Below are 57,643 nucleotides of genomic sequence, written 5' to 3' on the forward strand. Positions count from 1 at the left end.
AGGAGGAAATAAGCATAAATTGGGAGGCGCTTCCAGAGGATGGTTTCGCCGTTTCGCCTTCCGCCTTGCACAATAACGGTATGATCGCAGAAGTTTGCTATTCCCTTGCGTCGGCAGGGCGGGCATAATGCGGGTAAGCCGCTGCAAGGCAGGGCATGCCGCCACGGCTCGAGTCGCGTCCAGTCGAAGGCGTGCTGAGTACCGGCACATACCGGCACAGCTCGAGTCGACAGCACGACGCCCACTGGACCACGGCGGCATAGTAGGTCGAGTCGATAGCGGATCGCGCGATAGACATGCCGACATGGGTCGAGTCGATACCGGATCGCGCATTAGACGTTCCGGGACTGGCGAGTCGGATGCGACGCGTACCGTGACCAGCCAGCAGTACGACTCGATGCCGCATGCCACGATTGAAGGCAAGGGGGAATGCAAGATGTACAGCAGACAAGAAATCTACGAGGCGTTGCCGATGACGCCGACACGACCGACAATGGTGGCGCGGCCGCCGGCCTTCCCGTACGGCGCGCCGCTGACGCGCGAGCGCCTGGCGGAGTTGAAGGACGCGGAGCATTTGCAGCCACTGCTGACGGAGATTCGCGTCGCCGCGCAGCAGGCGTCGCGCGCTGCGGTACCCGCGCTGCCGTATCGCCTGTTCCGCCTGTTCGAGCAGCAGGGGACACGGGCGGAATACGAGGCGCCGTACTTCGAGCGGCGCGGGCAGTTGCTGGTCTTGACGCTGCAGCTACTGCTTGAGCAAGACTGCGCGGCAGACAGTTACTCTCATGACGCCAACTTGGGCATGACCTATGCCGCTGCGCCAACGCCAGAGGCTCACACAAGTGCGGCAAGCTCTGATGCGCCATCGCCAGAGACGCACACAAGCGCGGCAAGCTCTGAGGCGCCAACGCCAGAGGCTCACACAAGTGCGGCAAGCTCTGATGCGCCATCGCCAGAGACGCACACAAGCGCGGCAAGCTCTGAGGCGCCATCGCCAGAGGCGCACACAAGCGCGGCAAGCTCTGAGGCGCCAACGCCAGAGACCGCAAGCGCGACGCCCCCGCCCACGTCTGCGTCGGCGGAGGCGCGCCAGCCATTGGAGGCGCTGGAGGATCTGCTCTGGGAGATCTGCAACGAATATACGTGGTGTCTGCCCGCCTGCCTGCCGGGCGATCTGGCGGCTTGCCTCGCCCACGAAGCGCCGCCGGAGCAAATGGTCGACCTTTTTGCAGCCGAGACGGCGCACGCGCTGGCCGAGACGCTGTGGCTGATCGGCGATCGCTTGTCTCCCTGGATCGTGCATCGGGTGCGCGGCGCGATCGAAGCGCGCGTCTTCCATCCGCTTTTCGAGCGGAAGGTGCGCTTCGCCTGGCGCACGCGCCGGGACAATTGGGCCGCCGTATGCGGCGGCGCCGTCGGCATGACGCTGCTGTTGCTGGAGCAGGACCGCGAACGGCTGGCCGACCGGATCGCCGATATGCTGGAGCCGCTGGCTTGCTTTTTGGAGGGCTACGGCGCAGACGGCGGCTGCGGCGAGGGCGTATCGTACTGGCAATACGGCTTTGGCTACTACGTCTACTTTGCCGATATGCTGGCCCAGCTCACCGCCGGCCGGCTCGATTTGCTGCGCCAAGGGGACCCGGCGCACCGCGACAAGATTCGGCGCATCGCAGCGTATCCGGCCGCGTCACAGTTCTCGGCGGGGCAATTCGTGCTGTACGCCGACGCCTGGCAGCTGTTGCTGCACCCCGGCTTGCTGTCGCGTCTCAAGGCCCGGCTCGGCACGGACGTCCCTTATCTGGCCGAAGTGCCGGACCTGCGGGCCGAGGATTGCTACCGCTGGCCGCATGTGACGCGCAATCTGCTGTGGACGGACCCTGGCTTGCTGGGCCGGCCGGTCCGGGACGGTCAATTTTATTTCGCGGACCTCGGCTATCTCGTGGCCAGGCGAGGCGGGCTCGCCTTCTCGGCCAAGGGCGGGCACAATGCGGAGCCGCATAATCACAACGACCTCGGCCAATTCATCCTGCACGTCGGCGGCGAGAGCCTGCTCGCCGATCCGGGCGGCGGCCCGTATACCCGCAACTACTTCGGTCCGGCGCGCTACACGCTGCTGCATCCCTCCTCCGAAGGACACTCGGTGCCGCTTGTCAACGGGCTGGCACAGCAGGACGGCCGCAGACACGCGGCTCGCGTGCTGCATCATATGCGACGAGCCGACGGCACACGATTCCAGCTCGAGCTTGCTTCAGCCTATGCAGACGATACACTGCGCAGCCTGGAGCGGGACTTCGTCTGGACATGGAGCGAGACCGGCGGCGCGACGCTCGTGCTGACCGACCGCTTCCGGTTCTCCAAGCATCCTCGCGAGCTCGAGGAACGCTTGATCAGTCTGCATGAGCCGCTCGGCGAGCCGGGCCATGTGACATGGCGGGGACGACGCGGCGAGGTCGCGTTGCATTATGACGCGCGGCAATTGGACCTGCAGACCGAAGCCGTGCAGACCGCCGACCATTCGGGCGCTCCGCTGACCGTCTACCGGACCCGATTGGCGGTCCGCCCCGAGGCGCTGGCGCGAGAGTTGACCTGCCGACTGTCGTTTCATTGCGCATTGCAGGCCCAAGGCGAAACGGCTGCCGCCGCCCTTTGACGGCGGCGCACGTATTCAAAAAACCAGTCGTAGCGCGGCTTTGCAAAATATCGGTACGTGTGCAGCATCGTGATATTTTGCAAAAAGCGGGCCTGATCAAAAAAATGGTACGTTCAGAAGTTTTTGCGGATTGTGGATTTGAAGCCGGCGCATTACGATAAGATCACTCGCCGGATTTGTAAACGCTATCAAGGGTGGCTGCGGTCGACAGGCCGGCGTGATACGGCTTGAAACAGAAAGGAGAGTGCGGCGTGAAGCATTCCATCTGGAAAGACTACGCCTCCCATAAGTACATGTTTTTGATGTTGCTTCCCGTCCTCGTCTATTTTGCGATTTTTCATTACGGACCGATGTACGGGGTCATCATCGCCTTCAAAGACTACAAAATTCTCGAAGGCACGCTCGGCAGTCCGTGGGCCGGACTGGACAATTTCAGAGAGCTGTTCGGCGGCTATGCGTTCGGCACGGTGCTGCGCAATACGCTGATTATCAACTTCTACAAGCTCGTATTCGGATTCTCGGCGCCGATCGTGCTGGCGCTGCTCATCAACGAGGTGTCGGTCGGCTGGTTCAAAAAGTCGGTGCAGACGATCAGCTATCTGCCCCATTTTTTGTCCTGGGTCGTGCTGGCGGGACTGGTCATCGAGTTCCTCTCGCCGAGCCGCGGCGCGGTCAACATGGCGCTGGCCTGGTTCGGCATCGATCCGATCTACTTCATCACCGAGCCGGGCTGGTTCCGCGCGATTCTCGTCAGTACGGATATCTGGCAGACCGTCGGCTTCTCGGCGATCATCTATCTGGCGGCGATCGCCGGCATCAACCCGGAGATGTACGAGGCGGCCGAGGTCGACGGCATCAGCCGGGTGCAGAAGATCTGGTATATCACGTTGCCGTCGATGGCGCCGGTCATCGTCATCATGCTGATTCTCAATTCCGGCGCGATCATCAACGACGACTTCGAGCAGGTGTTCAATTTGCTCAACGCCAAGGTAATGGAGGTCGGCGACGTGCTGTCCACCTACACCTACACGGAAGGGCTGCTGAAGATGAACTACAGCTATGCCGCGGCGGTCGGTCTGTTCAAAAACGTGGTGGCGCTCATTCTCGTGCTGACGGCCAATTATTTGGCCAGCAAGTTCAGCGACGAGACGATTTTTTGACGAAGGGGGTGCGACAATGGCTACCAAAATGAACTTCGGGGACCGGCTGTTCCTGATCGGCGTCTACGCGGCGCTGCTCGTGCTCGTCCTCTCGATGATGCTGCCGCTGCTGCAGGTGGTAACGATCTCGCTCAGTCCGCCCAAGGTTGTCAACAGCTACGGCTTCCACCTCTTCCCGACGGTGCTGGACTTCAGCGGCTATGCCAAGGTGCTGCGCTATGACGCGATCTGGACGGCCTACGGCAATACGGTGCTACGTACGCTGCTCGGCACGGCCATCACGCTGCTGCTGACCTTCCTCGGCGCGTATCCGCTGTCCAAGAAGCGGCTGCCGCATCGCAAGTTCTGGACCGGATTCGTCGTGCTGACGATGTTCTTCTCCGGCGGGATGATCCCGACCTACCTGCTCGTCAAGGGGCTCGGGCTGATGAATACGATCTGGGCGCTCGTGCTGCCGAGCGCGATCAGCGTGTTCCTGCTGCTCATCGTCCGCAACTTCATGATCGCGCTGCCGGAGAGTCTGGAGGAATCGGCCAAGATCGACGGTGCCAACGATGTGTTCATCTTGTTCCGCATCGTGCTGCCGCTGTCGCTGCCGATCATCGCCACGGTCGGCCTCTATACGGCGGTCTGGCACTGGAACGCGTGGTTCGACAGCATGATCTACATTCAGGAGGAGAGCAAGCAGGTACTGCAGCTGATTTTGCGCCGCATCCTGCTGGAAGGCCAGGACGTGTCGGTGGAGACGAGCGCCAGCATGCAGGCGGCGGTCAGCACCGAGACGGTCAAGATGGCGGCGCTCGTCGTCTCCGTGCTGCCGATCATGTGCGTCTATCCGTTCCTGCAGAAGTATTTCGTCAAGGGTACGCTGATCGGCTCGGTCAAGGGCTGATTGCGGCAATGCGCTTTCCCTGGGCGGGTATCCCGCCGCAGGATCATATATAATAGTTGGACAACGATGGAGGGGTAAACAAGATGAAAACGACGACGAAACGAATGGCCGCGCTGCTGGCCTGCATCATGCTGGTGACGCTGCTGGCCGCTTGCGCCGGCAACAATAATGCGCCCGAGAGCGGCAATGCCGGGAACACGGACGGCGCCGCCGGACAGACGAATAATGGCGACAATGCAGCCGTAGAAGAGCCGGAGGAGCCGGTCGTGCTCGAGTGGCTCGGCTACGATTCCTACGCGGAGCCGGATGCGGATTCGGCGGTCGTGCAGATGGTCGAGGAGAAGTTCAACGCCGAATTCGACTTCTGGTACGTCGACGCGCAGAAGTGGGACGACAACCTGAACGTCAAGCTGGCAGCCGGCGAAATGCCCGACGTGCTCAAAATTCCGAACCGGCAAAACATTGCCAAATATGTCGATCAGGGCATTCTCGCCCCGATTCCGAAGGAGAAGTTCGAAGAGCTGGCGCCGACCTATACGGCCTTCATCGACGAGAACTACCCCGAGGCGTGGGACGGCGTCATGTTCAACGGCGAAATCTACGCCATCCCGACGACGAATCTGAACGGCAGCTACCCGACCGTCGTCATCTGGCGGCAGGATTGGCTGGACAACGTCGGCATCGCCAAGGTGCCGGAGACCCTGGAAGAGTATGAGGAAGCGCTATATAAATTCCGCAACGACGATCCGGACGGCAACGGCCAGAAGGATACGTACGGGCTGTCCGACTTCGCGCTGCCGAACATTCTCGGCGCCTTCGGCTATCCGGGCATCTCGGACTTCAAGCAGGCGGCCAAGGGCGACCCGAGCAAGTCGCTGCAATTCACGGAAAAGGACGGTCAGCTCGTATTCGCCGCGGTCCAGCCAGAGATGAAGGAAGCGCTCGCGGTGCTGCAGCAATGGTACGCCGACGGCATCATCGATCCGGAATTCCTGACCTCGGAGAACACGACCGGCTACTGGGCGGATTCGCAAGCGTTCTATAATGGCAAAATCGGCCTCACCGGGATGGGCATGTTCTACCATTGGCGCCACGAGCTCGATCCGAGTCTGCCGGACGATGTCGGCGGCGGCCAATACAAGGCGTTCATGGACGCGCAGCCGGACGGCGAGCTCGCATTCGGCGTGCCCGCGGTCGGACCGGAAGGCAAATCCGGCACCCCGCAATGGGACACGACAAGCCATCCGGTGGCGATCACGACCAAGGCGGCGGAGGACCCGCGCAAGCTCGACACGGTGCTGCAGATGGTCGAAGCGGCGGTCACGGATTATGAATACTACCTGAGCGTCACCTCCGGCGAAGAGGGTGTGGACTGGAAGCTCGACGGCGATACCTTCGTCAATCTGAGCGCGGCCGATTCCGTAGCGGATCAGAACAAGAAGGGCAAAAACGTGCTCAGCGTCAAGGTATCCTACGATGAGTACTTGAAAAAGAAAGACCCGTTCATCTACGCATTCGGCGACAAGTATGCCAACATCAACGGCTACACGTCGATGTTCGTGCCGACGGTCGAGGTATTCGAAAAGAACTCTTCGGCGCTCAATAAGCTGACCATCGAGACGTACCTGAAGATCATCACGGGCGAATCGCCGGTCGATGCCTTCGACGCGTATACCGAGCAATTCATGCGCATCGGCGGCACCGAGGTGGAGGAAGCGGTCAACGCGGCGTACGACGAGCTGATGGGACGTTAACAGTGGTATAATCAGGTCCGGAACATAAAAAGGGGGGGCCTCGATTGAACTGGACGGGCGAGACGGGAAACCGGATATTCCGGCGGCTGCTGATCTTCAACCTGATCACGGTAATCGTCATTACCACCGTGCCGCTGCTGGTCTCCTACCGATACTTCAAGACGGCGTATGAAAGCGAAATCAACGGGCTGAACATGCAGACGGTCCGTCAGTTCCGTCAGGCGATCGACGAGCAGGTGCTGAAGACGATCGTCAACGTGCCCAATGTGTATCTCTCCGAGCTGGAGAGCAACGAGGCGCTGACGGTGCCGCTGACGCGGGACATCAGCCGCCAGTCCGCGGCCATCCTGCGGGTCAGCCGACGCATCGACGATATCAAAAACAGCATGCCGTTCGTCCATTCGATCGACCTGTATTATACGCGCAGCAATCTGCTGTTCCGCGATACCAACGTCTGCATGCTGAGCGAATCGGCCTGCGATCTGGGCGCCAGCGGCGATTGGCTGGAGCGCTTCCGGACCTCGGATCTGAATATTGAATGGCTCGGCGCGCGCCGGGCCGGCACGTACGATGCGGCCATAGTCGCATCGTACGTTCGCAGCATTCCCTACTTCGTGCCGCGCGACAAGCGACAGGCCGTCGTCGCGGTCAATGTCGACGTCAGTGCGCTCGGCGAGCTGCTGCGCGCGGTCAAGACGCCGGAGGAAGGTACGCTGCTGATCGTCGACGCCCGCGGCCGCGTCATTGCCGACAATCGGCTTGGCAATGGCGAAGCGGCAGGACAGACGCCGTCCTTTGCGCCGCAGCTGCCGCAAGCGGAGCAGGGCGAGACGGGGATGATCTACGACAAGCTGGACGGCCGCTCGCATGTCATCTCCTACGCGGCCTCGCAGTACAATAGCTGGCGCTATGTGTCGGTGACGTCGGTGGAGCATTTCTATGAGAAATCGAGGCAGCTCACGAGCTGGCTGGCCGCCATCGGCGCCGCCTTCCTGGGCGTCAATCTGCTCATCACGCTGCTGCTGACGCGGCAAGCGCACAAGCCGATCTCGTCGCGCATGGCCACCCTGCAGCAAAGCCTGGCGCGCCACCAGCCGATCGTCCGGCACAATGCCATCCTGGGCATGCTCAGCGGGGCCGCGATGGAAGGGCAGACGCCGGAGGGCGGCGATTCGGCGCAGGCGATCCGCTTCACGCATGAGCGGGTGCGCGCCTTCGTCGTGCAGCTGCGGCCCAGCTCGGGCGAGCGTCTGACGGAGGAGGAGCTGGCGGCTTGCTTCCACCTCATCGAGCAGCTCGAGGCGGGGCTCCCGGAGGCGGCGATCCATGCGATCAAGGACGAGCGGCACCGGATCCTCGGTATCCTCCATTATGACCCGGGGACGCCGCTGGAGCGGCTCACCGCAGCGCTCGACCGGCTCGTGCAGTCCAATCTGCCGCCCGGCAGCGTGCTCAGCCTCGGCGGCAGTCAGGACGCGGCCGCGGCCGGGGTGGCCGCCTCGTACCGCGAGGCGCGCCAGGCGCGGAGCTATGCGTTCCTCTATCCGGAGGCGACGGTGCTCGTGCATGAGGCGCTGCACGTCGAGACGCGCAGCGACAGCGGCAGCGCGGTCAAGGTGCTGGACGACATCGCCGCCTCGCTGCGCTCCGGAGACGGCGCGCGGCTGCGCGGGCTGATCGGCAGCGTGCTGGACGAGGCGCGCAGCGGCGCATACACGGTGCAATATTGCCGCAACATGCTGATGGACGTCGTCTCGACGATCCGCCGCACCGTCAAGAGCCTCGGCTTCAGCTCGAGCGAGCTGTTCGGCGGCGACATTCGGGAGCAGTTCAAGAGCATCCCGCACATCGACGCCTTCGAGCAATGGATCGAGGCGCAGACGGACCGGGTGCTGGACAGTCTGGAGGCGCGCAAGCAGCAGCTCGACCAAGCGTTCGCGGAGCGAGTGCTGACGTTCATCGGGGACAATCTGTTCAACCAGCTGTCGCTGGATCTGGTCGCCGATTACGCCAATGTCAGCCCGACGTATCTGAGCAAGATGTTCAAGGTGATGACCGGCAGCAACTTCTCTGAATACGTCACCGCGCTCAAGCTGGAGCAGGCGGCGCTGCTGCTGCGCGAGAAGCGGCTGTCGGTCCAGGATATCTCGGCCAAGATCGGCTACAATTCGACGCATCACTTCATTCGGCTCTTCAAGGAAAAGTACGGCAGCACGCCCAAGCAATATCAGAAGGCGCTGCCCGACCCGGAGACGCCGGAGGGCGAGGAGGATGCGGAGTAAGCGGCTCTAGAATAAGAAAACGCAGATCTCCTGCGACCAGGGAGGAATGAGTATGAGCAAGCTGCGCATCGTGACGGGCACGCTGATGCACGAGACGAATACGTTCAACCGCACGCCGACCACCTACGCCGACTTCCGCGCGATCGAGGGCGAGCGGCTGCTGGAGGAGACCTTCTGGGCGGACGGCAGCGAGGCGACGGGCGGCATCATCCATACGCTGCAGGCGGAGGGCGCGGAGATCGTGCCGACGCTACACGCACGGCCGTTCATCTCCGGCATCATCGCAGACGAGGCCTACGCGCAGGCGCGCGCGATCATCCTGGAGGCGGTCCGCGCAGCGGGTCCGGTGGACGGGGTGTGCCTGTGTCTGCACGGCTCGATGTATACCGAGGCGGTCCCGGATCCGGAGGGCGATCTGATGCACGAGGTGCGCGCGATCGTCGGCCCCGGCGTGCCGATCGTCTGCGCGCTCGACATGCACGCGACGGTGACGGAGGCGCTGCTGGCGAGCGTCAACGCCTTCACGCTGTTCCGCACGGCGCCGCATACGGACAACTACGACACCGGCGTGCGGGCCGCCGATCTGCTGCTCAAGATCATCCGGCAGCGGCTCGACGTCGTCACGGTATCGGCCAAGCTGCCGATGCTGGTCGGCGGCGAGCATTCGATGACGACGGTCTCGCCGATGAAGGACATGATCGCCGGCGTCTACGCAGCCTGCCGCAAGCCCGAGGTGCTGAATGCGGACTACGCGCTCGGCTTCCCGTGGGCGGATACGCCGCACCACAGCATCCGCACGCTCGTCAGCGGGGAGCGGCGGCATCTGGAGACGCTGACCGAGACCGCGCTCGAGCTGGCGGAGGCGTGGTGGCTCCGGCGGGCCGAGTTCGTCTATTCCGTGGAGGCGTATCCGCTCGATGAGGCGCTGGACGTCGCCTATGCCGCCGAGTCCGCCGCAGCGTCCGGTCCGGTCGTCGTCTCCGACACCGGGGACAATCCGACCGCCGGTGCGGCCTGCGACGCGACGCTCGTGCTGGAGCGGCTGCTGGGGCGCGGCGCCGGCGCCGCCCTGGTAGCGGTCGTCGCCGACCGCCGCGCCTATGCCGCGTGTCTAGCCGCCGGCGCCGGCGCGTCGATCGAGCTGGAGCTGGGGCGCAGCGGATCGGAAGACGAGCGCGGACCGGGGACGGGGGCTAATCGCGGTGCGGATGCACGGGAGGCGGAGCCGGCTCGCAACGGTCGAGATCGCGAACGGAACGTAGCGCAAGTGAACCGTGACGCCGGAGACGGCGCGGAGGACGCTGCAGCGGGTCGTCCGCTGCGCGTGACGGGGACGGTGCTCGCCGTGCGGGACGATCTGCAGGCGGCCGGTCGCGCTAGATCCGGCAGCAATGCGGCCGTGCTGCGAATCGGCAGCGTCGACGTCGTCATAGCGCAGGAGCGTATGGCCGTGACCGACCCTGCGTATCTCGTCCGGCTCGGCCTGCAGCCCGCCGATTATCGCGTGATCGTCGTCAAGAGCGGCTACCAGAGCCCGGCCTATCAGGAGCTGGCCTCGCGCAGCCTGTTCGCGCTCACGCCCGGTCAGACGCGCATCACGCTGACGGACATCGCGTACCGTCGTGCGCCGCGGCCGATCTATCCGCTCGATGCCGACACGTCGTGGCGGCGCGAGGACGAGCGCGCGCGGCTGAGACAGGCGCACGGGATCGGGCATGCCTGATCGGGGATGCTAGATCGGGAATGTCTGATCGGGAATGCCTTAGCCTTATCGGGGATGCCAGATCGGAATGCCTGATCAGGAACGCCTTATCGGGGATGTCAGATCGGGAATGTCTGATCAGGAACGCCTTATCGGGGATGCCTGACGCTTGAAGTTCTCTAACGGTCATGAGCGACGCTTAGCGATGTAAATGCGACAAAGTGAGCGGCTAACGGTCATGAGCGCCTCTTAGCGCACCAAAAACGCGATGGGATCCGGGTTTACCCTCGCTAAACGCTCCTGGTGTCCGTTAGCGCGGCAGAGTGCACGAAAAATGGCTGTAAGCGCCTGTGGTGTCCGTTAGAGCGTCACTGCTGTTAGAGCGTCGCTGCTGTTAGAGCGTCGCTGCTGTTAGAGCGTCGCTGCTGTTAGAGTGTCACTGCCATTAGAGTGTCGCTGCTCTGGTTGGTGCTTGTCCGTTCCGTTCAGATGTACGATACTCCAATTTGCAAGAAAAGAGGGATCACGATGGACAAATGCTTTTCCATTCCGCTGAAGCCGGCGGATTACAAAAGCTATGGCGCGTTGGTGACGCGGCGTACGCTGTCGCAGCTCAAGGCGCTGTACGTGGATCAGGCAGCTGTGGAGCGACTGCTCGAGGACGGCGATCCGACGGTGTACGAGGTGTACGAGCTGCCGTATCCGAACGACGAGACCGACTTGCTCGCCAACATTACGGTATTGCACCCGGGCCAGGTCGGGGACGAATTTTTTATGACCAAGGGCCATTTTCACGGCGAGCCGGATACGGCGGAGGCGGTCATCGGCATCGCCGGACGCGGCGAAATGCTGATCCAGCATCGCGGCGGCGAGCTGCGCAGCCTGCTCGTGGCGGAAGGCTACATCAGCTATTCGCCCGGCGGCTGGGGGCATCGGGTCATCAATTCAGGCGACGAGGAGCTGGTCTTTTTCGCAGTGAGCGGGGCCAACATTCGGCATGATTACGAGACGGCCGCGCGGCTGAACTTCAAGGCGCCGGAGCAAGCATAGCATTTCCTGTTCTAATGAAACGACTGTGGTGAAACTGGGCTGAAATTGGGCTGGAACTGTGGGACGGTTAGCTCGCACAAGTGGTCCGGCTCCCCCTCCTAGGTGCTCCGGCTCCCCCTCATTGTGTTACACGAAAGCGGAAACCAAACAATGTGGCGTGTGGCTGGGTTTGATCATCTTGTACATTCTTTACGGACTGCTCGGACTGTTCGGACTAGAGGCACTGTGGCTAATCCTTTATACCGCGGTGCTTCTTTTTTATAGCTAGAATCCGCTCCAAAGGCACAATCTAAGAAGGATAGACCACTGCCTATTCGACCAAGGACGTTCACAAGATTTTCTACTAGACTTTCCAGCGTGGTTGCAGGTATTCTTATCCTCGAGCAGGGTTCCTTTTTGGTAAAGTTGCCATCCCGAGAGTCTTATCTTGTTGTCTTTTGGATACTTCCAAACTAGGGTACATCATCGTCCTGGCAAGCTGACCTGCAAAAGTACAGTTCATTGAGCCGTGTTGAGGTTGGAGATCGGGATGAAATGTAAAAGTACAGTTATTTTAGCGAAAATCGGGGGCGTTTTGGCCCGCAGGGCGTATTTTAACTGTATTTTTGCAGTTCGGAGGCGAAAAAGCGGGCTTTTACGTTTTTTTAACTGCACGTTTACAGTTGGGCTTATGTGGTTCAGGTAGTGTCAGTGGTTCACGCTCGAAGGCTCGTGCATGCGACGCACTTGGTCCGTTACTGTTTAGCAGCCAATGGCAGCTGCGATTCTAGCGAGTGGCAGCTGCGATTTTAAAGTACACTTGAAGGGGTAAAATAAGAGGAGGTGTCCCGCGCGCAGGGTCCGGCGACATGACGGCGGTCGGATGACCACAACCGCGGCTGCAATGAGCATAGGCGAACTGACAATGCATAAACCAGACCTTGCATAAACCTGACAATGCTTGAAGAGGGGACGACATGATGGATAACCAACGAAGGAACCGAATCTTGCCGATAACGGTTACGCTCCTGCTGCTGACCATTCTCCAGCTCCTGACCGGCTGCAGCGGCTCGAAAGCAAGCGGGCCGGGCAATGGAGGCGCCGGGCAATCGCAGGCTGTGCCGCAGCCGACGGAGATGAGCCGGGTGATCGATTCCGTATATACGACCGAGCGCGCGCTGGCGCTGACCTTCAATGGCATGGGCGACGAGGAGCGGATGGATCGGCTGCTGCAAAAGCTCGACGACTACGGCATCAAGGCGAGCTTCTTCTTGCCGGGGATGCGCGTGGCGGAGGAGCCGGATATTGCGCGGCGCATCGCCGCGCACGGCCACGAGCTGGAGGCCGGCACGCTCAATCGGGAGGCGATCGAAGGCCTGAATTACGAGCAACTGGAGCGCGAGGTGCGGCTCGATCTGCAGGTGCTGCGCGAGCATACGGAGGCCGATCCGCGCTACGTCCGTTCGAGCTGGGGCGAGGTGTCGGACGCGCTGCGCTACGCCGCCGAGGCTGGCGGGCTGCGGGCGGTCGTCGGCCAGACGCTATTCTTGCACAACTGGCAGGAGGAGACGGAGGAGGAGCGGCGGACGCTCATTCGCAATTACGTCCAGCGCGGCGCCATCCTGGCGCTGGATACGGAGGAGAACGAGGACCTGCTCGCCAATGTCAAGCGGATCGCGGAAGCGGCAGAGGCAGTCGGTTATGCCTTCGTCACGCTCGAGGAACTGGACGCGAAGGGCGGCGCGCGCCTGGCAGGAGACGAGGTGCCGGGATACGACGCGGCGTTGCTTGATTCGGACGCTGGCGCGGGAGCGGACTATCGGCTGTGGCGGGGCGCAGCGCAGTCAGGCGACGACGCGGCGGAAATGACAAGCAGACATGCGACGGGACAGGCAGACGAGCAGGCAGAGAAGCAGGCAATAGCGCAAGCAGATGAACAAGCAGGGGGACGCGCAACGGACAATGCCGGCGCGGGTTCGGCCGCAGACCGCAGCGAGAATGGCGGAGCAAGCCGCGCGGTTGCGCTGACCTTCGACGATTGGGGCAGCGACGCGGCCATTACGCCGATCCTCGACGTGCTGGCGGAGTATGAGGTGCGGGCCTCCTTCTTCCTGCGCGCGGACGGCGTAGTGCGCAATCCGAATCTGGCGCGCGCGATCGCCGAGGCCGGGCACGATGTCGGCAATCACACCTACAGCCACCCGGTCATCACGGAGCTGACGACCCAGCAGCTGCAGCAGGAGATCGTGCAGGCGCACCGGATCATCGCCGAGGCGATCCAGCAGCCGCCGGCGATGCTGTTCCGCCCGCCTACGGGCGCGTTCGAGCCGGAGGACCTGGCCGCGATTGCCGCGACGGGCTATCGGGACATCGTCCTGTTCGACGTCGACCCGGAGGACTACAAGCGCGAGCGCACGGCGCAGCAGATTGTCGACGCTACGCTTGCCCAGGCCCAAGGCGGCAGTCTCGTGCTGCTGCATCTGCTGGACGGCACGCATACGGCCGATGCGCTGCCCGGCATCATCGAAGGGCTGCGCGCCCGCGGGTATGCGATCGAGCCGGTGTCGGCGCTGCTGGAAGGATATACGGACTAGACGTCGCAGCAGGCGTTGCATGAGAAGTGCGGTGAAAAAGTGCCAGAGTGGCCGAAAATGGGTTGGAGAAAAGCGTTGCTCGGCGATAGTCGCCGGGCAGCGCCTGTTGGCGCGCTCAGCCGCTTGAAGCGGACAGCCTTTACAAGACCTTCACGATACGTTGACATTCGCTTAATGCTGGCCTTCTACACTGAGACAGGGACAAGTACTGTCATCTGTAGGAGGGGAATCGATTGGACAAGATGAAGAAGCTGACGGGGGTACTCGCGCTGTCGATGGGACTGACGGCCTTGACGCCGCTGGCCGGGACTGCGGTAGCCGAGCCTGGGGACAACGCGTATGCCGGTACGGAGGAGCTGACGGTCACGAAGATCGCCGGATACGACACGGGCGCCGGTCTGGAGGAGTCGGGGGCGGAGATCGTCACGTACGATGCGGCGACAGGCAAGGTGTATCTGATCAACGGCGCGACCGCTTCAATCGAGATCGTCGATCTGGCCGGGCTGCAGCATGCCGTGCAGGGACAAGAGCTGAGCGTAGCCGAGTCGAATAAAATATCGATTGCCGCGCACAGCCCGGAGGAGCGGCCGGAGCTGTTCGGCGATGTGACGAGCGTCGTCGTGCATCCGACCGCGGACCTGATGGCCGCCGCGGTGCCGAATTCGGAGAAAACGGACAATGGCAGCGTCGTCTTCTTTACGAAGTCGGGCGAATTCCTCGATTACGTCGAGGTGGGCGCGCTGCCGGACATGATCACGCTGACGCCGGACGGCCGCACGTTCCTCGTCGCCAACGAGGGCGAGCCGAATGCCGACTATACGGTCGATCCGGAAGGCTCGGTCTCGATGATTACGTGGAGCGAGGCGGCGGGCGCATACAGCTTCGCGGCCAGCACGGCGAGCTTCGACGATCCGTCGATCGTGATCGATGACAATGTCCGGTACGCCTCGCTGCTCACCGGTTATGTCGAAGAGCCGACACCCGCGCAGTGGGCGGCCGACTTCGAACCGGAATTCATCGTTGTCGCAGAGAACGGCGCCAAGGCGTATGTCGCGCTGCAGGAATCCAACGCGATCGCCGTGCTCGATGTGGCGGAGGGCAGGTTCACGAATGTCCACGGGCTCGGGTACAAAAACCATATGCTGCCGGGGAATGGCCTGGATCCCTCCGACCGCGATCCCGAGGACGATCCGCAGATCAACATCGCCAATTATCCGGTGCTCGGCATGTACATGCCGGACGGCATCGCGCTGAAGACGATCAACGGCCGCGCGTACCTGTTCACGGCCAACGAAGGCGACTCGCGCGCCTACGGCCCGGACGAGGAGATCGCAGACGAGCTGCGCTTCAAGGACATGATGAGCGACGAAGGACCGGAGGACGGCTTCGTGATCGCGCTGGATGCGGCCAACTACCCGGGTACGACGCAGGAAGAGCTGGACGCACTTGATCTGGCCGCACTGTCCGAGGACGAGTACCTCGGGCGGCTGACGATCACCAATTCCGTATCGGACAGCGTGTATACCGAGGGCGGCACGACCTATGTGAGCGGCTTGTACGCCTATGGCGCTCGGTCGTTCTCGATCTGGGACGTCGAGCAGCTCGGGACGGATCAGCAGCAGGTGTATGACAGCGGCGACGGCTTCGAGCAGATTGTCGCGCAAGTGATGCCGGACCTGTTCAACAGCGACCATGCCGAGAATGAAAAGGACAATCGCAGCGACAACAAAGGACCGGAGCCGGAATATGTCGAGCTGGGCGAAATCGACGGGGAGCTCTATGCATTCGTCGGGCTGGAGCGCCAGAGCGGCATCATGGTCTACAATGTCACGAATCCGGAGGCGCCGGCGTTCGTGACATACTACAATCTGCGTGACGTGAACGAAAGCGGCGCAGGCGATCTCGGCCCGGAAGGACTGGACTTCATCCCGGCCGAGCAGAGCCCGACCGGCGAAGCGCTGCTGCTGGCCGGCAATGAGGTGTCCGGCACACTGGCCGTGATGGAGATCGTCAAGGATGCGCCGTCCTTCGCGGTGACGGGCATCGCCGATGAAGCCCACTATGCCGTGACGCGCGAGCAGGGCAAGGTGCAGATGACGGTCAACGAAGACGTGAGCGGTCTGGTGACGTTCGGCGCATCGGTATCGGCGATCGCCGGACATGAAGGCAACGAGACGGTCGTCTTCACGCTGCGGCGCGGCGGCGAGCAGCTCGCATTGAGCGCGGTGCGCGGCGATCTGGACAGCGGCACGCTGACGCCGCAGGCGCAGTTCAACGTGCAAGCGGGCGATGTCGTCGAGGTGTATGTCGTGGACGAGCTGACGAATGATCCGGAGCGTCAGCCGGTCGTACTGCAATAATGGCGGACGGGGTGGTAACGATGAAAAAATGGATGGCAGGCATGACGGCAGCGGTCGTACTGGCCGCTGCCCCCGCCGCCGGAGCGGTATGGAGCGGTCCGGCAGGCACGCTGTCCGCGGCTGCAATGCACACGCTGGCGCTCGATCGCAGCGCGGTGGAGCACGGCGATGAGGTGACGGCAACCGGACAGTTCGCGGCGGGCGAGTGGGTCTCGCTGCGCGTCATTGACAGCGCGGGGGCGGTCGTCGTGTTCGACGGCGTGCGCGCGGACGCGGATGGTATGTACAGCTTCGCCTTCGTCGTGCCGGAAACGGCGGCGGACGGCGAGCTGACGGTGTATACCGGCTCGGGTGAGCAATCGGAGAGCGCGGCGCTGGAGCTGGAGGAGGATGCAGGCAGCGGCGGCGGTGATGACGATGAGGATGACGAAGGCAATGGCGGCAGTGGAAATGACGATGAAGACGACGAAGGCAGTGGCGGCAGTGGCGGATACGTGCCGCCTGCTACTGGCGGAAGCACAATCGGAGCCGGTGCGATTAGGGTGCGACCGATTGTAAGCGCGGATGCGGACGGACGACAACAGGCGACCGCGCGCATTACGACCGCCCAGATCCGACAAGCGCTGCGGGAACATCAAGGCACGCTGAAGATCACGGTCGACGCCGGAGATGCAGAGGCGGTCACAGTCGATCTGGAGCCGGCCGCGCTGCGCGAGCTGCTGGCAGCCGAAGGCGTCGAGCGGCTGGAGATCGTCACGGCGCTTGGCAGCTATCGGCTGCCGCTGGAGCTGGCCGGACAGCTGGAATCGGAGCAGGACGCCGCGCTCGTCATGACGATCGGGCTGACGGACGAAGAGACGGCCAAGGACGCACAGGCTGCGGCAGCAGCTCAGGAGCTGGAGCTGATTGGGCAGCCGGTTGAGTTCGAGGTATACGGCGAAGCCGGCGATGAGCGCATCATGCTGGACTATGGCAATACGTATGTCGAGCGTGCGTTGCCGACGACGGGTATCGACGGCGCTGCGTCGTCCGTGATGACGGGGGAACTGACGGGTGTGCTGTACGATCCGGCTACGGGCGAGCTTCGCTTCGTGCCGTCGCTGTTCGAGGCCGAGGAAGGGATGGCGCTGCTGAAGCGCAACGGCAACAGCGTCTACGCGGTGATCGGCCATGCGGAGTCGTTCGCCGATCTCGCTCCGGGCTACTGGGCCAAGGCGGATGTCGAACTGCTCGCTTCGAAGCTGGTCGTGAACGGTGTGGCCGAGCATCGCTTCGCGCCGGGGGCCGACGTGACGCGTGCGGAATTCGCCGCACTGGCGGTGCGCGCGCTCGCGCTGGCAGAAGAAGGTCCGGCAGCATTCGACGACGTCGCGGCTGACCGCTGGTACTCGGATGTCGTGAGTGCCGCAGCCGAGGCCGGTCTGGTCGAGGGCTACGGCGACGGCCTGTTCGGCCCCGAGCGGCCGGTGACGCGCCAGGAGCTGGCAGTCATGATGGACCGGGCGCTGGACTATGCGGGCGCTGGCGCGGATGAAGCGGAGATTCATGCCCATGCAGCCGAAGACGCAACCGACAACATTACGGATAAGGCAACCGAAGCAACTGCGGCCGCGAGCTTGGCGGCGCATTCGCTAGGCGGCTTCGCCGATGCCGGGACGATTCCGGGATGGGCGCAGGAGGCGGTCGCCGACATGGCGGCGCGCGGCATCATCGAAGGCCGTCCGGACGGCCGCTTCGACGGCGCGGCGCAAGCGACCCGCGCCGAGGCGGCGGTCATGCTGAAGCGTCTGCTGGAGGAAGCGGGGTTCATCGATCCGAGTTGACGACGGCCTTCGGCGCAGGCTCTCGGAACGATCGAAATATGAATAGGCAGCATCTAGGATAACGGTGCCGGGGATTCTTATCCCAGCACCGTTATTTGCGTGCAATACGTTTAACAAACGGCGAAGGGAATAGCAAGGTTCCATGCTTGCGAAAATATGAACCCTCCGCTGCTACGGTCTGCCGTGAGGCGAGAAATCGGAATGTCTATTATAATGACATTTAAAAGAACAGCGAGAGGGTTGGGGAGATGACGCAATCGGCGCCGCAAGCAAGCAAGCAACGTATTAATGTATTCGGGCAGTTTTTCGCCAGTTTCCTGGGGCTGATCATGCTGCCGTCCATATTGGCCAGCTCATTTACGTATTTTTACGTGGTGGGACTCGTGGAGCGGGAAATGGAGCAGGCCAGCGACACGGTCGTCGGACATTTTGCCGCTCGGACGGACGAATTGATGGAAGCGCTTCAAAATCATATGATTGCGCAGCTTGGAAAATCCGAGCTGCCCCGGTTGCTGCTCGATTTGGAGGGGCAAGGCGACCCCGAGAACCGCATTGACTTGCTCAAGTCGCTGACCGATCAGGTATCGGAGAGCGCGCCTTATCAGTCCTTGGCCAAGGACGCCTATCTTTATTTGGCCAACCACGACATAGTAATCAGCAGTGCCGGCCACTTTAGCAAAGCGGTATTTTTTAATTATTTCAATGATATTGAAGGCTATTCGGCGGAAACGATCGATGCCTTGTTCAACGGAAAAAAAATGATGGCGTTGTCGAATCCGCAAACGATTTCGCTGAGGGATTTATATACGGGCGCAGAACGGAGCGCGGGCCGCTACATCAGCGCCACAATCAGCTACCCGTTCAATTCACGGAAGCCCGAAGCGTACCTGGTCATGAATATCGACGCGGAGCAACTGCGTCAGCAGATTCATATCGATGCCAGCAATAACGCCTTCGAGGCGGCGCTGGTGAATTACGCCGGGCAAGTGCTGGCCTATACCGGTCAAGGGGAAATCGACGGACAAGTTTTGCTTCGGGCGACGAATTCGGAGGAGTCGGAGCAGCCGCGGATTGCAGCCGGTCATCGCAATTGGCGGATGCTCAGCTATTACTCGGGTCAGTTCGACTGGGTGTATGTCGGCTTGGCCGACGAGAGGGAATTGCTGCGTCCGGGAATCTTGATTCAGCGGGCCAGTGCGCTGCTGCTGGGCTTCTTGCTGCTAGTCGGCGTCGGCTTGTCCTATTTGCTCAGCAAAAAGCTGTATCGCCCGATTCGCGACATCAAGCGTCAACTGGAGCCGCGCGCCAAGCCAAGGCGGGAAGCCGCAGGCAATGAATTCGACCTGATCAAAGAATGGTCGCGGACGCTTGTAACGGAGCATCGGGAGATGGCCGAGCTGATTGAAGGCATCTCGCCGGTCATGCACGAGTATTTTCTAAGCAAGGTGCTGCTCGGCGAGTTTCGAGATGGACTGTCGGTCGAATATTACGCAAGGGAGGTTGGCTTCGATACGGCGTTTGCGGATACATTGGCTGTACTGTGCATCGAGCTCCGCTACCGGGGCGATCCCGAGCGTCCTTTGACGGAGACGGATAAAACCTTTTTGATGACCGAGCTCAAGCATCGTATCGAACGGCGACTCGAAGGGCAAGTGTGGTTATGCGAAATTCGCAAGGAGCTGCTCGCTTGCGTAATCGCCTTGCCGCAGGAGATGGAGACGGTGGCAGTCGATGTGAGGGTAGGCGCCGTGATGGATATTCTCTCGCAACAACGCGCCAATTATCGTGCTGCTGCCGCACTGGGCTGCTCCGTAGCGGCTGTCTCCGAACTGCACCGTTCCTATCGGCACGCGCTCAGCAAGTTAAAGTATCAGCGTTTTGACGAAGCGGTGCAGCTCTGCGAGGAACTGGACGAACCGCGCGGCATCGACGGTTTTTTGCCAGCCGGGCAAGTCAAGCAATTTTTGAACCTGTACAAATCGGGGAGCTTCCAGAGCATGGTCGACCATGTGAACGAATGGCTGGACGAGGCCAGGGCGGGCGGCGCTACGGCCGATATCGTGCGTCAACGAAGCACGGATATTCTGAACACCTGGTTGCGAGCGGTGTCCGCCGATGGCAACCACGAATTCAGCATCGAGCAGTACGCTTCCCTGTTCCGCCGTCTTCATGACAGTGCGACGTGGGACGAGCTGCGCCTTTTTTTCCGGGATGCGGCGGCAGAGCTGTTCAAGCGGGAGCATCTGGAGGACAAGCACGGCCGATTCGATCAAGTAGCCGACTACATTCGCACGCATTACGGATCGGATCTGACGATCGAACAATTGGCTGGACAGATGGGCATGTCGATCGGCCATTTCAGCCGCAGCTTCAAAGAAGAGATGGGGGAGAAATACATTGATTACGTGACCCGGTGCCGAATTGAGGCCGCTAAGCAACTATTACTGGAGACGGATATGAAGCTTGACGAGATTGCGGTGAGGATTGGGTATTGGGGACGGAATCCGTTTATCAAGATGTTTCGAAAATATGCGGGCGTCACGCCCGGCAAGTATCGGGAGGCGCATAAGTCGAGCTGAGCAAAAAAAAGCCCGCATCCCCCGCTGCTCACAGCTTTGCACGATCGCAAGCACCGATTCTTGTTGTTGTCCGTTCATCAAAATACGATGCTTTACCTCCGCCGAACCGCCGAGTACGATAGAACGGCAGCGCGGAACCGCAGGAGCGTAAAGCCCCGCGCCTGCAATACAAGAGAAAGGGGGAACCTGCTGTGCCTGTACAATTATTCGAGCGCCTGCGCAAGTTCAAGGTCTATTATCTGCTGCTGCTGCCCGGCATCGTTTACTACATTGTGTTTAAGTATGTGCCGATGTACGGCGTGCTCATCGGCTTTCAGAACTACTCGCCGGCCAGGGGCATTTGGGGCAGCGACTGGGTGGGACTCAAGCATTTTATCACGTTCTTCTACGAAACGCCGGATTCATGGAAGTTAATCCGAAATACGTTGTTGCTGAACGTTTACGAGATGCTGTTTTATTTTCCCGCGCCGATTGTGCTGGCCATTTTGCTCCATGAGCTGAAGCATGTCCTGTTCCGCAGGGTCGTTCAAACGATCAGCTATATGCCTCATTTTTTGTCTACGGTCGTCATCGTCGGCATGACGGTCACATTTTTGTCGCCGCAATCGGGCATCGTCAACCACTTGCTGGATGCGCTCGGCTTTGATCGGATCATGTTCCTGGGCGATCCCGGCTGGTTTCGAACCATTTATGTCGGCTCGGAAATTTGGCAAAAACTAGGATGGGGAACAATTCTTTATTTGGCGGCGATTGCCGGCGTCGACCCGACCTTGTACGAGGCGGCGCGGATCGATGGCGCCAACCGCTTCCAGCAGATTCGGCATGTGACCCTTGTCGGCATGGTGCCGGTCATCATCATTTTGTTTGTGCTGAACCTGGGCAGTATGATGGAAGTGGGTTACCAGAAAATTATTTTGCTGTACAATCCGTTTATTTATGAGACGGCTGACGTCATCAATACGTTCGTATACCGGCGAGGCATTCTTGGCGCGAATTTCAGCTTTGCTGCCGCCGTCGGGCTGTTTCAATCCTTGTTCGGCTTTGTGCTCGTCTTGTTGGCGAACCGGGCGGCGCGCAAATATTCGGACACCAGTCTGTGGTAGAAAGGAACCCGATTCTATGAAAACGAGCATGGGCTCCCGCCTGTTCGACATTGGCAACGTGCTGCTGATGCTTGTTCTAATCGCGGTCACGTTGTACCCGATGCTGTATGTATTCTCGGCCTCGGTCAGCAATCCCGGCCTCGTCTCCAGCGGCCAGGTCAAGCTGCTGCCGCAGGGCTGGACCTGGATCGCCTACGACCGTATTCTGAGCCGGTCCGATCTGTGGATCAGCTATTGGAATACAATCCGGTACACGGCGCTGCAGACGGCGTTGACGCTGACCGCGACTTGCATGATGGCTTATCCGCTGGCGAAGCGGGAGCTGCCGGGGCGACGCTTTATTTTAATGGCGACGGCCTTCACGCTGCTGTTCAGCGGCGGACTGATCCCGACCTTCCTGGTCGTGGAGCAGCTCGGCATGCTCAATACGGTCTGGTCGATGGTGCTGCCGTCGCTGATCAGTACCTGGTACCTGTTTATTATGCGCACCTTCTTCGAGGCGCTTCCCAGAGAGCTCGAGGATGCCGCTACGATGGACGGCTGCGGCCCGCTGGGCATATTATTCCGAATCGTGCTGCCGTTGTCGTTGCCGGTGATGATGACGATCGGCTTGTTTACGGCCGTCACCCAATGGAATTCGTTTTTTGACGCGGTGCTGTATTTGCGTGAGCGAGAGATGTATCCGCTTCAAATATTGCTTCGAACCATTGTCATTTCCGATTCGACGGCCGATACGTACGTCGAGGACGGGGGTACCTTTGTGGAGACGGTCAAATACGCCGTCATCGTGATTGCGACGCTGCCGATTTTATGCGTCTATCCGTTTATCCAGAAATATTTTGTCCAGGGCAGCATGATTGGCGGAATCAAAGGATAGACGCTGCCGAAGATATTCAAATCAGGGGGATGGATCACATGAAAAACGGAAAACGGCCGGCGCTCGCCGGCATCCTGGCATTGACAGGCCTGCTGGCGCTGGGCGCGTGCAGCGGCAACACGGAGAATCAGCCTAGTTCGGGCGCGGGCTCGTCAGAGACGAGTACCGCCGGAAGCGAAGCGCAGACAGGGCAAGGGCGGGTATCCGACGAGCCGCTTACCTTCAAGTGGCTGGCCTACGACCGCAGGGAGGCGCCGATCAAGGAGGACTGGCCTGTATTCGAGGCAATCCGCGACCAGACGAATGTGACGGTCGAGTTCGAACTGGCTCCGGGCGGACTTGCGGAAAAACGGCAAATCATGATTGCGACCAATTCCGTGACGGATTTCATTCCGGTTCCGCACAGCGACGCCCGCACCTACGGACCGGATGGCGTGTTTTTGAATCTGGCCGATTACATGGACGAGTACGCCCCGAATTTGAAGCAGTTCTTCGCGGAATACCCGGAAGCGGAGGCGCTGGTCACCGGGGAGGACGGGGGGATCTATGCAGTGCCTACGCTGGAAGGCGTCGGCTTCAATTACGCCTGGATCGTCAGAGCCGATCTGATGGACGAATACGGGCTGGACAATCCGACCTCGCCGGACGAGTTTTACACGCTTCTGAAAACGCTTAAGCAACACCATCCCGACACCTATCCGCTGGTGCCGGAGCGAGGCAATCATAATGGGCCGGCTACCTTGTTCACGCCGATATTGCGCGCGTTCAGCGGACTTGAGGGGTACATTCCGATGGATCCGGAGTCGGACGAGTATGTGTTCGCCGGCGATCATCCGGGCTTCCGCGAGGCGCTCGAATTCATGCACAAGCTGCATGAAGAGGAACTGCTCGACCCTGAATTCGCGATCCTGAAGCCGGCACAGTGGGAGGAGCGCATGCTCTCCGGCAAAGGTCTGGTGACATGGTTCTGGAAAACGCGGGTGGCCTCCTTCAATAGTGCTGCCGATGAGGCAGCGCTCATTCCCGGCTTCCAGATGAGCGCGATGCCGCAATTCGCTGCGGAAGGCGTAACCGACTATCAATATTCCCGGGATTACATCGGTGTCAACGGCATTGCGATCTCGGGACAGATCAAGGAGAAGGAAGCCGCGGTCCGGTTTTTGGACTACTTGGTAGGAGAAGAAGGGGCGAACTACTTGGCATACGGCATCGAGGGGACGACCTATGAATTCGTCGATGGCGAGGCGAAATTCCTGGAATCGCTCGGACCGGCGCCGTACGCACTGCTGCGCGGCGAATACGGCGTGTGGTATCCGGAGATTAATCTCAACAACGGCAAGTCGCGCGCAGCCGAGCGGCTGAGCGAGGAAGCGCAGGCGATCGAAGATATGTATAGCCCGATCGTGCGTCAGGCGCCGAAGCCGCTGGTGCTGACCGCCGAGGAGACAGAGCTTCAGATCGCCAAGCAGAGTAATCTGAACACGTATATGGATCAGAAAATATCGGAGTTCATCGCAGGGCGGATTGCCATTACGGACGAGAGCATCGCCGATTTCATCGCGCAATGCCGCAAGCTGGGCGCTTATGAGCTGCGCGATATGTATAATGCGGCCTACGAGCGGGTCTATGAGTGAGCAAAGCTAGGGTCCAGGGAGCTTGCGGCGGCGCCGCAGGCTTCCCGGATCGCGTTAAAAGCGAAGAGGGAGGCAATCATGCGATGGATGCAATGAGACGAGCGGTCTTGCGCGCAGCGGGAACGCTGCTCCTGACGGTCTGCGCAGGCTGCTTGCTGCCGACGTCCGGTGCGGCCGAGGAGGCGCCGGTCTATCTGGGGAGCAGTGGCGAGTTGGTGTATAACGATTATGCGAACGTGCTTTTTTCGGCGCTGTTCGACACCGAGGAGACCGGGTTGGCGCCCGGCGGCTGGACCGTGACAGAGACGGGCAGCGGCAGTATGGCTCGCGTAGCCGATTATCCGGATAATCGCAACAAGAGCTTGCAACTGTATGTCCCGACATCCTCCGACGCGGTCGAGGCGGTTCGCGGCTTTCGGGCGCAGGATGGAGCGGTCAGGGCAGTCTGGCGGTTATACGATGCGGGAGCCGGCGGAGCGAGCATCCGGCTCGGGGACGGCGCCGCCGATGCAGTGGCGCTCTCACTCTTGCCGGGCGGCGGGACGCCGAGCATCGCGTATGAGACGGACGCCGGCTGGCAGACGCTTCAGTCGTATAGCCGCGATGCCTGGCTGACGGTCGAGCTGGTGGCGGATACGGGATCGGGCACCTTCGACCTCGCGATTGACGGGGTGACGGCAGGGACGGGTCTTCCGATGCTGCATACGGTATCGGAGTTGACGCAGATTCAATTTGCGCTCGCGCAAACGAACGGCGGGGACGTGTACGTGGACGATCTGCGGGTCGACGAGGCCTACGCCGGGAATCGCCTCATCGACTATTCCCATGCCGGCTACGGCGGCGGCGGGACCGCGATCCCGGATATCGCCGTCATGCAGCAATTGGAGCCCGCTCCGGGCGACAATGCGGCGCGCATCCAGGAGGCGATCGACGACGTGTCCGCGCTCGCGCCGGATGGCAACGGCTTTCGCGGCGCGGTGCTGTTGAAGCGCGGGGTGTACGAGGTCAGCCGCTCGCTGCATCTGCATACGGACGGCGTGGTGTTGCGCGGCGAAGGACAAGGATCGGACGGCACAGTCCTCCGGTTCACATCGGAGCGGCAGCAAAATCTGATCGTGGCCGACGCAGAGGACGCGCCCGAGGTACAGGCCGCGGCGCTCCTGGATTCCTCCGGTGCGGAGCCGAGTCTGGACGAGACGCGTACCTACTACAGGATGCAGGACTTGCGCGACGGCGACTGGCTGCAGGTGTATGCGCACAACCGGCTCGACGATAAATCGTTCCTCCAATTGCGCTATGCCTCGGACACGGCGGCGACTGACGGCGTCATCGAGGTGCGGCGAGACAGTCCGACCGGCACGGTGATCGGCTCGGCGGATCTTGCGCCCACCGGCGCCTGGGATCGGTGGGTCAGTCTGAACATTCCATTGACGGCTGCGACCGGAAATGCGGATGTGTACGTCACTTTTGCGTCCGGCTCCAATGAGGAGCTGGCCAATGTTCGCTCGCTTCGGCTGCTTCGGGATACGATTCGGCGCGAGGCGGAGCAGTTCGACGCGCAGTCGGGTACCGCGATCAGTCAAGGGGGCAGCGGCTCGTATGTGTCCGGCATTGCCGACGGGAACTGGCTTGCCTATGAAGATGTGGATATGACAGGGCGGGTCAATGCGAATCTGACCTTTCAATCCACAGGCAGTCCGGATGAAGTCCGGGTGGAGATCCGCAAGGACAGTCCGACCGGGGAGGTGCTGGGACAGGGGCTGACGAGCGGCCAATCTGCGAACTGGCGGAACGTCATCATCCCGCTCAAGAGCACGGCGGGCGTCCATGATCTGTATCTGGTCTTTCACAGCGAAGCGACGGCGACCGATCTGCTCGGTCTGGATTATTTTTCGCTGGGAGGGAGTGTGTACGGAGAGCTGCCGGGGACGCGGCAGCCGCTGATCGAGTCGTACGTGCCAACAGGCGCCGTTGCATTTGACGTGCAGGACGGATCGGGCTATCAGGTTGGCGATGCCGTCGTGGTACTGCAGCAATTCAACGAGGCCTGGGCCGATGATCTGGGCATGGGGAGCGATGCGGAGGACACCTGGGACGGCAATTACTACGTGTACGAATTCGCGCGGAAGATCGTGGGCGTCTCGGGTAATCGCATTACCGTGGATTTGCCCTTGATTCACCCGATTCAGGCGGCGCATAGCGCGGGCTATCTGTACAAGCGCGACAGCACCGGGCTGGCTCGGGTCGGGGTGGAGCGGCTGCGGCTCGTATCGAGCTTTGAGGGCGCGACCGACGAGAATCACGGATTTTACGGCATTGCGTACAAGGGCGTGGTGCACGGATGGATTCGCAATGTAACCGCGAAGTATTTTGTCAAGGGGTTGGCGAGCCTGACCGATACGAGCTATGTCACCGTGCAGGACAGCGCCGATCTGGCGCCGCGCTCCATTGTGGTGGGCGGGCGCCGCTATCCGTTCTTCCTCTACGGCAAGTCTGCCTATAACCTGGTGCAGCGCGCCTATGCCGAGGACGGCCGACATTCCTTCGGCACCAGCGCAAGAGTAACGGGGCCCAATGTGTTCCTGGACAGCGTGGCGGTGCAGTCGAGAGAGGACAGCGGGCCGCACAACAACTATGCGATCGGCACCCTGTACGACAATGTGACGGGGGGCACGCTGCGCGTATGGAAGCGTCCGAGCGAGCACGGCTGGTCCGGCGCCCAGCACGTGCTGTGGAATGTGACAGGAGCAGGCGGCGTATCCTGGCTCGGACGGCCGGGGGAGATCAAGCTGGATAGCGCGCCGGGCAGCAAAAGCTTCGCCATCGGCGCCATCGGCGAGCTGAACGGACCTGGGCCTTGGGTCAGTCCTGGCCAGCCGGTGTTGCCCCGCAGCCTCTACCTGCAGCAGCTGAAGGAGCGGCTCGGGCAATCCGCCGTCGAGGCCGTGACCGCACACGGCCAAGCAGATGGCAGTATTCACGAATGGCTGATGGCATGGAGGGGCGGTCTGGACGCCGACTATCCGGAGATCGCGGATGGGGAAGTGGAAGAGCACTTCGAGGGGCTGCCTGTCGGCGCGCTGCCGCCGGACTGGGGCTGGGGCGGCACGGCGCCCGTCATCGAACAGGCGCCTTCGCCTGGCAGCCGTAGTCTGCGCATCGGCACCGGCGACCGGCAATTCTCGCTCTCGCGGCTATTCGCGCCGCAGGCCGGGCGCATGACGGCGGAGTGGCGAATGATGCTGCCGTCGGCCGATCGCTATATGTTCATTCATGTGGGCAATGCCAACTTCGAGCATGCGCTGACGTTGACGCTGGGCAGCAATTATCTCTCGTACACGACGCTCGAGGGCACGAGCCAGCGCCTCCAGAATATCGAGTCGAACCGTTGGTATTCAATCCGGCTGGAGATTGACGTATTGTCGCAGCTCTACCATATCTACGTGGACGATATGCTGCTGATTGCCGATATTCCGTTCCTCTCCCCGCTGCGGGAGCTGGACAGCATCGTGTACCAGGCATCGTCGGGATCGCCGGACGTCCTGTATCTGGACGATGTCCAGATCGCGGCTTCATCGCTTCGCTTTCGCAGCGCGATGGACGGGGAGACGATTGGCGCCCAGCCGCAGGGCTGGAGCATCGTCGAGCAGCCGGATACGTCCGGACGTATCGCGCCTGTGCCGTATGTCCATGATGCCAGTCTGCTGTTCGCAGATGACAACGACAATGGGGCCGTGAGCGCGGTAGTCGATCTGGCGCCGTTGACCGGCCGATTCGGGACGAAATGGCGATTCATGGATGCGGACGGCGGCAAGTGGTTTTACTTCCGGCTGCGCAGCGGCGTGACCGAGGCTGTGACGATCACGACCCAGCTGGTCGGCGGCGAGCCTGCTCTGATGGTGCAGGATGCGGCGGGCGCGTGGCAACTGATCGATGCGTATGAGCCCGGTCGCTGGTACGAGCTGCGGATTGTCGGCGACCCCGCCGTCGGGACGTTCGACGTGTATGTGGACGGCGAGCGCAAGATCGACGGCATGGCCTTCCGCAATCCGATCGCCTCATGGGATAATCTGTACTTCAAGTCCTCACATTCCTTTGCGGGGACGACGCTATACGTCGATTCGGTGCAAGTGGACGATGCTCCCCGCTCGGTGGTGACGACGCTGGTGAACAGCGATTTCGACGATGAAGCGCTCGATACTGTACCCAGAGGCTGGGCCGTCTCGGCCACTGGAGGGGCATCCGGTATGGTGAAGCCGGTCCCGGACGCTTCGGATCGCAGCGTCGCGTTATCCGATTATACGTCTTCCGGCGATGTCAGGCTCAGCCGGGCATTCGGTCCGCAGGAAGGCGACCTCACGGCAGAGTGGTCTTTCATGGACGCGGACACCGGAAAGTTCACCTATATGCAGCTGAACAGCGGCACGACAGCAGGCATTCGGCTGCACACGCGGACTAACGGGTCGACGTACGACCTGGTATATGTTGATTCGGACGGCGTGCAACAATGGGTTCAGAGCTATAATCTGAATACGTGGTATACGGTCAAGCTGGTCGTGCGGCCGTTCGCCCAAGCGTATGATTTGTATGTGGACGGGCAACTGAAGGCTGCCGATGTACCCTTTACGAACACAAGCGTGACTACGGTCGACAATGTGTATGTCAAAACGGCGACGACCGGCGGAAATACTACCGTGTATATCGACAATGTCCGTATCGAGCGAGGGAACTGACGACGGTTGCCTGGCGATTAGGAAGAGACTCGGCGACCTGGGAGCGCGGGGACCGATAGGCGACTTGCACTGCCCGCACAATTGTGCGGGCAGTTTTTGGTCGTCCGGACGTAGCCCGTCCAGACATTATGCGTCCGGGCATTGCGCGTGCGGACGATCGTGCTTATCCCGCTCCGAGGAGGTCTGTATGAAGCCGAGTGCCTCGCCGCCTGAACGGGCATCCGCCGTCCTGTTGTGGGGAAGGTGCCGGCCAAGGCTGATCTTGATCGTCGGCAGAAGTCGTCCCACCGGTAGGGCGCTTCAGGCGAGCGCGTCGGGCTGTCCTTTTGGTGTTGACCCGTCCTTGGGCAGGTGATAAGATAAAAACAGTTTTTGTTTAAACTACGTTCGCTATATTAAACCGATTCGCGAGGCAGGCATCCGGCCCGACATCCGGCCTGTCCCGGCAGAGGACTGCGGGAGGCGTCATGGAGAAGAAGTACTGGGTACCGGCACTGGAGAAGGCGACGCGCGTGATCGAATTGATCGCGGCCCATCCGAACCAGCTCAAGCTGATCGATCTGTCGCGGCGGCTCGAGATCAACAAGAGCTCGATGTTTTCGCTGCTGCACACGATGGAGGAGCTGCGCTGGGTCGTCAAGGACAAGGGCGACACCTATACGCTGAGCTCGTTTTTCGGCCAGATCGGCAGTACATACTTCCGTCAGTACGATCTGACGGCGCTGTTCCATCAGGAGGCCGGCGCGGCCAAGCTGCGGATCGGCGAGACGATCCAGCTCGCCAAGCTGGAGGGCGATCAGGTGCTGTATCTGGCCAAGGAGGAGGTGCCGTCGCCGGTGCGGCTGGCCTCCGATCCGGGTATGAAGCTGCCGGCGCACAGCACCGCGCTCGGCAAGGCGCTGCTCGCCGCATGCGCGGACGCGGAGCTGGAGGCGCTGTATCCGCAGGAGGAGCTGGCGCCGTGCGGCACGCCGTACACGATTGCCTCGCGGGCGGAGCTGCTGCGTCAGCTCATACGCATTCGCGAGGAAGGGGCCGCCTTCGATCTGCAGGAGGCGGTGGTCGGCTTCAGCTGCGTGGCGGCGCCGGTATTCGGCGTGCACGGCGAGACGCTGGCCGCGGTCAGTTGCTCGATGCCGCAGCATCACTGGGAGCGCAAGGCCGAGCTGGCGGAGCGCGAGATTCGGCTGCTGGCGCAGCAGCTCTCGCAGGGCGCGCAGCCGCAGAGCGGCGGGCGCGGCAGCGAGGCGCCGTAGCAGGGAGCGCGCGCTTGGCGGATGGTCGGGCCGGGTCCCAGGCCGGACAGCGAGCAAGCCGGAGCTTCGGCGACGGGCAGAAGCGGCGAGCACGACTTCGGTTGCGGCAAGCAGGATTTCGTATGTGGTAAGCAGGTCGAAGGTAGACAGGCTAGACGTATTAGTTAAGGAAAAGGGAGCGTGCACAGATGAGATTGCAAGGCAAAGTCGTGCTGATCACGGGCTCGGGCTCGGGCATCGGCAAAAGCACCGCGCTGCTGTTCGCGGCGGAGGGCGCGTCGGTGATCGTCAACGATCTCGACGAGGCGAAGGGCAATGAGACGGTCGGCGAGATTAAGGAAAAGGGCGGCGAGGCCTTCTTCATCCGCGCCGACGTGACCGATCCGGCGAGCGTGGAGGCGATGGTCAACGAGGCGCTGGGGCAATACGGGCAGATCGACGTGCTGTTCAACAACGCCGGCATCAGCGGCGTCGGCATGCTGCACGAGATCGAGCCGGACGCCTGGGACAAGGTGATGAGCATCAACATTCGCGGCGTCTACATGGCCAGCAAGTACGTGCTGCCGCATATGATGGAGCGCAAGGCGGGCAATATCATCAACATGTCCTCGTGCATCGCCGAGATCGGCCTGGCCCGCCGGGCCTCGTATTCGGCCACCAAGGGCGCGGTGCTGGCGCTGACCAAGTCGATGCAGGTCGACTATGCGCCGTACAACATTCGCGTCAACGCGCTCTTGCCGGGCACGATTCTGACGCCGTTCGTGGAGAAGTACCTCAAGGAATCGTATGACGATCCCGAGGCGGCGATCGCGGCGATCAAGACGCGTCAGCTGAGCGGCGAGCTCGGTCGGCCGGAGGATGTCGCGCAGGCGGCGCTGTTCCTGGCGTCCGACGAATCGAAGTTCATGATGGGCTCACCGCTATACATCGACGGCGGCGTGGTATTCGGCAAGAATGCGTAACGGCTGGCCGGACTAGCCGCAAGGTGCCGATCGATAATCGGGAATGCGTTAGTTAACTAACGTCGGCTGACCTTGTCCGGTGGCGCGGACGACGAACGGGCGGTGCCGGAGCGCGGGCGGAGCTGCTTGCCAGCCTTGACCACACACGGTTCCGACCGAATCGAATGTCTGAATCCGCCAATTGAATGTCTGACGATTCACTAATCGAATGTCTGGCGATCCGCAAATTGAATGTCTGGCAATCCACGATATGCAATTCTGGAATGACGCAATCCTACATCTGTGTAAAAGGAAGGGACGATAATTCATGAAATTGCTGACCTATTACGACAATGGACAAGAGCGATTGGGCATCAAAACGGAGCAGGGCATCGTCGCGGTAAGCGCGGCTGCGGCCAAGCTGGGTCTGACAGACGTACCGCAGGACGTGCACGCCGTCATCGCGGGAGGCAATGCGGCAGTTGCACAACTGCAGGCGCTGGCCGAGCAGGCCGTCCAGGCAGGCGGCGCCGAGCTGCTGCTGGACGAAGCGAGCCTGACGCTCGGTCCGTGCGTGACGCGCCCCGGCAAGATCATCTGCGTCGGACTCAATTATCGCAAGCACGCCGAGGAGACGAATGCGCCGATTCCGGAGTATCCGATCCTGTTCAACAAGTTCGACAACACGCTGACCGGCCACGGCCACGACGTGGCGCTGCCCAAGGCGTCGACCAAGGTCGACTACGAAGCCGAGCTCGTCATCGTCATCGGCAAGGAGACGAAGTATGTGGCGAAGGACGAGGCGCTCGCGCATGTATTCGGCTATTGCGCCGTCAACGATCTGTCCGCACGCGATCTGCAGCTGCGCACGCCGCAGTGGATGCTCGGCAAGATCTGCGACGACTTTTCCCCGCTCGGCCCGTATCTGGCGACGGCGGACGAGATCGGCGACCCGAACGCGCTCGGCATCAAGTGTCTCGTCAACGGCGAGGTGCGCCAGAATTCCAACACGTCGGACATGATCTTCAAATGCGACGAGATCGTCAGCTACATCTCGCAGCATCTGACGCTCTCGCCCGGCGACATCATCCTCACCGGCACGCCGGAGGGCGTCGTGCTCGGCTATCCCGAGGCGGAACAAGTATACCTCAAGGACGGCGATATCGTCACGATCGAGATCGAGAAGCTGGGCAGCCTGACGAACCGTATGGTGGCGGAGGCGTAAGGTAAGAAGGCATACGCGGACGTACGCAAACGAACGCAAACGAACGCAAAAGAACGCAGACGTGGGACATGCGCAGGCATACGCTGATACATCCGGACGTGCGAAGAGGTGCGAAGAGGTGGCTAGACGCGTGCAGATATGTCCACATACCCAGCCGTGCGAAGACGTGCGCAGATGTGCGCGGACATACGCGAACCTGCGAAGAGGTGCTTAGACGTGCGCAGACGTGGCTTAGACGCGCGCAGACGACGCAGACGAATGCAGGCGCTAGCTGGTTGGAGTCTGGCTGAAAGCGGGGCGCCAGTCAGACGCGGCCTGGATGTGGCTTGAAGGCTAGGCGGTGTGTTCAAAAGTGGAAGCCGGCGTGTTCAGAAGTGGAAGCGGTGTGGCCGGGTGGGCCTGAGTGAACTGCAATAGTGCAGTTCACTCAGGAGAATCCCGATCGAATGGCTTTCTCAACTGTAAAAGTGCAGTTTAATATGGTGAATTGACGTGAGTAAACGGCTTTTGCCTTGAAATAACTGCACTTTTGCAGTTGAGAGGCCTTTATGAGCCGATTTCGGCGAAAATAACTGCACTTTTACAGTTCGCCAAGCGGGCCGCCTCCCGGGGGGGCCTGTATCAGCGATAGCAGGCATCTATCAGGAGTCCTTGCATTTGCGACAACAGGCTCCTATCAGGGTTTCCTGCATCTGCGCAATTGGCGACCTTTTGGACGGCCCTTTCACCCGCGACAGCGGACCGCCTTGTCGAAGAGCTGTACAGTTCGCGGCACATGTTGTCGCATTCCCTGAGCGGGTGGCGCTTCGTCGCGCTCGTTATCAGGACGGGCTTGCGAATGGGATTATGAATGGGTGAATGGTGGCGCGGGGCGCTGGCGATTCTATTCGTGCGGTAGTGACGAAGGAGAAGGCAGACGGAAGAGACGAAGGAGAATCGAGGGACGTAGGATGGATACGAAATGGCTGGACCTGGATTACAAGCCGGCGCTGCCGGAGGACAAGAGCCGGGGGATCGCGATCGTCGGCGCGGGCGAGATCGTCGAGTCTTGCCATCTGCCGGCGTACCGGATGGCCGGCCTTCGCGTGGTCGGATTGTACGATCTGAATGCGGATCGGGCGCGCGAGCTGGCGGACAAGTTCGAGATCGGGCGCGTGTACGGGACGATGGAGGAACTGCTCGCCGATGAGGACGTCCAGGTCGTCGACCTGGCGGTGCCGGCGAAGGTGCAGCCCACGATCGTGGAGCAGGTGGCGGCGGCGGGCAAGCATATGCTGTGCCAAAAGCCGCTGGCCGAGAGCTACGAGGAAGCGCTGCGCATCGTGCGCACCTGTGAGGCGGCAGGTGTGAAGGCGGCGGTCAATCAGCAGATGCGCTGGTCGCCCGGCATTCGCGCCAGCCACACGATTATCCGGCGCGGCTGGCTCGGCGAGCTGCTGCAGGCGAACATCGCGGTCAACGTCAAGCAGGAATTCGCCAACTGGAAGTGGCTGCGCGAGATCGAGACGCTCGAATTCATGTATCATAGCATTCATTATATGGATACGATCCGCTACTTGTATGGCGAGCCGGAATACATCTATGCCGACGGCGCACGCTTCCCCGGGCAGCAGTGCAAGGGCGAGACGCGGACGCTGCTGCATATTCGCTTCCCTGGCGAGGCGCGCGGGCTGATCCATGACAATCACAATCACATCGGCAGCGAGGACGACTGGTACGCCACGTTCCGTTTCGAGGGCACAGAGGGCATCATCAAGGGCACGAACGGCTCACTGTACAACTACCCGGTCGGGCGTGAGGATACGCTCAGCTACTATTCCAAGCGCATCGACGCGAGCCAGTGGTTCACGCCGCAGTTGGAGGGCAAGTGGTTCCCGCATGCATTCATGGGCACGATGGGCGAGCTGATGCTGGCGATCGAGCAGGACCGCGAGCCGGCCAACAGCGTACGCGACAATCTCGGCACGATGAAGATGGTGTTCGGCGCCTACGCCTCGATGACAGACAATCGTCCGGTATACATGTCGGAGATGGAAGAGGCGTAGGCATTGTCGGGCAAGCCGCTATGGACCGTTATCTGATTCATTCTGGGAAGCGATTTTGAGAATTGCTTTTGAAAGAAAGACTTCGGGTCATCGTGAGATGGGCCGAAGTCTTTCGTTTTTGCCTGCCATTGCGTCTAATTGCAGAACTTTTTGTAAATACAGTGTTCGAAACCTTCCAACGACGAGGTATGAGGTATATGATTAAAAAAAGTGGTTAGCCGCGCGTAAGCACGGATTGTGTGTGCGCGCCGGTGCCATTTGGATCCAACAGAAAGTGGGGTGTTAAATATGGTTCCTGTATCGATTGAAAAGTTCGCAACGTTGCATATGAAGCACAATCCAAAAGAGAGCAAAAAGAATCTTATCGAAAGCCTTGAAGCAGCCGTTTCCGCTAAAGAAAACGGAGCTTGCTGCGGTCAATGCGGGCAACCGATTTGGGCGGTGGGCACCGCTATTGCAGGATGGAATTCCTGTTTTACTTGTTTGACGGGCGAGGCTGACCATTCTGATGATTATGAAATCGATCAGGTTTGTTGAAATAAATCCTGCGATTTGAACAACATTCGTTTTACGAAGGTGGTAACGCTTTTCGCGAAAGTATAGAAAGCATATGCTCTCGCGTATACTTGTCTAACTTTCTCGGAACGAAACACTCATGATTTCCAAATCGCAAACCGCCAGAAGGCGGCTTGCCCGTTTCGCCTTGGAAAAGGCGAAAAATCTGGCTTCGGTTCAGGAAGTGGTCCTGTGCGGGTCAATGGGTGCAGGCGATCCCGATCCCGGTGATATTGATCTGGTGGTCGTGCTGTCAAACCTGGACGAGCTTCCGCAGCTTGCACGCTACTGTCGGCAAATTTCATCTATTACGCATGCTTGGTCCAGCCATATGGAGGGCGGCTTTGAAGGAGATGCCGATGATGATGTCTAATCAGACTGATATGGATAATGCCCGCCCTTGTTCGACAAGACATGGGAATGCCTGAAAAAGGCCGAATATATGCGGTTGAGGACAACGAATAAAGAAATCAAAAAGGGAGGATGAAAGATGAGCATCGTCAGGGCAAAAGATGAGGCGCGGGAAGAGAAAATTATGATGGAGATTATCGTAGATGCCTATGACGGCGAGGAGCAAGCAATGGGCTGGTACAATTATTTGGGTGAACAGCTGCAGTTTCCCTTCTCCGCCCGTTGCAAGCATGTGGAAGCGAAATCGCCGTTGCAGGAGGGAGAAGAGGTGGTTGTGTTAGACATGTCTCCTGAGAGTGAATATAAGGACAGCATGTGGGTGCAAATCGAATGGCAAGGTCGCAAATTTGCAGTGCCGCTAGCCCAATTGCAATCGCTCCAGGCAGATGAGTCAACGCAATTGGCCGTGGAAGATTGGCATTATTGGGTTGAACGTGGGTATTTTTTTTAACGGGAGCAAGGTTGACGCTGCCGCGGCGGGCTGGATGTGATCTTATGATTCCCACCCAAGAAGCATACAGAAGATAATCCACATAACGGTCGCGCAAATGCTAAACCAGATCTCAATTTGGTTGAGCCACGAGCAGTGCCTCGGTGTATAACCAATCCGAATGCGGTGGGCGGGATCGGCCAAGAAGGCCGCTCGACTCGGTTGAGTCGCCAGCACGCCCGACTTTCCTTTTTGACCCAGGAATTTGTCCAACCGACAGTAGTCGGCGACCAGTCGAACCAGGCTTTCCGACTGATGCGTGTTTAATCCGTCCGCGACGGTAAATTCAATGGATTGAATAAACAGTTAGGCACATAGTGAGGGGAAGCATCAGACCTTGCGAGGTGCATTTTTTTCACAGACCGAGGACGGGAAGGACCAAAGATTGACGTAAAGCTGGAAAACGGAACCGTTTGGATGACTCAAAAAGCAATTGCGGACTTGTATCAAAAAGGTGTCAGCACTATTAACGAGCATGTCAAAAACATCTATGAAGAAGATGAATTACAAGAAGAAGCAACTATTCGGAAAAACCGAAAAGTTCAAACTGAGGGACAGCGGCAAGTGGAGCGAGAGATCTCGTTCTATAATCTTGAGTTAACGATTGCCGTTGGTTACCGAGTTCGTTCTCATCGAGGTACGCAATTCAGACGTCGCCTCATATTTCTTGAGGCGCAGCCGCTTGCGTAGCTCCGGCTGTCCGGCGAGCAGCGCCGGAAACAGCGAACGAGCATTCATCTGGTGACTCATCACAAAGCGCAGTTCCAGCAGCATCGCTTCGCTCATCTCGTGCGCTTCGTCAATGACGACGACCTCGCGTTTCGCCTGCGCTTCCCGGCGGACCATGACCTCGCTCCATTTCTAAGGCAAGAGGAGGTCGTGACGAATGGTCTGATCTTAAAGTAATGGTTCTCGTAGAGGACGAGAACAATTGGCATAATAGCGAATTGCTTTCCGATATTGTTTATGAAATAAATTAGCAGGGTGATATTCAGTTGACGTGCATTTTTGAGAACGCTTCTGAGTGGCAGTCAGAGAAAGATTCCGAATGGCTTCCCTTAAAAGACAATATTGTTGAGGAGGGGATTGTTATTGCGATATCTTAGAGCGGTGGAAGTAATGGTAAGTAAGGCAGAGCAGAAATTCAAGCTTGCCGAGTTTTCATTATCTTCTGAGCTGTAGCGGACGGCGGATGCTCCAGCATGTGACGAGAGCGTGCGCGCCATTCGCCCGGGCGGCAGCCTCGATGGACTTGGGCGACAGCTTGAGCAGACGCTCTCGCCCTTCGATAAACGGCCGCTCGGCAGCGCTGCTCATCACTTGCACTACTGCGCCTCTTCCTCGATCGCGACGACCTCTCTGGCCGATTCGATGAAGGCTGACAGGATGGGCGACAGCCACTTGTCTTTATGCCACAGCATTTGCGTATACACACGCAAATCCGGAATTCGCCACGGAAGCGCAACAAGCTCGCCTCGCTCCACTTCGGCATTCGTCGTGATTTCAGGCAAAAAGGCAATTCCAATTCCCGCAATGGCACATTGTTTAATTGCTTCGGCATTTTGAAACTCCAAATGCGTGATGCTGTCGATCCCTTCCATTTCAAAGGCACGATCAAACATCGTGCGATACGTGCAGCCCTTCTCATTTGTCAAAAACACTTCCCCGTGGAAATCATCCAGTTGCAGCATGGATCGTCCTGCAAGGGGATGATCCGGCGCAGCGAAAAAACGAAACGTTTCTTCCAGCAGCGGTTCCACAGAAAGGCCGGTCGAGCGAACCGGTTCGTCCAGCAGAAAGACGACGTCCGCGGTTCCGTCAAACAGCGCTTGCTTGAGCTGCTGATTGGGAACGGAACGGAAGATGAGACGCACTCCCGGATGACGCGTGCGAAAGCGCTGAAAGAGGGCCGGAAGCCGGTATGCGCAAAGCACCTCGTTGGCGCTGATGGTGACGGTTCCGCTCAGCTTATCATTGTCATGCACGATGCTGCGCGCTTCGTCCAGTTTGTCTAGCGCGGATTGGATATGTGTTAAAAAGCGTTTCCCCGCGGCAGTGAGTACGAGCTGTTTGCCCAGACGGTCAAAAAGACGAGCGCCAAGCTCGTCCTCCAATGCTTTTATTTGCATCGTAACGTTGGAGGGCACATAGTTCAGCGCTTCGGCTGCCCGAGTGAAATTTAATGTGCTGGCCACGATGCGGAAGGTATGAAGCTGGCGCAATTCCATGCAATACGCCTCCTTCGAATAGTCAAAATTATTGAATGCTATATTGAATTATATTCACTTTTGTTGATCGTAACACAGTTTTATACTGGCAACAAGCAGTACAATTCACATGCAAGTGCTGCTTTCGAAGGGAGCACGATGACAATGAGCGAGAAGATGGATGTTGACGTTTTTGAACTGGGCGACGTCGCCTTGCAATCGGGAGTTACGCTGCCGGGCGCATTTCTGGCGTACAAGACTTACGGCACTTTGAATGCAAAAAAGACAACGTAATTGTCTATCCCACCGCTTTAGGCGATTGGCACGTCCAGAATGAATGGCTGATCGGCGACGGGAAGGCGCTCGATCCACAGCGTTATTTTATTATTGCCCCCAATCTGATGGGAAACGGCTTGTCGTCTTCTCCGAGCAACACGCCTGCCCCGTTCGACCGGGCAAATTTTCCGCAGGTTACCGTCCACGACAACGTCAGATTCCAGCATCGGCTGGTGACCGAACAGTTTGGCATCTCCAAAGTTGCGCTTGTACTCGGATGGTCCCTGGGCGGCATCCAAGCCTATGAGTGGGGAGCCAGCTATCCCGCTATGGTGGAGCGCATTGCGCCATTTGCGGGGATGGCCAAGCCGTGGCCCCACACCTTTGTTGTTCTGGATAGTTTGAAAGCCGCATTGTTGTCGGCAGTTGGCATGGACGCAAGCAGGCAAAACGAGCTGACGTCTGCAGATATGCGTGCCGTGGCACGCGTCTACGCAGGATGGGGCGTGTCGCAGGCATTCTATAGAGAGGAGCTTTACCAAGAGCTTGGATTTAACGGCTTGGCGGAGTTTGTGGCGGGCTTCTGGGAGAACAGCTTTATGCAGATGGATCCGCATAATATGCTGGCCATGCTGTGGACAGGCCAGCATGCGGACATCAGCGCCAATACGACGTACAACGGCGATTTCGAGCTGGCGCTCAAAAGCATCCGGGCGCGAGCCTGCATCATGCCGGGGAGTACCGATCTTTTCTGCTCGGCGGAGGATAACTTATATGAGTCAGAGCATCTGCCGAATGCGGAATATCACCCGATTCCGTCGAAGTGGGGCCATTTTGCCGGACGCGGCATTCACGAGACGGATAATCAATTCATCGATGAGCATCTGAAACGCTTGCTGGCGCTGGAAGCAATCGAAGAAGTGTGAGCGGACGAGAGGAATGGAAACGAAAAGCCGCGTGCCAACTGGGAGCACGCGGCTTTTTTTTGGAGGTGAATCGCTGGATCAGGCCATCTCGACCACAACCATCTGATGGCAATCAAGGCGCGGCACCGTGTAGCGGATGCCGCGTTAGGGTCTTAGACGAAACAACGTAGTACAGGAATAAAAAAATGGATAAGCATGCTCTTTAGCCCCCAAATGAACTTGGACAGTACACCCCTTATTCCGATACACTGAAATCAGTCGGAGGGGAACGCAAATGGAGAGAAAACGGTATGATCTGAATTTCAAAAAGATGGTGGTAACCAAGGGCAGAGAGATCGGGAACATGACGGCCGTAGCGCGGCAGCATGAATTGGATCCGAAGATGGTGTTGCGTTGGGCCAAGGAACTGAAGTGTACAGATTTGGAACAGTTGGACAGAACCGCCTTGAAGCTCGTTCAGGTCGATTCACATGTGCATAAAATAGGTTGAGCGCTCTACGTCCAGGATGCGCAGCACCAGACGGATCGGATGGCCCAACTGGATGTACTTCTGAGCGATGGCTATTTGATCCGCAAGTGTGGAGCTTAAACGGAAAGAAGCCGCGCTCGCCGAAACGGCCGCCTTGTTGGTCCTGCGAATAAAGGCCCAAGCGATTTGGGGGGACCAAGAGGACGAATGATCAGTGCCCCAGATCGCGAGCAAGCCATTACACTGATCGGAGAAGCCGTAGAGGCCGGTGCAAGAGAAAGCATGGCTTGTAAAGAGCTTAAAGCTGACACAGCGAACCCTGCAACGCTGGCGGAAGCAAGGCGGCGCCGAGGACGGACGTCCTAACGCCACGCGGCCAGCCCCTGCCAACAAGCTGAGCGAGGTGGAAGAGCAGCAGGTGCTGGAGGTGCTACAGCAGCCGCACAACAGGAGCCTGCCGCCCAGTCAGATCGTGCCTGCCCTGGCCGATGAGGGCCTCTATATTGCCTCTGAATCCAACTTCTATCGTGTCATGCATAAGCACGACCAACAGCACCATCGCGGACGCAGTAAGAAGCGTACAGCCCGGCCGCTTACCAGTCATGCCGCAAGCGGACCGAATGAAGTCTGGATGTGGGATATTACCTGGTTGCCGGGGCCTGTAAAGGGACTATTCTTCTACCTGTACCTCATACTGGATTTGTACAGCCGTAAAATCGTAGGCTGGGAGATTTGAGAGGAGGAGTCGGCCGAGCACGCGAGTCAGTTGATACGTCGCACCGTCATCAGGGAGCAATGCGTGATCCGTCAGCAGCCGCTCGTGCTTCATTCGGATAACGGAAGCCCCATGAAGGGAGCCACGGTACTCGAGACGCTGTACAGCTTGGGCACGTCCCGAAGCCGACCGCGCGTGAGCAACGACAACCCTTACGCAGAATCCATTTTCCGCACGTGCAAGTACCGCCCCGATTATCCGGCGAAAGGATTCAAAGGTCTAACCCAGGCACGGGTTTGGGTCAACCAATTTGCTAGCTGGTACAACACACCGAGCCAGCGGCATAAAGGGCTGGCAGGCGAAGTGTTTGAGAAACGAAGAGGCGTTTACGAATCCGCAAAAGTCAAGAACCCGAGTCGCTGGTCTGGCGAAATGCGTGACTGGAGCTTGAAAGATGAAGTCTGGCTCAATCCTGAAAAAGTGACGGGTCTTCAAGCTGCACAAAATTCGCTATCCGGACAGCAAACTACTTTTTGAGAAATCGCGACAACTATCTTGACAAACACCGGACGTCAGTTATTGGATCTGGGTAACTTAAAAGCAGTACAGCGTGTGCGTTTCAATTCGACAAGCTCCTGAAACAGTCAGAGATCCCTCTGGCTGTTTTATTTGTGGAAGCTACCGGCGTTTTCATCGCCGGCGCAATGTGCAAATTCGTCGTATCTTTGCCGGAATATTATGCTTCAAAATGGCCCCGATTTCTGCTGGCCGAATCTGCAAAACCACTGCCGATTTATTTTGCAAATTCACAAGCTTTTCAAGGCTATTTGTAGGGGCGCATCGGCTTGTCTGTGCTTAACCTGTTGACATTGGTTAAATATCTAATATTACAGAATTCGTTGAAAAAAAATACTAGATATATGAGAATAAAAAATATATACAAGTACGTTTCTTATTTTGTTCCGTTTATGTTCCGAGATATTACTTAATTTAAATTATCGAAAAACCTTATTCGCAATTTATTTTTATATATTTCCATCTTGTTCTCATAAAAAAATAAAATAGTATAAAAATATACATTAATTAAATTTAATGAAAAAAATAAATAAATATGGTATATTCATATTTGAGGGAGAGATAAGTAAGAAGGGGGGGGGAGGGAAATTGAATCAAATACTTAAACTTCAAAAATTGCAAACTAATTCAACTTATGATCTTCAAATGATGTTTAGTGCTACTTCTTGTGTAACTTTTAGTTGTGGATCGTAATTATAAATAATGAATTATTTTAAACTGGATATTTAATAGTAAACTTGTCTTTCCCTAGGTATTTTATGTATATTTTTAATATTTATTTTATTCCAAAGTGGTGATTTTAGGGATGTTGATGAGTATTGTAATTCCAACATGTAATCAGTCGTTTGCGTTAGATCTCACATTATTCTGGTTAACAAATACTTTGCCGGAACACACTGAAATTATTGTTATTGATGATGGGTCAGTAGAAGATATACAGAGTGTTGTGAAAAACTATCAGACTGAATTTCCAATATTATATAATAGAATTGCACATATGGGCCGAGCCGCTGCACGTAACATGGGGGTCAGCTTGTCAAAAGGGAAAAGGATTTTATTTAATGACTCAGATCGTTTTCCGGCGAATTCGAACCTGAAATTGCATCGTGATGGTAAAGACATATTAATTGGAGGCATTAAAGAATTTTATTTTAGCCAACCAGAAAAGGAGAAGAATGCAATTAAAAATAATTTTGAGGGATTAGAGAGCAAGTCAAGAATTCCTTATTATTCCAAAATAATAAAAAATAATTTATTTGACATTAATGGGTCATGTATTTCAAATGTACCATGGATTTCATTTTTGTCTGGGAATGTATCTGTCCCCCGTGAAAATTTTTTTCAAGTAGGTGGATTTGATGAAAATTTTATTGACTGGGGGGTCGAACATTTTGAATTAGGCTATCGTTTTTTTTTAGCAGGAGCGAAATTTAAACAAATTGATACCACAAATTATCATATCGCGCATTCTAGATCTCGTCATTTTTATCGTTCACATTTGAGTAGCAGTTTTCGTTATTTTAAAAACAAGCATCGAGACCAAACCGTCGTTATGTTTGAAAAATTCATGTTTGGGATAGCAAGTCTACAAGAAGTTGAATTATCAACGTTATCTAATAATAATAATAATAAAAATAAAAATTTATGGGTTATGGGAAAAGAATCCGAACCAATTATGATGCCTCGTATATAGGTGTCTGGACAGTCATAAGTTCTAACGCTTAAGAAACCAGAGAATCCGCGTCAGAATCGGATATTTCTTGCTTGGAACGAATAATTTGCGTTAGGGATATATGCCGGTTTTGCGCAAACAGGCGAAAAATAGACGCATGCAAATAGGCGGCAACGGTGGCCTCGGATACAACGGATCGGGACGGCGTACGCAAATAGCGAAAGGACAGAAGGGGAGCCCGTCCGGAGTAGCGTAAAGCGATGAGTTGGAGCATTCCCATCGCGATGCATTGGCACATCACGAACCCTTCGATGGCCTGGAGGGTCAAGCGAATCCGGTGCCTGGCTTGTTCGTCTTTCACCGCTTCCAGCGGATGCGCGGCCTCCTTTCGCAAGTACCGGTTCAACTTAGGCATGGACTTGCTCCAGAAGCGATAGCGCACCGATCACTTGTTTCATCTCTCGGAAGGTGCACTCGATCTTGAAACGGTAGCTATACAACTGAACGATGTCGGTCGCTCCCAGCGTCAGATCGGTGCTGACGAGAATGGAGCATTGATCGCCGCGCTTTATGAGGACAAAGCGCAGTTCCTGATAGAGCCCCTGTCCCCAGAGTAGATCTAAACACAGAAAATGGATCGTCTCTTCTTTTCCATAGAGCGTGACCGTCGCGGTTTCGAAGTCGTCAGCACGTGCTGCAAATAGGTCTTTCAGCTTGATCGACTTGCCTTTCTTCGGCGGCCGACCACGCCCGAACTTCTTGGTCGGACGTTCGTAGGCCACGACATTTGCTTTGGCCTTTGTCACGACATGCATACGGACATCGGAGACGTGATGAAGGGCCTGAAGTCGCTCCAGCGCGGGCGCCGACAAAAAGTAACGGTCCAGCAAAAGCAACGCATCGCCAAACACTTGTGCTGTCGTGAATCCTTGCTCGATCATTTGCACCACGTGGGAGGGAGGCTCCGGCGTATCTGGGGTCTTACACCACCCCCAAATGGTTTTGACCCCGTCTTGCAGATTGATGAACAACGGCAGGCAAAACCATTTCTGCGGTGTGCCCGCCAGAATTCCAATGGCGCCAAACAAATGACCGAAGATGTATTCGCCCTTGGACGAGTTTTCTGATTCCTGATGGAGCTTCTTGACTCCTGGCATGCGGCGGCCTTCCTTGGCTTGCTTCATTCCATCGCCAATGAGTACGAAGCGACCGTCTACCCGTAAGAGAGGTGCCGCCTTGCGAACTACCTGCATCCATGTGGTTCGCAGCGACGCCAGGGACCAGGCGTCGCTGCGAAAAAAGTGAATCAGTGACTCGTAGCAGCGATCATTCAGAGCAAGATCGCGAATCACCGAAGTCACGCCCAGGTGATTCGAGCGTAGCATAAAACCGATAATGAGTACGACAAACCACTCATAAGGGGCTTGTCTGGTAAAGCAAGAACGGAAGGGAAGTAAAAGTTCATTTATGTATTTAATCATTGGTTATGGTCAATCGCTTGGAAATGGGGTAAACTACATGCTGTAACCCATTCAGCGGTCCTTCCTTTTTGTGTGAGAACTTAAGGATACCAGACCACCGGCTGATTGGGTTATTTTTCTATGTGACGATTTTTCGACAAGAACTTCTCACTGTCCAGTAGGTGTGAATTGAAGACCATTGTCTTGTTTTAATCTGACTGCTTTATAAACTATAAGAAAGTTGCAGAAAAAAATAAGGGGAAAGGCGGTGAAGTGGTGAGAGATAGAATTAAAAACAGAGTTATAGCTTTAGTTAGAAAAATATCAGATCGTTCAATTGAAATTTCCTCGCAGAGTCATTTATTTGATGATGCGGGCCTTGATTCCATTAGTTCAATTCAACTTGTTGTAGAGATTGAGCAAATTTATGGAATCGATATAATGGAGCAGGTCATGAGAGGCGAAGTTCAATACGTAGACGAGCTAATTCAGTGTATTTACATTCATAAAATTTAACGATTTAATGATGTGTGGATTAGAGGTGCTAACCAATGTTGCTCAGTATCACTACCAGCCAGGGGAATATTCAAGCCATAATTGACAATATGGATTCGTTTAATGATATAAAAGACACAATACTTGTATATTGTTATGGTTTTAATGGAGAAAGAAGCGACCGCCATAGAATGGCGGTGAAATTATCCAGGCAGTTAAAAGTTACAAGCATTGCAGTATTGCGCTTTGATTATTTGGGACTGGGTATAAGCGATGGCGATTTTGTTAATGTGACCTTGAAAACCAAACTGAAAGATACACTCGCAGTTATTCGGTTTATAGAACGAAGAATTCCTCAAATCAGCAATATTATTTTTCTTGGATTTAGTGACGGTGCATCAATTGCAATGGCTTCACTTACTGAATACGCGGGTAGGCTGAACATACTAGGCTTATTGTTGTGGAGTCCCGTTCTACAGCAAGACATACCTATCATAAAAACTAATATGCATTTAAAAGGGGAAAACACAAAATCAAATGATTCTGAACTATTCTCGTATAATTGGGATAAAGAAATTCGATCTCGGCCGGTCGTTAATAATAAAGAAATTGCATTTCCTGTTTATGGACTTTGGAAAAACATTAAATATAGTAATTTAAATGATACTCGAAGTATCAGGACTTTCATTAAGCGGAAAGTCCCCACTTGTATAATTTGTCCAGAAGGAGATGATCTTGTTGTTCCGACTGCCAGGCGGCTATTGAGAGATTTAAGAGGGAATGCAACGATACATCATATCTTGAATTCTGATCATACGTTTAATCATTCTGATTGGGAAGCAGAGGTTAGAAATCATTCTTACTTTTGGATAAGGGGTTTGCTCGATGATTCAACAATATTGGATAAATAATCATTATGGACTGCGGATTTTTATGACGACAAACTGTGCAACGCTTGAACCTCAAGGGGTGGTCCTCACACTCTCCGGTTTAGGTTTTTCGAAAAATGAAAGAGCTTATTTTTATTCTAAGCTATCACGGAGATTGAGTCAAAACTACATTGTCGTTCAATTTGATTATACTGGGCATGGTGATTCAGATGGGGATTTCTCAGACGCTACTGTTCCAGTCCTAATTGAAGATGTGCTTACCATAGTCAAACATATTGAAACAAAATATCAGGATTATCCAATAAATATAATTTCACGGGGAATTGGAACCTGGCTGGTTTCTTACTTGTCTTGTAAAATTAATCAATGGGTAGTTTGGAACCCGGCGTTAACAATGCCACATCAATTTATTGAAAAAGTTTTAACAAGTAACGTTAACGGAGAACCAATTGAAATTTCTGATTTACCATGTTCAAATATGCCGGCTGAGGCCAGGCTGTTTTTTGAGGCACTTGGTTCCGATTGGTGGAATGTGTTGCGAGGCGAAAGGTTTTCAGTGTTACAACTGCAGTCTTTGCGTACATTAGTTTCTCAAAAATTACATGCGTATATGGATGACATCGAGCACTTACATTTCCTTTGTGGGTCAAAATGGAAATACCTAAATCGAAGAAAAGAGAATTTGATTACTTGTCCCGGAGAAGATGATTTTAGTTTCTCACCAATGCAGCAGGAATGGGCAATCGAAAAAATAAAACAGCTATTTGGTACTTGAGCGCTGTCATTTAAGCAATGTAACGAGGCAGAGAATTAATTAAATTAATGATCTTTACTATCCTCGACTGGAGGGATTGTCGTGCATGATAAAGGATATCAGCAATTTTATCGTTATACAGATATGAATTGGTTTGATGGGTTTCAATCTTATATACCTAACCCTGAATTGATTGATATTGCGACTTATGATTTACCCGCCGATTGGAAGCATGAAAGAAAATCTAACTGGTATATGGTTAATTCGCCTGATCATAAAACAACAAATCAGGGTTGGAAAATTCATCTATCCGCTACACCTTTAAACGGAGAAAGATTGTTGGGAATTGTTACAAAAATATGTGTGCAGCAGAGCATTAGTTTTAAATTTCAAGTCGATAAGCATCTATTGTTAATGTGTTCAAGCAAGGGGTGGTCGAGAGAGGCAAGCGGGAAGTTTGTAACCGTTTACCCGAATTGTGAACAAAAATTTAAAGAAGTAATCGAACAGTTTTATGAGCAATTAAGGGGGTTTGCCGGGCCGTATATTCTAACTGATCTCCGGTATAAAGATTCAATGTGCATTTATTATCGATACGGGGGGATTGATGGAATCCGTCAACTGGACATCACTGGTGATGCAAAGTACTATCTAAAAGCTCCGGATGGCCAATTGGTACCGGACATTAGGACACCATATTATAACACTCCTTATTGGGTGAAAGACCCTTTTGGAAAGGAGGAAAATCCAGACGATGTCTCAGAAATTTCGTTAAAAGAAGGGCGATATCTTATTAACCATGCGGTTAATTTCTCAGTAGTTGGCGGCGTTTATAATGCTCTAGATTTAGATACAGGAAATGTTGTGATTATTAAAGAGGCTAGACCCTATACCGGAGGCGACGAAAATGGAGTGGATGGGGTACAGAGGCTTAGACAGGAATATGAAATATTAAATATTTTTAATAATACTGGAATTGTCCCTCAAGTTATTGATTTGTTTGAAGACTGGGAGCATACATTCTTAGTCCAAGAATTAATTGAAGGAGTGGATTTGGGAGCGTTTTGCGTCAAAGAAAATCCACTACTTAGAATTTACAGAAATAAAAATTCAAACCGCCATTACGTAAGTAAGTTGGTTTCCATATGGAATTCGTTGGGGCAAGCTTTGCGAATTTTCCATACGGCTGGTGTTGTGCTTGGTGATTTTTCTATTAAAAATGTATTGGCCAATACGCGAACAAATAACGTGAAAATAATTGATTTTGAGGCTGCAATTACAAATGAAATGTCAATTCAATCTAATCGTATTTTTACGCCGGGATTTACAAGCCCGCAAAGAATATATGAGGGCTCTCAGTGTAAAGAAGATGATTATTATTCTTTAGGCTCGATTATGCTAAGCATGTTATTTCCTATCAGCGGTATCTTGGATTTGGAGCCTGGATCCGCGGCTACTTTTTCAGAATCATATGGTAAAGAATTGGGCGTTCCTTCTGAAATTATAAATTTCATTACACTCAGTTTAAGTACATGCCCAGAGAAAAGACCTGCGCCGGACAACCTTATTGAAATGATTAAAATTCATCTTGATGATGCTATTTAAATGTAAATGTAAAAATTAAGTTTTCATTATGAATGGAGTGGTGCTATGAGTGCTCAATTATTCAGAGAAACAGTGACTGCAATGAACCGCTATACATTATCTAATCTTCAATTACATAGAAGAGACTGGTTGTTTCCAACTGATCCATCTGTATTTAATACAAATCCGTTAAATGTGGCTGTTGGAGCAATGGGAGTGTTATATTCAATGCACAAGACTGGAGCAAAGATACCGACCTCAGCCTACGCATGGGTTTTTTCTCAAAACATCAATAATGATAATTATCCTCCTGGTTTGTACATGGGCATTTCAGGTATATCATGGGTTTTCTGGGATCTCGGATTTAAAGAAAGAGCAATGCGGCTTATGGATCAGGCAGCCGAACATCCTCTGTTATATAGATCAGCAAATCTTTTTTATGGAGCTTCCGGTTATGGTGTCACATGCTTGTATTTTTACATGGAAACATTGGATGAAAAGTGGCTTGAGCGTGCCCGAATAATTGGAGACTGGTTGTTAACAATAGGCCCGGAACATGCGTTAGCAAAAAATTATTGCATGGAACATAACGGGGATACATTTTTGGGGTATGCACGTGGAAACAGTGGGGTAGCCTTGTTCCTTCTTTACTTATATCAATTAACGAAGGATTTGAAATTTTATAAAGCTGGAGAAGCGGCATTGCAATTTGATATTTCGTACTTACAAGAAACAGAAGAGCAAAACTTAAGTGTACCACGAGGTAAAATTTCGGAACTAGAAAATGTTTTTACGCATTATTGGCTGGATGGGTCGGCTGGAATCGTCTCTGTATTATGGCGGTATTGGGCGATTAGTGGGAAAAAAGAATACTTTCAAAAGGCCTCATCTTTAATTCTTGATACATTTCGGACCTTTACGGTTTTTCCAGGCCTTTTCAGGGGAGCCGCGGGTCTTGGCAACAGTCTTCTAGAGGCTCATTATTTCACTGGAGAGCAAAAATATCTTGACCAGGCAATAAAGATTGGGCATAGTATTTTACTCTTTCAAATTAAGCGGGAAGAGGGGATTGCCTTTCCAGGTGAACAACTGTTTAGAATCTCCACTGATTTCGGAACTGGTATGGCTGGGATTTCGTTATTTATAAATAGCCTTTCCACACAACAGGCCGAGTCCTGTTTTCATTTTCTTTTAAGTCCGGTGGCTCTCGATAATCTATGTAAGAAAGATTAGTGGATGAAGTTGTTTTTTCTTCGTAGACGATGATTTTGTGGTTAGGAGTAGATGACGATTCCAATAATTAATGAAAATATTCAAAACAAAAAGACTATCGTTACGTTATTAAAATGGGGAAGGCCGTATTGGATACATTACATCCTACTCGGCATTATCATTTTTGTTGCGGCGCTTATGCCGGTTGGTCAGGCAGAAGGTATCAGAAAGTTAATTGACGCAATAATTAATCAATCTTACAACAGCATTTGGATCTCGTTTGCGCTGTTTGCCTCGGCCACTTTATGCAGTTTACTAATGGATTTTCTTAGGAAATGGCTTGTTCAACATTTAGAAATCATCTCTCTCACGGATTTACAAAATAAAGTTTTGAAGCAGTTAATACAGTCTCCGCTCACACATTCTGAGACATTTCATTCCGGAGATAAGATGGAGCGTTTATTCAAATCTACGGAAAGCGTAGTGCAGGGAATGAATCAAAAAGTCCCTGAAATTTTTCAACAAGTTTTAACGATCATTTTCTTGAGTGTTTATTTATCTTATCTGTCCTGGGAAATATTTTTGGGAGCATTAATCATTGGCTCCATTTCACCGTTGGCAAGCAATTTATTTGCCTCTAAAATTCGAAATTTTCAACATCGAGTAAGCGAAAGCGAAGCCATGCAACAAAAGGAGTTGCAGGTGCAGTTTCAGGGTTTTGAAGTTATTCGAGGGTATGGCATGTGGGAGACTCTTAATAAAAAATGGTTGGAGACTCTGAAAAGAAGTCGTGTAAATAAAATTAGACTTCATTTGTGGCAAATCATTTCAGGATTAAGTGTTTTTTTAGGGTTTTGGTTAGGACATCTTTATATACTGGCGATTGGCGCGTGGATGGTACAACGCACCGCAGTAGAGATTGGAGCAATCGCTGCTTTTCTGGTTTCTTACGAGCGCTTAATCTATCCGATATCGCATTTACTCAAGGCATGGATAAATATTCAAGAAGTCTTGGTACAAGCTGGGCGAATTTTTGCGATGGTTGATCCTACTCAAAATCGAAGTGAACAACATGAGCATAAGGGAAACACAATGTTTCAAAATAGCCAAATTCAGTTTGAAAATGTGACGTTTGGTTATGATAAAGCGCGACCGATAATAAAGCGCGTTTCTTTTTCGGCCGAGCCAGGACAAATCACTGCGCTGATTGGTTCATCCGGCGGGGGGAAAAGTACAATTCTTAAGTTGATGCTAGGCTTGTATAAGCCTGACCAGGGCGAGATACGAATCGGAGGGAATTCCAGTGCACATGCAGGAGAACAATGGTTGAACGATGTAGCCTATGTTCCGCAAGACTGTCTTCTATTACATGCAAACGTAATAGATAATATTCGAGTTGGCATGCTTGATGCTACCTTGGATGAGGTCATTCAAGCAGCTCGACTCGCGGGAGCAGATGAATTTATTCGGAGCTTGCCAAAGCAATATCATACTATGTTAGGAGAAAAGGGAGCAGGGCTCTCAGGGGGGGAGCGTCAACGACTGGCACTAGCCAGAGCCTTTTTGCGAAATCCTCGGTTTTTAATTTTGGATGAGCCTTCGTCAGCATTGGATGCTCGAAACGAGCAATTGTTTATGGAGGCGTTAAATCGAGTGCGTGATAAATGTACAATCTTGATTGCAACACATCGATTTTCTGCTGTTCGTTACGCCGATATAATTTTTGTGGTGGAAGATGGCGTGCTTATCGAGTCGGGCACTGCGCAAGCCTTACTAAAAATAAAAGGTAGGTATGCTGAGATGGCGGCAATTGCGGATCTAGCCAAAGGATAGAGGGGGTTGAATTAATGGCCAAGGCTTGGAAACATACAGGCATGCAAGGGTTTAAGGATGCTTGGACATTTTCTTTGGCGCACACAGAGCGCAAAAAAATATATGCACTGGCTTTGTTCCTTGGTTTGGGGCAAAGCTTTATTTTAATGCTGTTCCCTCTTATAGATAATCTATACTTTAATATGCTTGAGGATCAACGATTTAATAACCTCCGGATACTATTACTTTTATCTACATCAGTGGTTATTCTCTTTCTTTTTTTAATTTTAATTGGAGAATATTTAAAGAAGCTTATTTTGACTCGGACTGACCTTAATGTTTCGTGGGAACTCAAGTATCAGACTCAAAGAATGCCTACGGAACAAATTCAAGCTCTTCATTCATCGGATTTTGTTCAACGTATAATCGTCGACTCGCAAAGAGCCTCAAATTTCATCTCACTTATTGCGGATCAACTTATGAACCAAATGGTTATGTTTGGGTTGGCCCTTGTCTACATTCTTTGGCTCAATTGGCAGATTGGCGCGGTGTTGCTTGTCATTTCACCGCTTTTATTGGGGGCTACCCATGTATTGCGAAAAAAAGTAAACGAAATTGGCATGCAGATTGCAGAGCAAGAATCGGTTGTGCGCACTCGTCAACAGGATGCATTGCAGAATGTCGAGATGATCAAAGTATACTGCATCGAAGATTGGATTGTGAACCGATGTACAGAGGAGCGGAAAAAGTTAAATGAATTGTACAGATCAAGATTTTGGTGGCAACAACTCATGGTGTTGTCGTCCTCAACGCTTATTGATTTTATCGTCATCGGCACCATGGTTATGGTAGGTTGGATGGCTCTGCATGGCTCGATGACCATTGGCTCACTAGTAGCTTTTTCGACACTTGTTTGGCGTTTGAACCAACCCTTAAAAACAACCGCCATGTTGTGGGCAAAGATGCACGGTGATCTTGGTGGATTTGCTCGAATATTTGCATTACTGAATGCTGAGAAAGAGCCTTCCTGCATCGTAAATGATTGCCGACCAAATTTCGAATGGTCTCTTGTCATGCAACAAGTCGATTACATCTATCAGGACTCTCCAAAGCTATTGAGAAATTTTACATTACATATTGCACCAGGTACTTTTATGGCAATTGTAGGGCCGAGCGGGTCGGGAAAATCAACGATTGCACGAATTGCAGCCGGATTGTTGCGGCCTTCATCAGGAGAGGTAATGATTTGTGGGAATCGAGTTCATGAAAATATGGAACATGCCCGTCAGCTAGTCTCCTACGTACCGCAAGAACCGGTTCTGTTTGGAGGGAGCGTTCGAGAACAATTTCAAATGGTAAATCATGGGGCGAATCAAGAAGAAATTGAAGCAGCGGCTAAATTGGCTCTGGCGCATGATTTCATTATAAAGCTGCCAAATCAATATGACACCGATCTTAAGGAGGCCGGCTCATTATTATCCGGTGGGCAAAAGCAGCGGTTGTCCATTGCACAGGCGCTTATTGCCGATCGTCCCATATTCATACTGGATGAATTAACCTCTGCGCTAGATGTTCAGACAGAGGAGGAGGTCATGAAGAATGTTATTCACCATGCCCGATCCAAGCATCTGACAGTTATCGTTATTGCCCATAACTTGTCTACAATCCGGAATGCTGATGAAATTGTCGTAGTGGATCAAGGTTGCATTGTGCAAAAAGGGAAGCATGGAGAACTGAAAGCACAGAAAGAAGAATTATATGCCCGCATGTGGCATGGTAATCATTAAGTTTATCATTTTTATAAACTCAGCATATCGAACTGTGCCGAGCAACCTCTTGTATCGCAGATCATTGAGCGTGTGGGGATTGAATTAAATCTCGTCTTTTGGTAATTTAAGGAGGGGAGGTGGAGGGGCTTGCGTTGTAAGGTTAAGATAACAGCAGTCAAAGGAATGATAAGTTTATTTCCTGAAGAATCGCTTTCATTACAAGTGGGTGGAAATCAATTCATTTATTTGGAAATGCCAAAAGGTTTAGAGATACATTTTTCGAATTCCAAAACAGTACTAGATTTTTCAACCGCAGTTATAGCCAAGAAAATCATAATAAAGAATATAAACCACGATGCAAATGTATTTCAAGGCATTTATTTTCGACACCATTCAGACTACTTTCGTCGTTATCTTTACAAAAGAATTTCGAAAAATAGATTGAATCGAAATGCTTTTTCTGAATTGTTTAGGTCTTATATTGCAGACCCAACTTGTCCAATCAAATTGCGAAAGCTAGAAAAAGAGTTCCAGTTGCATCTAAATCGTCTCACCAGCCTTTCAGATCAAATAAGTTTCAGTTCTTCAGGTTTGAATGGAAAAATCGATTTAAGACTGATTTATATTAACCGCTACATTCGTAAATATTATTACCGACCTATCACGCTTCAGTTGCTTGCCGATATAATTCAATGTAATCCTGTCTATCTAAGCAATACGTATTCCAAAGTTTTTGGAGTGTCACCAATCAAATATTTGCAGCAAATTAGAATGAGGCAGGCACAGACTTTATTATTAAATAAAATTCCTATTCATGAAATCGCCTCCCATCTAGGCTACGTATCGAATTCTCAATTTACAGATATATTTAAGCGCTATCATGATTTGACCCCTAGTCAGTTCAGACGAAATCATTTAAAAAGTAATACGTAACCGTTCTCAAATGCCTAGCAAGATATCAAATGTTTGAAAAAGAGAATGAGAGGGATGAACATGCAAAAAGATAACGTCATTGAACGGGTTACAGAGAGTGTCACGCATGTGTTGGAAAGGGAGCAAGGTCAAGTTGATTGCCTACTTGACCTGAGCACAATTGGGATGGACTCGATGAGGTCTGTAGCTTTAATTGTTGAGTTGGAGGAGGCTTTTGATATCGTTTTTGATGACGAAGAACTGATGTTTGAGAATTTCTCGACGATTGACAAAATTGCGGGTCGCGTATTAACGAAGCTGGTGAGCGCAGCTTCATGACGCACACATCACGAATCTTCAATTATGAGCATGCAAATATCTGGTATTACAATGTGAATAAAGAGCAAGAATGGAACATCAATAAAGAGTTTCCGACTATGACAGATGCCCAGCAGTTAGCCCTTGTAAAGCAGCAGGAGCAACAATCGCTTTTCCTTGCACGCCCTCAGGATACGGTCTTGATGCATCATCATCCCGACCCCCAATTTTTATGTTATCTCGTTGAACAAGGGCACAAGTTACCAGAAATCCAGTTAATAAAAAATATCCATTCGCACCATATCAATTCCAATCTAACATACTCGTTGGTCCCATACATGGTTACGGAAGATTTGGAACAGTGGTGTTTGCGAGAAAAATGTGATCTTTTTGGCGCTGACAGTCTTCTTGTCAAGCGTTTAAACAGCAAGCTGTATACACGTGAATTGGCCACCAAGTATCAGTTCCTGGTTACTTCCGGCTCTCTTTGTCGTTCGGTTGAAGAACTAATCGAAACTTATGTGAAATTAACGGAGAGCGGATTTGAAAAGTGTGTCTTGAAAACGGCATTTGGTTCTTCTGGCAAGGGGCTTCGACTCATAAATAATAGCCGTGAGTTTCAGTCCCTGTTAAAGTTTATTTCTAGACGCAGTTCCAATTTTGAGTTGTTGCTGGAGGGATGGCACCCGGTTCAACAAAATATCAATTGTCAACTGCTCATCAGAGATGGCCGTCCTTTTATCTTATCCGTTACGGAGCAGTACATTGATGCGAATGGCGTTTATTTAGGTACGAATTATTCACCCGAGTATTCCCCCCAGACTGACGAACACTACCGGCATGAAATGATGCGGCTTGGAAACGTTCTTGTTGATCTTGGCTTTGACGGCATTTGTGGCATCGACTCAATCATTGATCAACAAAATCGTATTTTCCCGATTATCGAACTGAACGCCAGATTTACGCAGGTCACCTATTTGCTTGATCTGGTACAACGCCTAAATCGTGACTTTCAATACATTGAAAGTCGATACGTCCGAATTGAATTTTCAGACCCCTTATCGTTTTATGAAGTGAATGAAATATTAAAGCGCATCCTTGCTCCAGACCGCGACCATCGATATTTGGTCTACACGTTTGCTAAATATACACCGGAAGGAACAAGCCGGACCAAATATCGCATTTACGTTTTGTTTTACGGAAAGCAACAAAATAAATTGCGTGCTATGATTCAAAATTTTTTGACTTTTGAGGCGCGACAACACCAAGACCGGGCTCCGATTAATATGTGAAAATGAGGTGGAACGTGGCTTGAGCAAAATACTCCCCATTACATATCCAATCATTACAAGCTACAGTCACCACACCGCCATTTTGTCTATTTTAGGTGTGGACGAGTCTTTCATGCCGTGGTTTTGTGAAAACTACATTGAACTGAGTATTATCAAAGATCCCGACTGTCAGGCAGTACTGGATTTTTTAAATTTGGACGTGTACACCTTTCATGTGCCAAGGCCTCCTCTTTTGGAGTTCGTTTCTTTTAAGCCGGAACAATTGAAATTAAGTGGCTCTGATTTCGAAAATTTTGTAATCACGGGTTTGGAAAACGATTACTACATCTATGCGGTGTTAAGATGTGCGGAAATTCCGTTGTATCGTTCCCAGAGAACCCAAAGACATCATCCGCTTCTGATCTATGGCTATGATCAGCAACAATTTTATTGCGGCGACTTTTTTGAAAATGGCAAGTTTCGTTTTGAAAAAATCCATCGTTCTTTTGTTGCATCGGCGTTTGAGCAAATCATTCCGGGAAACTATTGGTGGAGCGGATTGAAACTATTGAAGAAAAAGAAAGCGCTGCATTCCTTAAATGCGGAGAAGATCAAAACGTCATTCCGGAACTACATTGCTCCATCGTACTCCACGGTTTTCTCCCATCCTAAACTCGGGCAGTTACGGGTTGGGATAGACGATGTATACAACCGATTACTTCTCGACCTTGAAAATCTGGAGTTGGGGAAAAGGGTGGACCGCAGGGCAATCCCGATTTTTGCAGAGCATAAAAAGGCAGTTCTTCGTATTCTAAGTTACTTGCAGCAACTCAATCGCTGCAATGTGGAGCTGGTAGAGCGGTTCACAGTTGTCACTGAAAGAATGGAAATGATAAGGAACGGTTTGTTAAAGTATCATTTCACCAAAAACTCAAGCTTGCTTCAGCGTGTGCGGGAGCAGCTCATGCATCTTCGTGTTACTGAAAAACAGATTTTAAATGAGGTCGTAAACGTCTTGTCCTAATCTTTGCAAAAGTAGAACTGGGCGTATGACGAGAGGGGATTGAAGTGATGATACTTCCCATTCAAATTCCGGAGTTAAGATGCTATCAAAATTACGCATATCCACTCGCAATAATAATGCATCAACCGGCATTCCTTCCATGGTTTCATGGTCAATTCGTACAGCTTTATTGCAGAAAACAGTTTAATCAACCTTCGTGGTACGGTCGTCCCGAGTTACGTTTGAATTTTTATAAATATGATGGACCTTCTTTTTTTCCGCAGTTACAGGTCATAAGCTTAAATCAAACCTTTCTGGATCAACAAGGCATTTCGTTGAATCGGTTGCTTAGCAAAAGTATTGCGGAAGGATTTTATGTTGTGGCGCATGTGAATGAGTATTACATTCCTAATCGTCGTGCGTATCAAGACTATCATAGACCGCATGATTTTTTTATTTATGGATTTGATGATACCAGTCAAGAATTCCATACCCTTGGCTATAATCATCATGGTTTATTTGAAACGTTACCGGTTCCCATGAAGCTAGTTGACGAAGGGATTACGAGTTATGTTCGTTTTGGACGTCCGGCTTCGATCTATTTGATAAAACCGAATGTAATCGATGCGTTTCCGTTTCAATTATCCGTCCTTGTTTCACAATTGATGGACTATCTTCAAGGAACCAATGTTTCTCGAAACTTCGCGCAATTGCATCCGGTACTGGATGCGGCGTATGGAATTGAGGTTTATCCTTACATCGAAGCTTTTCTTGATTGTGTCATGCAGAACGAAATGAGGGTTGACCATCGAAATTTTCGATTATTATGGGAGCACAAGTATGCGTTATTGTTGAAGGTGGCTTATCTGAGTATTTCGGTGCCAGAGAGCCATTGAGTTAATGAGTGAGAGCCACCGTGTTAACGAATTAGAGCCACGATGTTAATCGTGAGAGCCACCCCCGACCTTTTCCGTTAAAATGGATGGATGCGTGTCCGAAATCGGAGCGCAAATATCCAGCGGGAGGTCCCCAAATGACCAAGTATCGAGACATTCTAAGGCTGAGCAGCATGGGGCTCAGCCAGCGGAGCATTGCATCAAGCTGCCAGTGCTCGCGAAACACCGTCTCCGAGGTGTTGTTGCCGCTCAGTTAATATGACGGCGTGAGTCTCACCGACAATGACGGTAGAATGGTGATGCCAATCCGTCTGGTAGGTGAGATGCATAC

General features: G+C 54.3%; 45 protein-coding genes and 1 pseudogene. 40 read left to right on the forward strand and 6 right to left on the reverse strand.

The features are described from left to right. Positions 1 to 436 precede the first annotated feature (436 nt). From IDH44_RS19710 to IDH44_RS19815, 22 genes are all read left to right on the forward strand, one after another. Positions 437 to 2,650, forward strand: coding sequence for a heparinase II/III domain-containing protein (locus IDH44_RS19710; protein ID WP_190920545.1), 2,214 nt, complete (start codon positions 437 to 439; stop codon positions 2,648 to 2,650). 251 nt (positions 2,651 to 2,901) lie between these two features. Then, positions 2,902 to 3,810, forward strand: a complete 909-nt coding sequence (locus tag IDH44_RS19715; protein WP_317890222.1) for an ABC transporter permease — start codon at positions 2,902 to 2,904, stop codon at positions 3,808 to 3,810. Positions 3,811 to 3,826: 16 nt separating this feature from the next. Next, positions 3,827 to 4,702 (forward strand): carbohydrate ABC transporter permease, encoded by an 876-nt coding sequence (locus IDH44_RS19720; protein ID WP_190920546.1) that lies wholly within the window; start codon positions 3,827 to 3,829, stop codon positions 4,700 to 4,702. Between the two features lie 83 nt (positions 4,703 to 4,785). After that, positions 4,786 to 6,456 (forward strand): extracellular solute-binding protein, encoded by a 1,671-nt coding sequence (locus IDH44_RS19725; protein ID WP_190920547.1) that lies wholly within the window; start codon positions 4,786 to 4,788, stop codon positions 6,454 to 6,456. Between the two features lie 44 nt (positions 6,457 to 6,500). Further along, positions 6,501 to 8,738 (forward strand): AraC family transcriptional regulator, encoded by a 2,238-nt coding sequence (locus tag IDH44_RS19730; protein ID WP_190920548.1) that lies wholly within the window; start codon positions 6,501 to 6,503, stop codon positions 8,736 to 8,738. Between the two features lie 52 nt (positions 8,739 to 8,790). Then, the gene (locus tag IDH44_RS19735) at positions 8,791 to 10,461 is read left to right on the forward strand and encodes a M81 family metallopeptidase (protein WP_190920549.1); all 1,671 of its coding nucleotides are present in this window, start codon (positions 8,791 to 8,793) and stop codon (positions 10,459 to 10,461) included. A gap of 507 nt (positions 10,462 to 10,968) precedes the next feature. Further along, positions 10,969 to 11,490 (forward strand): glucose-6-phosphate isomerase family protein, encoded by a 522-nt coding sequence (locus IDH44_RS19740; RefSeq protein WP_190920550.1) that lies wholly within the window; start codon positions 10,969 to 10,971, stop codon positions 11,488 to 11,490. 956 nt (positions 11,491 to 12,446) lie between these two features. Next, positions 12,447 to 14,063, forward strand: coding sequence for a polysaccharide deacetylase family protein (locus tag IDH44_RS19745; RefSeq protein ID WP_190920551.1), 1,617 nt, complete (start codon positions 12,447 to 12,449; stop codon positions 14,061 to 14,063). A 242-nt stretch (positions 14,064 to 14,305) separates the two neighbouring features. Next, entirely contained in the window at positions 14,306 to 16,423 is a 2,118-nt protein-coding gene (locus IDH44_RS19750; protein ID WP_190920583.1) for a choice-of-anchor I family protein, read from the forward strand. A 20-nt stretch (positions 16,424 to 16,443) separates the two neighbouring features. Continuing rightward, complete coding sequence (locus IDH44_RS19755) at positions 16,444 to 18,246, forward strand: S-layer homology domain-containing protein (RefSeq protein ID WP_190920552.1); 1,803 nt, start codon at positions 16,444 to 16,446, stop codon at positions 18,244 to 18,246. 248 nt (positions 18,247 to 18,494) lie between these two features. Beyond that, positions 18,495 to 20,825, forward strand: a complete 2,331-nt coding sequence (locus IDH44_RS19760) for a helix-turn-helix domain-containing protein (protein ID WP_190920553.1) — start codon at positions 18,495 to 18,497, stop codon at positions 20,823 to 20,825. Positions 20,826 to 21,016: 191 nt separating this feature from the next. After that, entirely contained in the window at positions 21,017 to 21,928 is a 912-nt protein-coding gene (locus tag IDH44_RS19765; RefSeq protein WP_317890223.1) for an ABC transporter permease, read from the forward strand. 16 nt (positions 21,929 to 21,944) lie between these two features. Further along, a complete protein-coding gene (locus tag IDH44_RS19770; RefSeq protein WP_190920554.1) occupies positions 21,945 to 22,805 on the forward strand; it encodes a carbohydrate ABC transporter permease in 861 nt (286 codons plus the stop codon). 38 nt (positions 22,806 to 22,843) lie between these two features. Beyond that, on the forward strand, positions 22,844 to 24,439 hold the full coding sequence (locus IDH44_RS19775; protein ID WP_190920555.1) for an extracellular solute-binding protein: 1,596 nt from the start codon (positions 22,844 to 22,846) through the stop codon (positions 24,437 to 24,439). An 83-nt stretch (positions 24,440 to 24,522) separates the two neighbouring features. Beyond that, the gene (locus IDH44_RS19780) at positions 24,523 to 29,172 is read left to right on the forward strand and encodes a carbohydrate-binding protein (protein WP_190920556.1); all 4,650 of its coding nucleotides are present in this window, start codon (positions 24,523 to 24,525) and stop codon (positions 29,170 to 29,172) included. Between the two features lie 467 nt (positions 29,173 to 29,639). Next, on the forward strand, positions 29,640 to 30,428 hold the full coding sequence (locus IDH44_RS19785; protein ID WP_190920557.1) for an IclR family transcriptional regulator: 789 nt from the start codon (positions 29,640 to 29,642) through the stop codon (positions 30,426 to 30,428). Between the two features lie 188 nt (positions 30,429 to 30,616). Next, positions 30,617 to 31,390 (forward strand): SDR family NAD(P)-dependent oxidoreductase, encoded by a 774-nt coding sequence (locus IDH44_RS19790; protein ID WP_190920558.1) that lies wholly within the window; start codon positions 30,617 to 30,619, stop codon positions 31,388 to 31,390. Between the two features lie 307 nt (positions 31,391 to 31,697). Further along, on the forward strand, positions 31,698 to 32,594 hold the full coding sequence (locus tag IDH44_RS19795) for a fumarylacetoacetate hydrolase family protein (RefSeq protein WP_190920559.1): 897 nt from the start codon (positions 31,698 to 31,700) through the stop codon (positions 32,592 to 32,594). A 950-nt stretch (positions 32,595 to 33,544) separates the two neighbouring features. Further along, the gene (locus tag IDH44_RS19800) at positions 33,545 to 34,639 is read left to right on the forward strand and encodes a Gfo/Idh/MocA family protein (RefSeq protein WP_190920560.1); all 1,095 of its coding nucleotides are present in this window, start codon (positions 33,545 to 33,547) and stop codon (positions 34,637 to 34,639) included. A gap of 288 nt (positions 34,640 to 34,927) precedes the next feature. Then, on the forward strand, positions 34,928 to 35,176 hold the full coding sequence (locus tag IDH44_RS19805; protein WP_190920561.1) for a hypothetical protein: 249 nt from the start codon (positions 34,928 to 34,930) through the stop codon (positions 35,174 to 35,176). 118 nt (positions 35,177 to 35,294) lie between these two features. Then, positions 35,295 to 35,567 (forward strand): nucleotidyltransferase family protein, encoded by a 273-nt coding sequence (locus IDH44_RS26720; RefSeq protein WP_223869859.1) that lies wholly within the window; start codon positions 35,295 to 35,297, stop codon positions 35,565 to 35,567. Between the two features lie 117 nt (positions 35,568 to 35,684). Beyond that, positions 35,685 to 36,056 carry a calcium-binding protein gene (locus tag IDH44_RS19815; protein WP_190920562.1) on the forward strand — a complete coding sequence of 124 codons (372 nt, stop codon included), beginning with the start codon at positions 35,685 to 35,687 and terminating at the stop codon, positions 36,054 to 36,056. A 42-nt stretch (positions 36,057 to 36,098) separates the two neighbouring features. On the opposite strand, the gene IDH44_RS27460 is transcribed toward IDH44_RS19815, so the two are convergent. Beyond that, positions 36,099 to 36,401: a transposase gene (locus tag IDH44_RS27460; protein WP_190920585.1), complete on the reverse strand. Its 303-nt coding sequence runs from the start codon at positions 36,399 to 36,401 to the stop codon at positions 36,099 to 36,101. Between the two features lie 111 nt (positions 36,402 to 36,512). On the opposite strand from IDH44_RS27460, the gene rhuM reads away from it, so the two are divergent. Continuing rightward, complete coding sequence (gene rhuM, locus IDH44_RS19825) at positions 36,513 to 36,785, forward strand: RhuM family protein (protein WP_223869860.1); 273 nt, start codon at positions 36,513 to 36,515, stop codon at positions 36,783 to 36,785. On the opposite strand, the gene IDH44_RS19830 is transcribed toward rhuM, so the two are convergent. The 3 genes from IDH44_RS19830 to IDH44_RS19840 all read right to left on the reverse strand — a co-directional run bounded on the left by IDH44_RS19830 (position 36,693) and on the right by IDH44_RS19840 (position 38,323). Next, positions 36,693 to 36,941, reverse strand: coding sequence for an ATP-binding protein (locus IDH44_RS19830; protein ID WP_190920563.1), 249 nt, complete (start codon positions 36,939 to 36,941; stop codon positions 36,693 to 36,695). The two genes, rhuM and IDH44_RS19830, sit on opposite strands and share 93 nt — an antisense overlap. Before the next feature lie 318 nt (positions 36,942 to 37,259). Further along, the gene (locus IDH44_RS19835; protein WP_190920564.1) at positions 37,260 to 37,421 is read right to left on the reverse strand and encodes a hypothetical protein; all 162 of its coding nucleotides are present in this window, start codon (positions 37,419 to 37,421) and stop codon (positions 37,260 to 37,262) included. Continuing rightward, positions 37,421 to 38,323 (reverse strand): LysR family transcriptional regulator, encoded by a 903-nt coding sequence (locus IDH44_RS19840; RefSeq protein WP_190920565.1) that lies wholly within the window; start codon positions 38,321 to 38,323, stop codon positions 37,421 to 37,423. The genes IDH44_RS19835 and IDH44_RS19840 overlap by 1 nt, the downstream gene beginning before the upstream one ends. Before the next feature lie 156 nt (positions 38,324 to 38,479). Here IDH44_RS19840 and IDH44_RS19845 point away from each other — a divergent pair. From IDH44_RS19845 to IDH44_RS19865, 5 genes and pseudogenes are all read left to right on the forward strand, one after another. Next, positions 38,480 to 39,504 (forward strand): annotated as a pseudogene (locus IDH44_RS19845) (alpha/beta fold hydrolase). Between the two features lie 274 nt (positions 39,505 to 39,778). Further along, the gene (locus IDH44_RS19850) at positions 39,779 to 39,994 is read left to right on the forward strand and encodes a hypothetical protein (protein ID WP_190920566.1); all 216 of its coding nucleotides are present in this window, start codon (positions 39,779 to 39,781) and stop codon (positions 39,992 to 39,994) included. Between the two features lie 247 nt (positions 39,995 to 40,241). Continuing rightward, positions 40,242 to 40,709 carry a helix-turn-helix domain-containing protein gene (locus tag IDH44_RS19855; protein WP_190920567.1) on the forward strand — a complete coding sequence of 156 codons (468 nt, stop codon included), beginning with the start codon at positions 40,242 to 40,244 and terminating at the stop codon, positions 40,707 to 40,709. A 63-nt stretch (positions 40,710 to 40,772) separates the two neighbouring features. Further along, positions 40,773 to 41,225 (forward strand): integrase core domain-containing protein, encoded by a 453-nt coding sequence (locus IDH44_RS19860; protein WP_190920568.1) that lies wholly within the window; start codon positions 40,773 to 40,775, stop codon positions 41,223 to 41,225. Positions 41,226 to 42,069: 844 nt separating this feature from the next. Further along, a complete protein-coding gene (locus IDH44_RS19865; protein WP_190920569.1) occupies positions 42,070 to 42,957 on the forward strand; it encodes a glycosyltransferase in 888 nt (295 codons plus the stop codon). 28 nt (positions 42,958 to 42,985) lie between these two features. On the opposite strand, the gene IDH44_RS26725 is transcribed toward IDH44_RS19865, so the two are convergent. Further along, on the reverse strand, positions 42,986 to 43,351 hold the full coding sequence (locus IDH44_RS26725) for a hypothetical protein (RefSeq protein ID WP_223869861.1): 366 nt from the start codon (positions 43,349 to 43,351) through the stop codon (positions 42,986 to 42,988). Then, positions 43,344 to 44,417, reverse strand: coding sequence for a transposase (locus tag IDH44_RS19870; RefSeq protein WP_223869862.1), 1,074 nt, complete (start codon positions 44,415 to 44,417; stop codon positions 43,344 to 43,346). The genes IDH44_RS26725 and IDH44_RS19870 overlap by 8 nt, the downstream gene beginning before the upstream one ends. Positions 44,418 to 44,672: 255 nt before the next feature. On the opposite strand from IDH44_RS19870, the gene IDH44_RS19875 reads away from it, so the two are divergent. The 12 genes from IDH44_RS19875 to IDH44_RS19930 all read left to right on the forward strand — a co-directional run bounded on the left by IDH44_RS19875 (position 44,673) and on the right by IDH44_RS19930 (position 57,312). Then, positions 44,673 to 44,912: an acyl carrier protein gene (locus IDH44_RS19875; protein WP_190920570.1), complete on the forward strand. Its 240-nt coding sequence runs from the start codon at positions 44,673 to 44,675 to the stop codon at positions 44,910 to 44,912. A 35-nt stretch (positions 44,913 to 44,947) separates the two neighbouring features. After that, positions 44,948 to 45,802: an alpha/beta hydrolase gene (locus IDH44_RS19880; protein ID WP_190920571.1), complete on the forward strand. Its 855-nt coding sequence runs from the start codon at positions 44,948 to 44,950 to the stop codon at positions 45,800 to 45,802. After that, on the forward strand, positions 45,777 to 46,556 hold the full coding sequence (locus tag IDH44_RS19885; RefSeq protein WP_190920572.1) for a serine aminopeptidase domain-containing protein: 780 nt from the start codon (positions 45,777 to 45,779) through the stop codon (positions 46,554 to 46,556). The genes IDH44_RS19880 and IDH44_RS19885 overlap by 26 nt, the downstream gene beginning before the upstream one ends. A gap of 81 nt (positions 46,557 to 46,637) precedes the next feature. After that, entirely contained in the window at positions 46,638 to 48,140 is a 1,503-nt protein-coding gene (locus tag IDH44_RS19890; protein WP_190920573.1) for a class III lanthionine synthetase LanKC N-terminal domain-containing protein, read from the forward strand. A gap of 45 nt (positions 48,141 to 48,185) precedes the next feature. After that, positions 48,186 to 49,352, forward strand: a complete 1,167-nt coding sequence (locus IDH44_RS19895; protein WP_190920574.1) for a lanthionine synthetase C family protein — start codon at positions 48,186 to 48,188, stop codon at positions 49,350 to 49,352. 51 nt (positions 49,353 to 49,403) lie between these two features. Continuing rightward, positions 49,404 to 51,164 (forward strand): ABC transporter ATP-binding protein, encoded by a 1,761-nt coding sequence (locus IDH44_RS19900; protein WP_190920575.1) that lies wholly within the window; start codon positions 49,404 to 49,406, stop codon positions 51,162 to 51,164. 14 nt (positions 51,165 to 51,178) lie between these two features. Next, positions 51,179 to 52,930: an ABC transporter ATP-binding protein gene (locus IDH44_RS19905; RefSeq protein ID WP_190920576.1), complete on the forward strand. Its 1,752-nt coding sequence runs from the start codon at positions 51,179 to 51,181 to the stop codon at positions 52,928 to 52,930. 129 nt (positions 52,931 to 53,059) lie between these two features. Further along, a complete protein-coding gene (locus tag IDH44_RS19910) occupies positions 53,060 to 53,845 on the forward strand; it encodes a helix-turn-helix transcriptional regulator (RefSeq protein ID WP_190920577.1) in 786 nt (261 codons plus the stop codon). A gap of 54 nt (positions 53,846 to 53,899) precedes the next feature. Continuing rightward, entirely contained in the window at positions 53,900 to 54,163 is a 264-nt protein-coding gene (locus IDH44_RS19915; RefSeq protein WP_190920578.1) for an acyl carrier protein, read from the forward strand. Beyond that, positions 54,160 to 55,434, forward strand: coding sequence for an ATP-grasp domain-containing protein (locus IDH44_RS19920; RefSeq protein ID WP_190920579.1), 1,275 nt, complete (start codon positions 54,160 to 54,162; stop codon positions 55,432 to 55,434). Before IDH44_RS19915 ends, IDH44_RS19920 begins: the two co-directional genes overlap by 4 nt. A gap of 19 nt (positions 55,435 to 55,453) precedes the next feature. Next, entirely contained in the window at positions 55,454 to 56,437 is a 984-nt protein-coding gene (locus tag IDH44_RS19925) for a hypothetical protein (protein WP_190920580.1), read from the forward strand. A gap of 47 nt (positions 56,438 to 56,484) precedes the next feature. Then, positions 56,485 to 57,312: a cysteine peptidase family C39 domain-containing protein gene (locus IDH44_RS19930; protein WP_190920581.1), complete on the forward strand. Its 828-nt coding sequence runs from the start codon at positions 56,485 to 56,487 to the stop codon at positions 57,310 to 57,312. Positions 57,313 to 57,643: the final 331 nt, after the last annotated feature.

This window comes from Paenibacillus sabuli (assembly GCF_014705605.1).
Classification (GTDB): Bacteria; Bacillota; Bacilli; order Paenibacillales; family Paenibacillaceae; genus Paenibacillus_D; species Paenibacillus_D sabuli.

Bases quoted from the DNA above. Each gene is read 5' to 3' on its own strand.
- IDH44_RS19710 (WP_190920545.1), top strand. From the start codon at position 437: ATGTACAGCAGACAAGAAATCTACGAGGCGTTGCCGATGACGCCGACA.
- IDH44_RS19720 (WP_190920546.1), top strand. From the start codon at position 3,827: ATGGCTACCAAAATGAACTTCGGGGACCGGCTGTTCCTGATCGGCGTC.
- IDH44_RS19725 (WP_190920547.1), top strand. From the start codon at position 4,786: ATGAAAACGACGACGAAACGAATGGCCGCGCTGCTGGCCTGCATCATG.
- IDH44_RS19735 (WP_190920549.1), top strand. From the start codon at position 8,791: ATGAGCAAGCTGCGCATCGTGACGGGCACGCTGATGCACGAGACGAAT.
- IDH44_RS19740 (WP_190920550.1), top strand. From the start codon at position 10,969: ATGGACAAATGCTTTTCCATTCCGCTGAAGCCGGCGGATTACAAAAGC.
- IDH44_RS19745 (WP_190920551.1), top strand. From the start codon at position 12,447: ATGATGGATAACCAACGAAGGAACCGAATCTTGCCGATAACGGTTACG.
- IDH44_RS19750 (WP_190920583.1), top strand. From the start codon at position 14,306: ATGAAGAAGCTGACGGGGGTACTCGCGCTGTCGATGGGACTGACGGCC.
- IDH44_RS19755 (WP_190920552.1), top strand. From the start codon at position 16,444: ATGAAAAAATGGATGGCAGGCATGACGGCAGCGGTCGTACTGGCCGCT.
- IDH44_RS19760 (WP_190920553.1), top strand. From the start codon at position 18,495: ATGACGCAATCGGCGCCGCAAGCAAGCAAGCAACGTATTAATGTATTC.
- IDH44_RS19770 (WP_190920554.1), top strand. From the start codon at position 21,945: ATGAAAACGAGCATGGGCTCCCGCCTGTTCGACATTGGCAACGTGCTG.
- IDH44_RS19775 (WP_190920555.1), top strand. From the start codon at position 22,844: ATGAAAAACGGAAAACGGCCGGCGCTCGCCGGCATCCTGGCATTGACA.
- IDH44_RS19780 (WP_190920556.1), top strand. From the start codon at position 24,523: ATGGATGCAATGAGACGAGCGGTCTTGCGCGCAGCGGGAACGCTGCTC.
- IDH44_RS19785 (WP_190920557.1), top strand. From the start codon at position 29,640: ATGGAGAAGAAGTACTGGGTACCGGCACTGGAGAAGGCGACGCGCGTG.
- IDH44_RS19790 (WP_190920558.1), top strand. From the start codon at position 30,617: ATGAGATTGCAAGGCAAAGTCGTGCTGATCACGGGCTCGGGCTCGGGC.
- IDH44_RS19795 (WP_190920559.1), top strand. From the start codon at position 31,698: ATGAAATTGCTGACCTATTACGACAATGGACAAGAGCGATTGGGCATC.
- IDH44_RS19800 (WP_190920560.1), top strand. From the start codon at position 33,545: ATGGATACGAAATGGCTGGACCTGGATTACAAGCCGGCGCTGCCGGAG.
- IDH44_RS19805 (WP_190920561.1), top strand. From the start codon at position 34,928: ATGGTTCCTGTATCGATTGAAAAGTTCGCAACGTTGCATATGAAGCAC.
- IDH44_RS26720 (WP_223869859.1), top strand. From the start codon at position 35,295: ATGATTTCCAAATCGCAAACCGCCAGAAGGCGGCTTGCCCGTTTCGCC.
- IDH44_RS19815 (WP_190920562.1), top strand. From the start codon at position 35,685: ATGAGCATCGTCAGGGCAAAAGATGAGGCGCGGGAAGAGAAAATTATG.
- rhuM (WP_223869860.1), top strand. From the start codon at position 36,513: ATGACTCAAAAAGCAATTGCGGACTTGTATCAAAAAGGTGTCAGCACT.
- IDH44_RS19830 (WP_190920563.1), bottom strand. From the start codon at position 36,941: ATGGTCCGCCGGGAAGCGCAGGCGAAACGCGAGGTCGTCGTCATTGAC.
- IDH44_RS19840 (WP_190920565.1), bottom strand. From the start codon at position 38,323: ATGGAATTGCGCCAGCTTCATACCTTCCGCATCGTGGCCAGCACATTA.
- IDH44_RS19850 (WP_190920566.1), top strand. From the start codon at position 39,779: ATGGAGAGAAAACGGTATGATCTGAATTTCAAAAAGATGGTGGTAACC.
- IDH44_RS19865 (WP_190920569.1), top strand. From the start codon at position 42,070: ATGTTGATGAGTATTGTAATTCCAACATGTAATCAGTCGTTTGCGTTA.
- IDH44_RS26725 (WP_223869861.1), bottom strand. From the start codon at position 43,351: ATGCCTAAGTTGAACCGGTACTTGCGAAAGGAGGCCGCGCATCCGCTG.
- IDH44_RS19870 (WP_223869862.1), bottom strand. From the start codon at position 44,417: ATGATTAAATACATAAATGAACTTTTACTTCCCTTCCGTTCTTGCTTT.
- IDH44_RS19880 (WP_190920571.1), top strand. From the start codon at position 44,948: ATGTTGCTCAGTATCACTACCAGCCAGGGGAATATTCAAGCCATAATT.
- IDH44_RS19885 (WP_190920572.1), top strand. From the start codon at position 45,777: ATGATTCAACAATATTGGATAAATAATCATTATGGACTGCGGATTTTT.
- IDH44_RS19895 (WP_190920574.1), top strand. From the start codon at position 48,186: ATGAGTGCTCAATTATTCAGAGAAACAGTGACTGCAATGAACCGCTAT.
- IDH44_RS19900 (WP_190920575.1), top strand. From the start codon at position 49,404: ATGACGATTCCAATAATTAATGAAAATATTCAAAACAAAAAGACTATC.
- IDH44_RS19905 (WP_190920576.1), top strand. From the start codon at position 51,179: ATGGCCAAGGCTTGGAAACATACAGGCATGCAAGGGTTTAAGGATGCT.
- IDH44_RS19915 (WP_190920578.1), top strand. From the start codon at position 53,900: ATGAACATGCAAAAAGATAACGTCATTGAACGGGTTACAGAGAGTGTC.
- IDH44_RS19920 (WP_190920579.1), top strand. From the start codon at position 54,160: ATGACGCACACATCACGAATCTTCAATTATGAGCATGCAAATATCTGG.
- IDH44_RS19930 (WP_190920581.1), top strand. From the start codon at position 56,485: ATGATACTTCCCATTCAAATTCCGGAGTTAAGATGCTATCAAAATTAC.